Annotated in this window: 54 protein-coding genes, 1 pseudogene and 1 riboswitch (1 of these 56 running past the window's edge); of the genes and pseudogenes, 32 read left to right on the top strand and 23 right to left on the bottom strand. The window is 63.5% G+C overall.

The features are described 5' to 3' along the window. Window positions 1–966 precede the first annotated feature (966 nt). The 6 genes from KJQ96_RS05965 to KJQ96_RS05940 all read left to right on the top strand — a co-directional run bounded on the left by KJQ96_RS05965 (window position 967) and on the right by KJQ96_RS05940 (window position 6903). Window positions 967–1674, top strand: a complete 708-nt coding sequence (locus tag KJQ96_RS05965; protein WP_213285754.1) for a TetR/AcrR family transcriptional regulator — start codon at window positions 967–969, stop codon at window positions 1672–1674. Continuing rightward, a complete protein-coding gene (locus tag KJQ96_RS05960; RefSeq protein WP_213285753.1) occupies window positions 1671–2456 on the top strand; it encodes an HlyD family secretion protein in 786 nt (261 codons plus the stop codon). Before KJQ96_RS05965 ends, KJQ96_RS05960 begins: the two co-directional genes overlap by 4 nt. Beyond that, on the top strand, window positions 2453–3397 hold the full coding sequence (locus tag KJQ96_RS05955; RefSeq protein WP_213285752.1) for an ABC transporter ATP-binding protein: 945 nt from the start codon (window positions 2453–2455) through the stop codon (window positions 3395–3397). Before KJQ96_RS05960 ends, KJQ96_RS05955 begins: the two co-directional genes overlap by 4 nt. Beyond that, complete coding sequence (locus KJQ96_RS05950) at window positions 3394–4560, top strand: ABC transporter permease (RefSeq protein WP_213285751.1); 1167 nt, start codon at window positions 3394–3396, stop codon at window positions 4558–4560. Before KJQ96_RS05955 ends, KJQ96_RS05950 begins: the two co-directional genes overlap by 4 nt. An 89-nt stretch (window positions 4561–4649) precedes the next feature. Continuing rightward, entirely contained in the window at window positions 4650–5978 is a 1329-nt protein-coding gene (locus KJQ96_RS05945; RefSeq protein WP_375293142.1) for an adenylate/guanylate cyclase domain-containing protein, read from the top strand. A 10-nt stretch (window positions 5979–5988) separates the two neighbouring features. Next, a complete protein-coding gene (locus tag KJQ96_RS05940; protein ID WP_213285750.1) occupies window positions 5989–6903 on the top strand; it encodes a PhzF family phenazine biosynthesis protein in 915 nt (304 codons plus the stop codon). 143 nt (window positions 6904–7046) lie between these two features. Here the strand turns inward: KJQ96_RS05940 and metW are convergent, their stop codons facing one another. Both metW and KJQ96_RS05930 read right to left on the bottom strand, forming a co-directional pair. Further along, complete coding sequence (gene metW / locus KJQ96_RS05935) at window positions 7047–7715, bottom strand: methionine biosynthesis protein MetW (protein ID WP_213285749.1); 669 nt, start codon at window positions 7713–7715, stop codon at window positions 7047–7049. A 1-nt stretch (window position 7716) separates the two neighbouring features. Next, a complete protein-coding gene (locus KJQ96_RS05930) occupies window positions 7717–8919 on the bottom strand; it encodes a homoserine O-acetyltransferase (RefSeq protein WP_213285748.1) in 1203 nt (400 codons plus the stop codon). Window positions 8920–9001: 82 nt separating this feature from the next. Beyond that, a riboswitch (SAM riboswitch) is annotated at window positions 9002–9081 on the bottom strand. 163 nt (window positions 9082–9244) lie between these two features. On the opposite strand from KJQ96_RS05930, the gene KJQ96_RS05925 reads away from it, so the two are divergent. From KJQ96_RS05925 to KJQ96_RS05915, 3 genes are read left to right on the top strand one after another with little or no spacing between them, the layout of a single operon-like run. After that, complete coding sequence (locus KJQ96_RS05925) at window positions 9245–10093, top strand: chorismate mutase (protein ID WP_213285747.1); 849 nt, start codon at window positions 9245–9247, stop codon at window positions 10091–10093. 27 nt (window positions 10094–10120) lie between these two features. Continuing rightward, a complete protein-coding gene (gene hisC, locus KJQ96_RS05920) occupies window positions 10121–11218 on the top strand; it encodes a histidinol-phosphate transaminase (RefSeq protein WP_213285746.1) in 1098 nt (365 codons plus the stop codon). Next, window positions 11215–12156, top strand: coding sequence for a prephenate/arogenate dehydrogenase family protein (locus tag KJQ96_RS05915; RefSeq protein ID WP_213285745.1), 942 nt, complete (start codon window positions 11215–11217; stop codon window positions 12154–12156). The genes hisC and KJQ96_RS05915 overlap by 4 nt, the downstream gene beginning before the upstream one ends. 39 nt (window positions 12157–12195) lie before the next feature. Here KJQ96_RS05915 and KJQ96_RS05910 read toward each other — a convergent pair whose 3' ends face one another. Next, a complete protein-coding gene (locus tag KJQ96_RS05910) occupies window positions 12196–13383 on the bottom strand; it encodes a DUF2125 domain-containing protein (protein ID WP_213285744.1) in 1188 nt (395 codons plus the stop codon). Between the two features lie 111 nt (window positions 13384–13494). Between KJQ96_RS05910 and KJQ96_RS05905 the strand changes: the two genes are divergently transcribed. Then, entirely contained in the window at window positions 13495–14094 is a 600-nt protein-coding gene (locus KJQ96_RS05905; RefSeq protein ID WP_213285743.1) for a gamma-glutamylcyclotransferase, read from the top strand. A gap of 130 nt (window positions 14095–14224) precedes the next feature. Here the strand turns inward: KJQ96_RS05905 and KJQ96_RS05900 are convergent, their stop codons facing one another. The 4 genes from KJQ96_RS05900 to ftsE all read right to left on the bottom strand — a co-directional run bounded on the left by KJQ96_RS05900 (window position 14225) and on the right by ftsE (window position 17580). Then, window positions 14225–14977 carry a sulfite exporter TauE/SafE family protein gene (locus KJQ96_RS05900; protein WP_213285742.1) on the bottom strand — a complete coding sequence of 251 codons (753 nt, stop codon included), beginning with the start codon at window positions 14975–14977 and terminating at the stop codon, window positions 14225–14227. Between the two features lie 149 nt (window positions 14978–15126). After that, on the bottom strand, window positions 15127–15840 hold the full coding sequence (locus KJQ96_RS05895; protein ID WP_213285864.1) for a YdcF family protein: 714 nt from the start codon (window positions 15838–15840) through the stop codon (window positions 15127–15129). Between the two features lie 116 nt (window positions 15841–15956). Beyond that, window positions 15957–16928, bottom strand: a complete 972-nt coding sequence (locus tag KJQ96_RS05890) for an ABC transporter permease (RefSeq protein ID WP_213285741.1) — start codon at window positions 16926–16928, stop codon at window positions 15957–15959. Continuing rightward, a complete protein-coding gene (gene ftsE, locus KJQ96_RS05885; protein WP_213285740.1) occupies window positions 16921–17580 on the bottom strand; it encodes a cell division ATP-binding protein FtsE in 660 nt (219 codons plus the stop codon). The genes KJQ96_RS05890 and ftsE overlap by 8 nt, the downstream gene beginning before the upstream one ends. Window positions 17581–17826: 246 nt before the next feature. Here ftsE and KJQ96_RS05880 point away from each other — a divergent pair, with 246 nt between their 5' ends. Together KJQ96_RS05880 and KJQ96_RS05875 are read left to right on the top strand one after the other, a co-directional pair. Then, a complete protein-coding gene (locus KJQ96_RS05880) occupies window positions 17827–18732 on the top strand; it encodes an MJ0042-type zinc finger domain-containing protein (RefSeq protein ID WP_213285739.1) in 906 nt (301 codons plus the stop codon). 39 nt (window positions 18733–18771) lie between these two features. Continuing rightward, window positions 18772–19149 (top strand): response regulator, encoded by a 378-nt coding sequence (locus KJQ96_RS05875; RefSeq protein ID WP_213285738.1) that lies wholly within the window; start codon window positions 18772–18774, stop codon window positions 19147–19149. Window positions 19150–19307: 158 nt separating this feature from the next. Here the strand turns inward: KJQ96_RS05875 and KJQ96_RS05870 are convergent, their stop codons facing one another. Continuing rightward, entirely contained in the window at window positions 19308–21944 is a 2637-nt protein-coding gene (locus tag KJQ96_RS05870) for a TIGR02302 family protein (protein WP_213285737.1), read from the bottom strand. Window positions 21945–22113: 169 nt separating this feature from the next. Here KJQ96_RS05870 and KJQ96_RS05865 point away from each other — a divergent pair, with 169 nt between their 5' ends. Together KJQ96_RS05865 and KJQ96_RS05860 are read left to right on the top strand one after the other, a co-directional pair. Then, window positions 22114–22494, top strand: coding sequence for a carboxymuconolactone decarboxylase family protein (locus KJQ96_RS05865; protein ID WP_213285736.1), 381 nt, complete (start codon window positions 22114–22116; stop codon window positions 22492–22494). Between the two features lie 11 nt (window positions 22495–22505). Further along, on the top strand, window positions 22506–23396 hold the full coding sequence (locus KJQ96_RS05860; protein WP_213285735.1) for an NAD(P)-dependent oxidoreductase: 891 nt from the start codon (window positions 22506–22508) through the stop codon (window positions 23394–23396). Between the two features lie 92 nt (window positions 23397–23488). On the opposite strand, the gene lysA is transcribed toward KJQ96_RS05860, so the two are convergent. The 3 genes from lysA to argH form a co-directional block, all read right to left on the bottom strand. Then, window positions 23489–24754, bottom strand: coding sequence for a diaminopimelate decarboxylase (gene lysA / locus KJQ96_RS05855; RefSeq protein WP_213285734.1), 1266 nt, complete (start codon window positions 24752–24754; stop codon window positions 23489–23491). 7 nt (window positions 24755–24761) lie between these two features. Further along, a complete protein-coding gene (locus KJQ96_RS05850; RefSeq protein ID WP_213285733.1) occupies window positions 24762–25025 on the bottom strand; it encodes a lipoprotein in 264 nt (87 codons plus the stop codon). Window positions 25026–25147: 122 nt separating this feature from the next. Next, window positions 25148–26545, bottom strand: a complete 1398-nt coding sequence (gene argH, locus KJQ96_RS05845) for an argininosuccinate lyase (protein WP_213285732.1) — start codon at window positions 26543–26545, stop codon at window positions 25148–25150. A gap of 120 nt (window positions 26546–26665) precedes the next feature. Between argH and KJQ96_RS05840 the strand changes: the two genes are divergently transcribed. Then, entirely contained in the window at window positions 26666–27343 is a 678-nt protein-coding gene (locus KJQ96_RS05840) for a TlpA disulfide reductase family protein (protein ID WP_213285731.1), read from the top strand. A gap of 175 nt (window positions 27344–27518) precedes the next feature. Here KJQ96_RS05840 and KJQ96_RS05835 read toward each other — a convergent pair whose 3' ends face one another. From KJQ96_RS05835 to KJQ96_RS05810, 6 genes are all read right to left on the bottom strand, one after another. Then, complete coding sequence (locus KJQ96_RS05835; RefSeq protein ID WP_028348190.1) at window positions 27519–27707, bottom strand: putative motility protein; 189 nt, start codon at window positions 27705–27707, stop codon at window positions 27519–27521. Between the two features lie 220 nt (window positions 27708–27927). After that, window positions 27928–28809 carry a 3-hydroxybutyryl-CoA dehydrogenase gene (locus KJQ96_RS05830; protein ID WP_213285863.1) on the bottom strand — a complete coding sequence of 294 codons (882 nt, stop codon included), beginning with the start codon at window positions 28807–28809 and terminating at the stop codon, window positions 27928–27930. A 188-nt stretch (window positions 28810–28997) separates the two neighbouring features. Next, window positions 28998–29942 carry an electron transfer flavoprotein subunit alpha/FixB family protein gene (locus KJQ96_RS05825; protein WP_213285730.1) on the bottom strand — a complete coding sequence of 315 codons (945 nt, stop codon included), beginning with the start codon at window positions 29940–29942 and terminating at the stop codon, window positions 28998–29000. After that, entirely contained in the window at window positions 29942–30691 is a 750-nt protein-coding gene (locus KJQ96_RS05820; RefSeq protein WP_213285729.1) for an electron transfer flavoprotein subunit beta/FixA family protein, read from the bottom strand. Before KJQ96_RS05820 ends, KJQ96_RS05825 begins: the two co-directional genes overlap by 1 nt. A 138-nt stretch (window positions 30692–30829) precedes the next feature. Continuing rightward, entirely contained in the window at window positions 30830–31402 is a 573-nt protein-coding gene (locus tag KJQ96_RS05815) for a cob(I)yrinic acid a,c-diamide adenosyltransferase (RefSeq protein ID WP_213285728.1), read from the bottom strand. 22 nt (window positions 31403–31424) lie between these two features. Next, window positions 31425–31619, bottom strand: a complete 195-nt coding sequence (locus KJQ96_RS05810) for a twin transmembrane helix small protein (protein WP_213285727.1) — start codon at window positions 31617–31619, stop codon at window positions 31425–31427. Window positions 31620–31764: 145 nt separating this feature from the next. Between KJQ96_RS05810 and KJQ96_RS05805 the strand changes: the two genes are divergently transcribed. Continuing rightward, window positions 31765–32658: a YihY/virulence factor BrkB family protein gene (locus tag KJQ96_RS05805; RefSeq protein ID WP_213285726.1), complete on the top strand. Its 894-nt coding sequence runs from the start codon at window positions 31765–31767 to the stop codon at window positions 32656–32658. Here the strand turns inward: KJQ96_RS05805 and KJQ96_RS05800 are convergent. Both KJQ96_RS05800 and gluQRS read right to left on the bottom strand, forming a co-directional pair. Next, window positions 32582–33838, bottom strand: a complete 1257-nt coding sequence (locus KJQ96_RS05800) for an ATP-binding protein (RefSeq protein ID WP_213285725.1) — start codon at window positions 33836–33838, stop codon at window positions 32582–32584. The genes KJQ96_RS05805 and KJQ96_RS05800 overlap by 77 nt on opposite strands. A 64-nt stretch (window positions 33839–33902) precedes the next feature. Then, entirely contained in the window at window positions 33903–34805 is a 903-nt protein-coding gene (gene gluQRS, locus KJQ96_RS05795; RefSeq protein ID WP_213285724.1) for a tRNA glutamyl-Q(34) synthetase GluQRS, read from the bottom strand. 37 nt (window positions 34806–34842) lie between these two features. Between gluQRS and KJQ96_RS05790 the strand changes: the two genes are divergently transcribed. After that, a complete protein-coding gene (locus KJQ96_RS05790; RefSeq protein ID WP_213285723.1) occupies window positions 34843–35496 on the top strand; it encodes a DNA-3-methyladenine glycosylase in 654 nt (217 codons plus the stop codon). Between the two features lie 154 nt (window positions 35497–35650). On the opposite strand, the gene KJQ96_RS05785 is transcribed toward KJQ96_RS05790, so the two are convergent. Further along, window positions 35651–36538 (bottom strand): LysR family transcriptional regulator, encoded by an 888-nt coding sequence (locus tag KJQ96_RS05785; protein ID WP_213285722.1) that lies wholly within the window; start codon window positions 36536–36538, stop codon window positions 35651–35653. Between the two features lie 206 nt (window positions 36539–36744). On the opposite strand from KJQ96_RS05785, the gene KJQ96_RS05780 reads away from it, so the two are divergent. The 6 genes and pseudogenes from KJQ96_RS05780 to KJQ96_RS05755 all read left to right on the top strand — a co-directional run bounded on the left by KJQ96_RS05780 (window position 36745) and on the right by KJQ96_RS05755 (window position 44852). Next, window positions 36745–37719: a nitronate monooxygenase family protein gene (locus tag KJQ96_RS05780; protein WP_213285721.1), complete on the top strand. Its 975-nt coding sequence runs from the start codon at window positions 36745–36747 to the stop codon at window positions 37717–37719. A gap of 59 nt (window positions 37720–37778) precedes the next feature. Further along, window positions 37779–38960: an ABC transporter substrate-binding protein gene (locus tag KJQ96_RS05775; RefSeq protein ID WP_375293141.1), complete on the top strand. Its 1182-nt coding sequence runs from the start codon at window positions 37779–37781 to the stop codon at window positions 38958–38960. Window positions 38961–38993: 33 nt separating this feature from the next. Continuing rightward, window positions 38994–40525, top strand: a pseudogene (locus tag KJQ96_RS05770) (acyl-CoA synthetase). A gap of 232 nt (window positions 40526–40757) precedes the next feature. Further along, entirely contained in the window at window positions 40758–41855 is a 1098-nt protein-coding gene (locus tag KJQ96_RS05765; protein ID WP_213285719.1) for a DUF2855 family protein, read from the top strand. Window positions 41856–41950: 95 nt separating this feature from the next. Continuing rightward, window positions 41951–43738 (top strand): NAD(P)/FAD-dependent oxidoreductase, encoded by a 1788-nt coding sequence (locus tag KJQ96_RS05760; protein ID WP_213285718.1) that lies wholly within the window; start codon window positions 41951–41953, stop codon window positions 43736–43738. Between the two features lie 145 nt (window positions 43739–43883). Continuing rightward, complete coding sequence (locus KJQ96_RS05755) at window positions 43884–44852, top strand: peptidyl-alpha-hydroxyglycine alpha-amidating lyase family protein (protein WP_213285717.1); 969 nt, start codon at window positions 43884–43886, stop codon at window positions 44850–44852. Window positions 44853–44876: 24 nt separating this feature from the next. Here the strand turns inward: KJQ96_RS05755 and KJQ96_RS05750 are convergent, their stop codons facing one another. Beyond that, entirely contained in the window at window positions 44877–45806 is a 930-nt protein-coding gene (locus KJQ96_RS05750; RefSeq protein WP_213285716.1) for a LysR family transcriptional regulator, read from the bottom strand. A 199-nt stretch (window positions 45807–46005) separates the two neighbouring features. Between KJQ96_RS05750 and KJQ96_RS05745 the strand changes: the two genes are divergently transcribed. Next, on the top strand, window positions 46006–46431 hold the full coding sequence (locus KJQ96_RS05745) for a nuclear transport factor 2 family protein (protein WP_213285715.1): 426 nt from the start codon (window positions 46006–46008) through the stop codon (window positions 46429–46431). A gap of 244 nt (window positions 46432–46675) precedes the next feature. Then, window positions 46676–47233, top strand: a complete 558-nt coding sequence (locus tag KJQ96_RS05740) for an HNH endonuclease (protein WP_028348168.1) — start codon at window positions 46676–46678, stop codon at window positions 47231–47233. A gap of 149 nt (window positions 47234–47382) precedes the next feature. Here the strand turns inward: KJQ96_RS05740 and groL are convergent, their stop codons facing one another. Further along, window positions 47383–49029, bottom strand: coding sequence for a chaperonin GroEL (groL, locus tag KJQ96_RS05735; protein ID WP_213285714.1), 1647 nt, complete (start codon window positions 49027–49029; stop codon window positions 47383–47385). A 53-nt stretch (window positions 49030–49082) separates the two neighbouring features. Next, window positions 49083–49397 carry a co-chaperone GroES gene (groES, locus tag KJQ96_RS05730; RefSeq protein ID WP_213246753.1) on the bottom strand — a complete coding sequence of 105 codons (315 nt, stop codon included), beginning with the start codon at window positions 49395–49397 and terminating at the stop codon, window positions 49083–49085. Window positions 49398–49695: 298 nt separating this feature from the next. Between groES and KJQ96_RS05725 the strand changes: the two genes are divergently transcribed. The 7 genes from KJQ96_RS05725 to KJQ96_RS05695 form a co-directional block, all read left to right on the top strand. Continuing rightward, the gene (locus tag KJQ96_RS05725) at window positions 49696–50622 is read left to right on the top strand and encodes a division plane positioning ATPase MipZ (RefSeq protein ID WP_213285713.1); all 927 of its coding nucleotides are present in this window, start codon (window positions 49696–49698) and stop codon (window positions 50620–50622) included. 114 nt (window positions 50623–50736) lie between these two features. Then, on the top strand, window positions 50737–51054 hold the full coding sequence (locus tag KJQ96_RS05720; RefSeq protein ID WP_213285712.1) for a hypothetical protein: 318 nt from the start codon (window positions 50737–50739) through the stop codon (window positions 51052–51054). A 239-nt stretch (window positions 51055–51293) separates the two neighbouring features. Beyond that, on the top strand, window positions 51294–52811 hold the full coding sequence (locus KJQ96_RS05715; RefSeq protein ID WP_213285711.1) for an AMP-binding protein: 1518 nt from the start codon (window positions 51294–51296) through the stop codon (window positions 52809–52811). Between the two features lie 160 nt (window positions 52812–52971). Beyond that, window positions 52972–53943, top strand: a complete 972-nt coding sequence (locus KJQ96_RS05710) for a S1C family serine protease (protein ID WP_213285710.1) — start codon at window positions 52972–52974, stop codon at window positions 53941–53943. A gap of 48 nt (window positions 53944–53991) precedes the next feature. Next, window positions 53992–55065, top strand: coding sequence for a phospholipase (locus KJQ96_RS05705; RefSeq protein ID WP_213285709.1), 1074 nt, complete (start codon window positions 53992–53994; stop codon window positions 55063–55065). 118 nt (window positions 55066–55183) lie between these two features. After that, entirely contained in the window at window positions 55184–56539 is a 1356-nt protein-coding gene (locus KJQ96_RS05700) for a hypothetical protein (protein WP_249733768.1), read from the top strand. 8 nt (window positions 56540–56547) lie between these two features. After that, window positions 56548–56650, top strand: partial view of a hypothetical protein gene (locus tag KJQ96_RS05695; protein WP_213285708.1) — the start only. Its footprint extends 752 nt past the window's final position; only the first 103 of its 855 coding nucleotides appear in the window; it begins with the start codon at window positions 56548–56550; its stop codon lies off the right edge, out of view.

Raw genomic sequence — 56650 nt, 5'->3', positions numbered from 1 at the left:
CTCATTGCGGTCGGTCAGTGCCCGCTTGGGAGGTGGCAACTCGCTCGAATCTTTCGCTTCGGCAGGTCGTGACGTCACGGCCAAGGCGCCGCAGGTGGCCACGGCCGAGAGTGCCTGCAGCATCGACGCCGATCTCCGCGTCCAAGTCGGTAATCGCGTTGCGCCAAAAATCTAATTTGCTGAACGATTCCAATCTGATTTGGGTCGTCCAGTCTCGCTCGCAAAAATAATCAGCTTCCCTTTCACCCCAAATCAGTGGCTATTTCCCGCCGTCCCGTCTCGGCAAGAGGGGCGTATCGCGATCGTCACGAACGCGAGGCGGGATGCGGTGGACGCGAGGACGTCGGCGCGCAAAGTGGTTGCAGGGCGAGATCAAACTCGTGAGCGGCTCACGGCACGCAAGATGAACGACGCTCGTTGCGTACGGCAAAACCGTGTGGTCCTGACACCCGTGGCTGGTGCCAAGCTGCCGGTGGCGAATTTGATCCAACCGGATCGATCTCGCCATCAAGCCGGCAGTGATGGAGGCAAGAGGAATTCGTCTCCAGGGAGAGCACGGCATAAGCCGTCAAACCATTGCGCAGGGAATGCCGGAGTGCTCCGGCTGTACCTGTATGCTCGTGTGCGCATCTCTTAGCGCTTATGCACACGAGACCGCGGGTGCAGCAAGCACCCGGCATTCCCTGCACCCTCTCGTTTTGAGGGAAAAGGTTAGACAAACCTCGCGCGCAATTCGCGTCGCGAGAACGCGAAACTGTAGCCACCGTCGTCGCGACCCGTTGGCTCGCAATGATGCGGGGAAGGGCCGCGGCCTTAGCGGATATCCCACATATGCGGGATGTGATGCTTCCTTGATGACACGCAAAATCCTTGCGCCGGTATTTCGCGGCCTTCGGTCACGTCCATGTGAAAGCCTCGGCTCCGTTCGAAATTGACAATGACTGACCAGTCAGTCATAAATAGAACATGACAAATGAAGCCACCAAAGGCGCCAGGAAATCCACCCCGAAGCCGGCCCTTCGCCGGGCCGGGGCGAGGGCACCGGCCTCCTCGAAGCCCAGGCCGGCCTCCAACCGCGCCGAGCGCGCTGCCGAGCGGCGCGGGGCCATCATCGCGGCGGCGATGGACGAATTCATCGCGCGCGGCTTTGCGGCGACGCGGCTCGACGACATCGCCAAGCGCGCCGGCGTCGCGAAGGGCACGATCTATCTGCACTTCAAGGACAAGGAATCGATGTTCGAGGAATTGATCCGGACCGCCATCGTGCCGCTCGTCACTCGCCTCTGGGCGACGCCTCCGCAGCCCGGAGCATCGGTGCGCGACATGGTGGAGGGCTTTGCCAAGACCTTCATCGAGGAGGTGGCGACCACGCGGCGCGGTGACCTTGTGCGGCTGATCGTTGCCGAAGGCCCGCGATTTCCAGAAGTAGCCGACTTCTATTACCGCGAAGTGGTGTCGCGAGGCCTCGCGGGCATGCGCGCGCTGATCGAACTCGGCATCGCGCGCGGCGAAATTCAACACAAGGACCTGGCGCGGTTTCCGCAAATCATGGTGGCGCCCGCGCTCATCGCCGTGATTTGGCAGAGCCTTTTCAGCAGACATGCGCCACTGGATGCCCTCGAAATGTTTCGGGTGCATCTCGATCTGATTTTTGGCGAACGGAGGACGGCATGACTTCGTCGCGAACGATAGCGACCCTGGCTGCGCTGGCGCTCGCCGTCGTGCTCTCAGGCTGCAAAGAGCGCAGGGATCCGGGCTTCCAGGGCTGGGTCGAGGCTGACATGATCTTTGTCAGCCCCGACGAATCCGGTCGCGTCACCAAACTCAACGTGCGCGAAGGCGACGAGGTGAAACCCGGCATGCAGCTCTATACCGTTGACGACGATTTGCAGCAGGCCGACCTCAATCAAAACAAGGCGACGCTCGCCAATGCGCAGCAGACCTATGACCGCGCGGCGTCGCTGAGCAAGACCGGCTCCGGCACGCAGGCCAACCTCGATTCGGCAACCTCGGCGTTGCGCGTCGCGGAAGCTCGCGTCAATACTTCGCAGACTCGCCTCGCGCGGCGGAGCGGCTTTGCGCCGGTCGCCGGTACCGTCCAGCAGATCTATTTCCGCGAAGGCGAAATGGTGCCGGCGCAGCGGCCCGTGCTGTCGATCATGCCGCCCGGCAACATGAAGATTCGCTTCTTCGTGCCGGAGACAGAACTGCCGAAGCTCGCGATCGGCGACGAGGTGAGGGTGACCTGCGACAATTGCGCGCCCGATCTCACCGCAAAAATCTACTTCATCGCGACGACGGCGGAATACACCCCGCCGGTCATCTACAGCCTCGATGAACGCAACAAGCTGGTCTACCTGATCCAGGCACGGCCGAGCCGGCCCGACGTCTTGCGTGTCGGCCAGCCGATCAGCGTGTTCCTTAATCCCCGGACGCCGGTGGCGGACAAGCGATGAATACAGTGCCTGCATCAGGCCCCGACGTCGCCATCAATGTCGCGGGTCTATCAAAATCGTTCGGCGGCCGCGAGGTCGTGCATGACCTCTCGATGCAGGTGAGGCGCGGCTCGATCTACGGCTTTCTCGGGCCGAACGGCTCCGGCAAGACCACCACCATCCGCATGCTCTGTGGGCTATTGACGCCGGATGCCGGCGAGGGCACCTGCCTCGGCTACGACATCCGCCGCGACGCCGACAAGATCAAGCGCCTGGTTGGCTACATGACGCAGCGCTTCAGCCTGTATCAGGATCTCTCGGTGCGCGAGAACCTCGAATTCGTCGCGCGGCTTTACGGCATGCGTGACGCGCGGGGCGCTGCACGTGACATGATCCGACGGATCGGCCTGAGCGGCCGCGAGGAGCAGCTTGCCGGCGAACTCTCCGGCGGCTGGAAGCAGCGCCTGGCGCTCGGCGCCTGCACGCTGCCCAATCCGCAACTGCTGCTATTGGACGAACCGACGGCCGGCGTCGATCCCAAGGCGCGGCGCGATTTCTGGAACGAGATCCATGCGCTGGCCGCCGAAGGGCTGACGGTGCTGGTCTCGACCCATTACATGGACGAGGCCGAGCGCTGTCACGAGATCGCCTATATCGCCTATGGCCACCTCTTGGCGCACGGCACGGTGGACGAAGTGATCGCGAAATCGGCGTTGTCGACCTACACGGTTTCCGGCGACGACCTCAACGGGCTTGCGGCCGAGCTTGCCGGCAAGCCCGGCATCGACATGGTGGCGCCGTTCGGCACCAGCCTGCACGTCTCGGGGCGCGACAAGTCCGCGCTGGAGACAACCATCGCGCCTTATCGTGATAAGAGGGGATGGCGCTGGGAGGACAGCGAGCCGTCGCTGGAAGACGTGTTCATCGATCTCATGAACCGCTCAAAGGACAATTTCCAATGAGTGCAACCGATGCTGCCGGCCAAAATCGCGGCGTGCCGGAACCTGCTTTCGGCTTCTGGCGGCGCAGCTATGCGATGCTGGTCAAGGAATTCATCCAGCTCCGCCGCGACCGGGTCTCGTTCGCGATGATCGTGATGATCCCGGTCATGCAGTTGTTGCTGTTCGGCTATGCGATCAACACGACGCCGCGCCATCTGCCGACGGCGGTGCTGATCCAGGAGGATAGCGATCTGGCGCGCTCGGTGCTGAAGGCGCTGGAGAATACCAAGTATTTCCGCTTCACTCGCGAAGTACACAGCGTCGCCGAGTTCGACGATCTCCTGCAGTCCGGCAAGGTGCTGTTCGGGGTCGAGATCCCGCGCGGCTTCGAACGCGCGGTGCGGCGCGGCGACCGTCCGGCGCTGCTTGTCGCGGCTGATGCGACCGATCCGGTCGCGGCCGGCTCTGCGCTGGGCACGCTCGGTGCAGTGGTGCAGACCGCGCTCGCGCACGACCTTCACATCGGCGATCCGCCCGCGATGCCGTTCGAGATCAGGGCACATGCCCGTTACAACCCGGCAGCGGAATCTCGGCTCAACATCGTGCCGGGCCTTGTCGGTACCATCCTGACCATGACCATGCTGATCTTCACCGCGCTGTCGGTGACGCGCGAGATCGAGCGCGGCACCATGGAGAGCCTGTTGTCGATGCCGATCAGGCCGGTGGAGGTGATGTTCGGAAAGATCATTCCCTACGTGATCGTCGGCTTCATCCAGGCGTCGCTGATCGTCGGCATCGGGACCTTGCTGTTTGGGGTGCCGATCCTCGGCAGCGTGGCGCTGCTGGCGGCGCTGACGACGCTGTTCATCACCACCAATCTGTCGATCGGCTATACCTTCTCCACCATCGTGCAGAACCAGTTGCAGGCGATGCAGATGTCGATGATGTTTTTCCTGCCGAGCATTCTGTTATCCGGATTCATGTTTCCGTTCGCGGGCATGCCGGTGTGGGCGCAGTATCTCGGCGAGGGACTGCCGCTGACCCATTACATCCGCATCGTCCGCGCCATCATGCTGAAGGGCGCGGCTCCTTCCAACCTGCAATACGACACGATTGCACTCATTGTACTGATGCTGGTGGCAATGACGATCGCCGTGACCCGCTTCCGCCGCACGCTCGATTGAGGCTATATCTTACGGTCATTCCGGGATGGTCCGAAGGACCAGACCCGGAATCTCGAGATTCCGGGTTCGCCTCTTCGAGGCGCCCCGGAATGACAAGGGGCACAATGCTGGGATTCTGGGGCAAGGACAGAAAGGAGCAAGAGCCGACGGTGTCGGCTGACTTCCAGCGTGCGTTGATGCACGAGGTCATGACGACCGAGCTGTTGCGGATCAAGGCGCTGATTGCAACCACTGCACTGCTCGCCATCATTCTCGGGACCGTCTACTTCTTCGCGCCCGAGGCGGTGAGCCGCGTCTGGCACGGCAATCTGAAGCCGGAATATCTCTATTCGATCATCTTGCCGTTCATCCTGTTCGAATTGTGGGTGCATGGCCAGATCACCCGTCACATGCAGAAGGGCCGCGACCTGCCGGTGATCCGGCGCTACCTCGGCGCGCTGATCGAGACTTCGATGCCGACGGTCGCGCTAGCGCTGCACATCAACAGCATGGGCTCGGTGGCCGCGCTCGGCTTCGTGACGCCGATGACCTATTTCATCTTCATCATCCTCTCGACGCTTCGGCTGGATTTCTGGCTCTCCACCTTCACCGGCGCCGTCGCCGCCGTGCAACTGTTTTGCATGGCGATGTTCTACCACCCGCCGACCGGCGTAGAGGCCGAGCCCAGTATCTACTATCACGCTGCGCGCAGCCTGATCATCTTGATCTGCGGCGTGCTCGCCGGCGCGGTCGGGCACCAGTTGCGACGGCAGTTCGAGGCGAGCATCAAGGCCGCGACCGCGCGCGACCGCATCACCAATCTGTTCGGCCAGCACGTCTCACCGCAGGTGGTCGAACGCTTGATGGCCGAGGGCACTAAAACCGACAGCGACATCCGCCGCGTCGCTGTCATGTTCGTCGATTTCCGCAGCTTCACCGCCGGCGCACGCACACGCACGCCGCAGGAAGTAGTGGACCGGCTCGACGGTGCCTTTGCCGTGCTGGTCGACATTCTCGACCGCCACGGCGGCATCGTAAACAAGTTTCTGGGCGACGGATTTCTGGCGCTGTTCGGTGCACCCCTGGAAGCGCCGGATCCGGCGCACCGGGCGGTCGCTGCGGCACGCGAAATGCTTGAAGCCAATGCGCGGGTCAATGAGGCGACGAGCTGGCCGCTGCGCATCGGCATCGGCATTCACCTCGGCGAAGTCGTCGCCGGCAATATCGGCTCGCCCCGGCGCAAGGAATACACCGTGATCGGCGACACCGTGAACTTCGCCTCGCGGCTCGAAGCGCTCAACAAGGACTTCAACTCGCAATTCCTGATCTCCGAAGCGGTTCGCGACGCGCTGGGCGAAGCGTGCCGCGATGCCGTCTCGCTCGGCGAGGTGGAGGTCAGGGGCTATGAGCGGCCGATGGCCGTGTGGCGGTTGGCATAGGAGAGAAAGAATGCAGAGGCGTTATATCACTGTAGACGTTTTCACCGACCGCGCCTTCGGCGGCAATCCGCTTGCCGTGGTGCTCGATGCCGGCGGGCTGTCGACCGAACAGATGCAGGCGATCGCCACCGAGTTCAACTATTCGGAGACGACCTTCGTGCTGCCGCCGCGCGAGCCCACTCACGATGCGCAGGTTCGCATCTTCACCGTGAACCGCGAAATACCGTTCGCGGGCCATCCCAATATCGGCACCGCCTTTGTGCTGGCGACTCTTGCGGAAAAGCCGCAGGCGCGGCTGTTGTTCGAGGAAAAGGCTGGCCTCGTGCCGGTCGAGATTCTGACGGATCATGGCACGGTCGTCAGCACCGAATTCACGGCGCCGCAACCGTTGAAACGGATGTCGCATGTCAGCGTCGAACAGGCAGCGGCCTGCCTCTCGTTGTCGGCTGGCGACGTCAAGACCGACCGTCATCCGCCGCAGGTCATCTCGGTCGGCCTGGCCTTCCTCGCGGTGGAAGTTGCCTCCCGCGAAGCGCTGCGGCGTGCCAGGCCGGACGCCGCGGCGTTCGCAAAAACCTTCCCGTGCGATGGCAGCGACGCCGTCTACTTTTATACGCGCGACGTGCCGGCCGATGAAAGGCCGTGCGATTTGCAGGCGCGAATGTTTCATCCTGGCGCCAGTGGATTGTCCGAAGATCCGGCCACCGGCAGCGCGACGGCCGCCTGCGCGGCGCTGCTTGCCGATCTCGACCCCACCAAGGACGGCGAACTGAAATTGCGGATCGGGCAGGGCGTCGACATGGGCCGGCCGAGCCTGTTGCTGACACGCGTCCGCAAAGAGAATGGCGTGATTTCGTCCATTCACGTCGGCGGCAGCAGCGTGAAGATGATGGAGGGCACGTTGCAGCTAGACGGGAAGGGGTGATGTTTTTCCGTCATTCCGGGGCGATGCGACAGCATCGAACTATGGTGCGCAATTGCGCACCTGAGAATCTCGAGATTCCCCGATGCGCAATTGCGCATCTGAGGTCTGGTCCTTCGGACTATCCCGGAATGACGGCAGTGGCGTCACTTCCCCTTCCCGCCCCTACTCAGCAAAAACACGCCCTGCTCGCCGAACATGTTCCAGACCCACCAGGGCAGGTTCAGCGGCACCGGGCGGCCGTAGAGATCGAGCGCCACCGCGCGCTCCATCTTGACGTTGATCTCGTCGCAGAGCTGGACGAAATCCTTGATCGTGCAGAAATGGATATTCGGCGTGTCGTACCAGGTCGCCGGCAGGTTTTCGGTGCGCGGCATGTGGCCGCCGACGAGCAGTTGCAGCCGCATCTTCCAGAAGCCGAAATTCGGGAACGACACGATCGCGCGTCGGCCGATGCGCAGCAGGTTTTCCAACACCGGCTTCGGCTGCCGCGTCGCCTGCAACGTCTGCGACAGGATGACGTAATCGAAGGCATCGTCGGGATAGTTGATGAGGTCGGTATCGGCGTCGCCCTGCACCACGGCGAGGCCCCGGGCGACGCAGCGGTTAACGCCCTCGCGCGACAATTCGATGCCGCGGCCATCGATGCCGCGGCTCTCCAGGAGTTGCAGCAATTCGCCGTCGCCGCAGCCGACGTCGAGCACTTTTGAGCCGGCCGCAATCATCTCAGCGACGAGGAGATGATCGGTGCGATATTTGCCGGTGCGATCGGGCGCTATGCCGCCGAGCGGCAACGCTTGTTCCTGAAGGGTCATATCAACTGCCTGTACCGTCAAGGCCGCGCGCCTTGCCCGCGGATTCCAGGAAGGCGCGAGAAATGTCGAAGAACTCGGGCACGTCGAGCAGGAAGGCATCGTGGCCGCGGTCAGTCTCGATCTCGGCGAACGACACCCGCGCGCTCGAAGCATTCAGCGCATGCACCAGCGCCCGCGATTCCGAGGTCGGAAACAGCCAGTCGGAGGTGAACGACACTACGCAGAAGCGGGTCTTGATGCCGCGAAACGCTTCCGCCAGCACGCCGTCATGGTCGGCGGCGATATCGAAATAGTCCATCGCGCGCGTCAGATAGAGATAGCTGTTGGCATCGAAGCGTTCGACAAACGACGAGCCCTGATAGCGCAGATAGCTTTCGACCTGAAAATCCGCATCGAACGAAAATGTCGGCAGTTCGCGATCCTGCATCCGCCGCCCGAACTTGCGATGCAGCGCGGCGTCGGAAAGATAGGTGATGTGCCCCGCCATCCGCGCCACCGCCAGTCCGCGATGCGGATGCGTGCTGCGCTCGAAATAGCGCCCATGGTGCCAGTCCGGATCAGCCATCACGGCCTGCCGGCCAAGTTCGTGAAACGCGATGTTTTGCGCTGAATGGCGCGTCGAGCAGGCGACCGGCAGCGCCGAAAACACCCGTTCCGGATAGGCTGCTGTCCATTGCAGCACCTGCATGCCGCCCATCGAGCCGCCGATGACGCATAGCAACGTTTGGATGCCCAGCCGGTCGAGCAACATGGCCTGCGCGCGCACCATGTCGGGGATGGTGATGATCGGAAAATCCAGTCCCCACGCCTTGCCGGTCGCCGGGTTGGTCGAGGCCGGACCGGTCGATCCCATGCAACCGCCGATCACGTTCGAACAGATGATGAAATATCTGTCGGTATCGAGCGGGCGCCCGGGACCGACCATGATTTCCCACCACCCGGCCTTGCCGGTCAGAGGATGCACGTTGGCGACATGCTGATCCAGCGTCAGCGCGTGGCAGATCAGGATCGCGTTGGAGCGGTCGGCGTTCAACTCACCATAGGTCTGGTACGCGATCTGGAATGGCGCGAGATCGATGCCGCAATCGAGCTTCAAGGGCTGCTCGATGCCGAATTTGGCCACCGGCGAGGTCGGATGATCGGCCTCGTGGGCGCGGTCCTCGCTGTGAATCGACGGACTGGGTACCGACTGCAATTGTGTCATCCCGACCTTCCTCCGCGCGGAGGTCCTTAACGACAGAAATCAGGCCGTAAAAAACCCGGCCTGAACGAAAGGTTCGGCCGGGATCAATCTGTCCCCGGCCTGTTTAGCGAGTTGTTTAACGTGGCTGCAAGCCGGCCGGCTCAAATGACCACGGAATGGAACAAAGCTAGTCCGAAGCAGGTCCCCCGTCAAGGCAGCCGCATGGTTAACCCTGCAGCGATCATGGCGGATCTGACGTTTCTCTTTGCTTTCGACGGCCGTCTTTTCTAATCAATGCCCTTGCTGGGTGGTGATTTCAGACCGATCCGGCGCTGAAGGTTTTAACATGTCCAAGGCTCCCCCGGCTCCGCCCTCGCTGCAGGAATTGCGCAAGGAGATCGACGCGATCGACGAGCAGGTCCATCGCCTCTTGATGGCGCGCGGCGACATCATCGACCGGCTGATCCAGGTGAAGCAGACCCAGGAGGTGGGCTCGGCGTTCCGGCCCGCGCGCGAGGCCAGCATGATGCGCAGCCTGGTCGAGCGCCATCGCGGCATCCTGCCGCTCGACACCATCGAGAGCATCTGGCGCGTGATCATCTCGACCTTCACTTACGTCCAGGCGCCGTTCTCAGTGCATGCGGATGTCTCGGTCGGCGAGCCCGCGATGCGGGATTCGGCGCGGTTTCACTTCGGCTTTGTCGTGCCCTATGTCGGCCATTTCAGCGCACAGGCCGCGGTTGAAGCCGTGGCAAAATCCAAGGGCGATCTGGCGCTGGTCTCGGCGGTTTCGAGCCGCACACCGTGGTGGAGCGCGCTGGAAGCCGAAGGCGCGCCAAAAATCATTGCCCGGCTGCCGTTCCTCGAACGCGCCGATCATCCGGCCGCGCTGCCGGTGTTCGTGATCTCGCGCGTGGCCGATGATGCCATGGTGACGGAGGTGCAGATGTGGAGTGTCCGCGTCTCGGGGTGGAACGCCGATATCGCCCGCGCGCTCGCCCCGCTCGCCGAAATCGTCGCCGTGCCCGATACTGCTTTCGACGGCGCGGCGCTCTTGGTGTCGGATGCCGGCACCGGGTTCGAAAAGATCAAGACCGCCCTGATCCAGGCCGGCGCCTCGGTGCGCTCGTCGGCTCTCGTCGGCAGCTACGCAACGCGCTATACGGTGCCCCCGAACGGGTCGGCGAAGCCTTAAACGCCGCCCGAAATTCCGGAGTTGAAGATGAACCGCCCCGTGCCGAATCCCGGCATTCTCGATATTGCGCCCTACACGCCCGGCAAGACCCCGGTGCCGGAGCCGGGGCGCAAGGTGTTCAAGCTGTCGGCCAACGAGACCCCGTTCGGGCCGTCGCCGAAAGCGATCGAAGTCTACAAGCACGTGGCTGATCATCTGGAGGACTATCCGGAAGGAACCTCGCGGGTGCTGCGCGAAGCGATTGGGCGCGCCTACGGGCTCGATCCCAACCGCATCATCTGCGGCGCCGGCTCGGACGAAATCCTTAATCTCTTGGCGCACACCTATCTCAGCCATGGCGATGAGGCGATCTCGACCGCCCACGGCTTCCTGGTCTATCCGATCGCAACGATGGCGAACGGCGCCAAGAACGTTATTGCGCCCGAGACGAATTTTACCGCCGACGTCGACGCCATTCTCGCGCGCGTGACGCCGCGCACGAAACTGGTATGGCTCGCCAACCCGAACAACCCGACCGGCACCTACGTGCCGTTCGACGAGGTCAAGCGGCTGCGCGCTGGATTGCCGTCGAATGTGCTGCTGGTGCTCGACGCTGCGTACTCCGACTACGTGTCGCGTAACGATTACGAGCTCGGCCTGGAGCTGGTAGCCACCACAGAAAACACCGTGATGACGCACACCTTCTCCAAGATTCACGGGCTGGCGGCTCTGCGGATCGGCTGGATGTTCGGCCCGGCGCACATCATCGATGCCGTCAACCGCATCCGAGGTCCCTTCAACGTCTCGACGCCGGCGATGCTGGCGGCGGTCGCCGCGATCGAGGACACCGCGCATATACAGAAGTCGAAGGCGTTCACCGAAGAGTGGCGCAACTGGCTGACGGAGGAGATCGGCAAGCTCGGACTGAAGGTGACGCCGAGCGTCGCCAATTTCGTGCTGATTCACTTCCCGACCGAGAAGGGCAAGACCTCGGCGGATGCGGACGCGTTCCTCACCAAACGTGGCCTGGTGCTGCGGGCACTCAGCAATTACGGCCTGCCGCATGCGCTACGCATGACCATCGGCACCGAGGAGGCCAACCGCCTCGTTGTCGACGCCCTGCGCGACTTCATGGCGGCCAAGTGAGTACGGTACCGATCTTCCGACGCGTCGCGCTGATCGGCTTCGGCCTGATCGGCGGCTCGATCGCGCGCGCGGTGCGGGTCCAGGGGCTCGCGAGCGAAATCGTCACCACCGCGCGCTCGGAAAAGACGCGCGCGCGGGTTACCGAGCTCGGCATCGTCGATCGCGTGCTGGAGACCAACGCGGAAGCCGTCAAAGACGCCGACCTCGTGATCCTCTGCATCCCCGTCGGCGCCTGCGGGCAGGTGGCGCAGGAGATCGCGCCATTCCTGAAAGCGGGCGCGATCGTTTCCGACGCCGGCTCGGTGAAGGGCGCCATCGTCCGCGAAATGGCGCCGCATTTGCCGGGCGATGTTCATTTCGTTCCGGCACATCCGGTCGCCGGCACCGAGCATTCGGGTCCTGATTCCGGCTTCGCCGAACTGTTCATCAACCGCTGGTGCATTCTCACCCCGCCCGAGGGCACCGACCCCATGGCGGTCGAAACGCTGCGCGCGTTCTGGGCCGGCATGGGCGCCAGGGTCGAGACCATGACGCCTGATCATCACGACCTGGTGCTGGCGATCACCAGCCATTTGCCGCATCTGATCGCCTACACCATCGTCGGCACCGCGGACGAGCTGGCGCAGGTAACGTCGTCGGAAGTGATCAAATTCTCGGCCGGCGGCTTTCGCGACTTCACCCGCATCGCAGCGTCCGACCCGACAATGTGGCGCGACGTGTTCTTGAACAACAAGGAGGCGGTGCTGGAAATGCTCGGCACCTTCAACGAGGACCTTTCAAAACTCACCCGCGCCATCCGCCGGGGCGACGGCGGGGCGCTGTTCGAGCATTTCACCCGCACTCGCGCCATCCGCCGCGGCATCGTCGAGATCGGCCAGGACTCCGCCGCGCCGGATTTCGGGCGCCCGCATCCGCCGCTGGAGAAGAAGGCGGAGTGAGGGAGCGTCGTCGTCCCTGCGTCGCAGGGACGACGAAAGCTAAAACAGCGGCGGCACCTGCCCTACTTTTATCGGACCCAGAAACACCGCGCCATCGACAAAGCGCAGCGGGAAGGCGCGCGCTTTCCGTCCCTCCAGCTCCGCGTCCTTGCCGAGCGAATTGATGCCTGCCGCGACGCCGGCATTGGCGTTCTGCTTGACGACCTTGCCGAGCCCCGGGATCGCCTTGTCGAGCGCGCCGAACAGATTGTTGAGGTCCTGAGACTTGACGCCCGGCGCGACGCGATCGAGCGTTGCCTGCGGCACGCCCTCCTCCAGCATCTTCTCGATGCCAAGCGCCGGAATCACCCGCTCCAGCCCTGTCACCGTCATCTGCAATTCGCCGTCGATCCGCCCCTGCGCATTGAGGCGCAGCGTGCCGGCGGCCAGCGAGATCAGATCGCCCTGCTGAATCCGCGACCGCACGATCTCGACATGGCCGCCCGCCGCCTGCAACTCCCGGAAACGTTCGGGCCATGGCTTCGGCGTAAAATCCTTCAAACCCGTGAGCTTGGTCTGGATGTCGGCGTCGAACGGCTGTGCCAGCACCGCGTGCACCTCCTGCACGTTTGCGCCCGATATCTGCAGCACGGCTTCGATCACGGGCTGTTCCCTGATCGAGCCCTCGGCAAGACGGCCGTGCAGCTCGACATGGCGGGCGCGCGCCAGTGGCGTCTCGACCGGTCCGTTGACGCGGTCGATCGAGGGATTGTCGAACACGATGGAAGCGCGCTGCGGCACATCGGGTAATCCGCTCACGCTGCTGCGGCCCAAGGTCCAGTTCACCTTCATCGACGGCGGCTGGCCGCGATCGGCAAGCGTGGCCGGCGCCTTGAATTCGGCGATCAAGAGTCTCGGCTGGTAGATCTGCGCGATCACCATGATCTCGCCAAGCCGCGCGGTGAACGGCACCTGCGCGCCGGCGGTCTGCGAGACCAGCGAAACGCTGGCGTCGTCGCAGCGGACTTCGAAGCGGAACGGGAAGCCGGCCACCGAACGCTTGCCGCACGCATAGACCCGACCGGCTTTCGCCTCCTGTGCGGCCCACGCGTCCGCGCGCACACCGACTTCTGAAGCGGCATAGAACCAGAATGCGCTCCATGCCGCGGCAACAATAAGGAGCAGTGCAGGCGCGATGAAGAGGCGCCACAGCGGGCGCCGGCGCGGCGCAGGGGTCATGTCAGGCATGCGGCGTCCTTTGGCTAGCGATTTTGGCGAATGTAAGTATCCGCTCGTCGTAACAAAAGGCATTGAATCCACTTCGCTTTGTCGCGCCGTTCTGGTAGCGGTGCACCCGGCATGTCCGCAATTGAGTTCAACGATACGGAATTCTCGCAAGGCGACCTCTGGGTGTTCGGCTACGGCTCCCTGATGTGGCGCCCGGGCTTCGAATTCGTCGAACGGGTTCCGGCACGGCTGATCGGCGAACACCGCGCGCTCTGCGTCTACTCCTTCGTCCATCGCGGCACGCCGGAAAAGCCCGGCCTCGTGCTCGGGCTCGACCGCGGCGGCGCCTGCCGCGGCATCGCATTCCGCGTCGCGGAGAAGAACCGCGTCGCCACCATCGCCTATTTGCGCGAGCGCGAGCAGGTCACCTCGGTCTACCGCGAAGTGATGCGGTCGGTCTGGCTGGAGAACGATGCGCGTCAACGCGTCAGCGCACTCGTCTACGTGGTCGATCGCGGCCACGTGCAATATGCCGGCCGGCTGTCGCTGGCCGAACAGTTACGGCACGTGCTGCAAGGACACGGCCAGTCCGGCGTCAACCGCGACTATGTCATCGCAACAGTGAAGGCGATCGAGGCGGAAGGTTTTCGCGATTCCCAACTCCACCGGCTCGCGACGATGCTGCACACCCAGCATCCACCGCCTCTTCCCGCAGAGAACAGCGACCGTTGAGCTGGGGTATGTACTCATAAGCGGACTGGAAAACCCAGTGGCAGCGATAGCCCTCATCCGTCATTGGAGGCAATCGGACCTCGAAGGTCGAGGCCGCGCATGTCTGTTAATGACCGCCCCCTTAGCCGACCTATGGACCGGATGCGAGTGCCATGAGGATTGTGCGCAGGCTTAAGAGCACTACGACGCAGCCGACCAGAAGCATCAGAACTTTAGCCGGGATGTGTTTGGTCGCAAGCGCTGCGAACGGCGCCGCGATGACTCCCCCGATGATAAGACCGGCGATGATAGGCCACAGGCTCAGGCCAACGGTGAGAAAGAAAGTCGTTGATATGGTCAAAGCGACGAAAAACTCGGCCAAGTTGACTGAGCCGATGGCGTAGCGCGGCGTCGCGCCTTGGCCAAGGAGTGTAGAGGTCACGGTCAGGCCCCATCCTCCTCCGCCAATGGCGTCGAGGAGCCCGCCGAACAAACCCAGAGGGCCGACTGCGCGCGGAGTAGGTGCCTCAATGGGGCGAGTCGCTAGCGCCTTCCAGACGATAAAAGCGCCAAGCAGAAGGAGGTAAGCGCTGATGAAAGGCTTCAAGGCTTCGCCGGGGAGTTCGGAGAGTGCATAGGCGCCGATTGCCCCACCAATCATTCCCGGAACGGCAAGACGCAGGAGCAGTTTGCGGTCAACATTGCCAAGGCGCCAATGGGCGAGACCCGAGGCGCCGGTGGTGAACGTCTCCGCCGCATGCACACACGCGCTTGCGGTGGCGGGAGGCACGCCCAGGCCGAGGAGCACAGAGGTAGCCGTTACGCCGTAGGCCATGCCGATCGCACCATCGATCATTTGCGCGACTAAGCCTATGATGACGTAAAGAAGTACGTCGTCCCACATGGGAATCCCCGATCGGCTTATTTCCGCCGGTTACGAACGCCAGCAGCGCGCACGGCGTCCACACTATCGACCTCATGTTCTTTAACGAGCCAAAGGCGTCCTCAATTTCATCAACAACACGCACTGCTGTTCCGCAAAATCGCTCTAGTCTAGTTGACTTGCGCCGTCGCCGGCCGGCGCGGCGCCGGCGCGGGCTGATCGGAAGGTTCGGGCACGAGATCGATGCCCGCACTGGCGAGGCGCACGCGCACTTCGGCGGCGACATATTTCACATATTCCGACAATAGCAGCCGCAGCGTTGCGCCACTGGTCCACCACGGCTCGTCGCGCCATTTTTCGCCGATCACCGCGAACGGAATCAGCGTGACATCAGGCATCGCATGCGACAATTCCAGAATGGCCCGCGGCATATGGTAGTTCGACGTCACCACGATCAGTGACTTGAAGCCGCGCTCCTGCGCCCAGCGCCGTGTCTCGGCGGCGTTGCTGCGCGTGTTGACCGCGGAGCGGTCGAGATCGACGCAGCAGCCGAGCAGCGACTGATTGTCGGGCAGCGAGCGTGAAATATCGCGCACAGCGTTGGTCGGATGCACCCCCGAAATCAACAGCCGGCTGCCGTAGCCGCCGGCCAGCAATTCCATCGCATCCGACACCCGCGACGAGCCGCCGGTGAAGACGACGATGCCGTCGGCGGTGCGCGCCGGCTTGATTTCGGCGCCGCGCAACTGCGAGAGAAAGGCGATGAAGCCTAGCGCCGCGCCGACGAACAGGATCGCCATGGAGCCGACGATGAGCGCGCGCAGCCATCCGCGCGGCCGCGCGGCACCCGCCCTCGGCGTGCTATCGTCGTGCTGCAAATCCATATCGTCCGGCAACCCTCGTCCCACGGATAATTCTAGAACGTTTTCACGCGAAGTGGAGTCCCGGTCCGCGGATCAAGTCCGTGACTTGCTTCACTTGAAAATACCACTCGCCCGAATCAATCGATATCGTCCAGCGTCGCAAACAGCGTCCGCCGCGACGCCCAGGCGGTAATGGCGGCAATCGCCACGGCCTGTACCGCCAGCGCCAGATAGCCAGACGGCGGCAGCGAAAATGTCCCGAGCAGCGCTGCGAACTGATCGCCGACAGGGGTGCCCGAGAACCAGGCGGCGATCGACTCGGAGAAGCCGAAACCCAGCATCGCGGCGCCGCCGCCGATCACCCCGCCCTCCAGCCCGAGCCGGAGAAAATGCCGCAGGAAATGGTTGGCGATATAGCGGTCGCCGGCGCCGACGAAGTGCAGCACCTCGACGATCGGGCGATTCGCCGCCATCGCGCCGCGGGTCGCGAACGACACCGAAATGATGGTCGCGACGATCACCAGTGCGAGAATGCCGATGCCGGCAAACACGGTGGCGCCAGTCATCGAGCGCATGCGCTCGATCCAGGCGCGGTGATCGTCGACGCTCGCCGACGGCGCCACTTGCGTTACCCTGGAGCGCAATGCCGCGAGGTCGAGCATGGTGCCGGGCTGGACGCGCGCGACGACGACGCGCGGCACCGGCAATTGCTCGATCGACAGTCCGCTGCCGAGCCACGGCTCCAGCAATCTGGCCGATTCATCCTTGCTGAACGGCTTGACCTGGACGATGCCGGGCTGCGTCCGCATCGCCTCCACCACTGCGGTCGCGTCGCGCTCGAGATCGCGCCCGGCCTGCGGGCGCACCTGTACGGTGATTTCGCTGGCGACTTCGGACTGCCATTCCGCCGCCGATGCGCTGACGAGCAGCACGGTGCCGGTGGTGATGGAAGCGAGGAACGTCATGATGGCGACGACGGCGACCAGCGCGCGGCCGGAGATCGACGCCCGCGGCACGATCGGCGACATGTTGCGCGCGCGCGCCGGCACCTGCGGACGTTCGTCGCCGAGGTCCACCAGCGGCCCATGCTCGTCACCGGCCCTACTCATAGATGTGCAGCCGTCCCTGGTGCAGCACCATCCGCCGCGCCTCGTACTGGTCCATCAGCGTGATGTCGTGGGTCGCGATGATCACCGCGGTGCCCAGCCTGTTCAATTCGATAAACAACCGTAGCAAGCGCCGGCCGAGCGTCGGATCGACGCTGCCGGTCGGCTCGTCCGCCAACAGCAATTGCGGCCGCGAGATCACCGCGCGCGCGATCGCCGCGCGCTGCTTCTCACCGCCGGACAGGATCGGCGGCAGCGCGTCCATGCGCTCGCCGAGGCCGACCCACTTCAGGAGGTCGATCACCTCGCGGCGATAGCTGGATTCGTCACGGCCCATCACGCGGAACGGCAGCGCCACGTTCTCATAGGTCGTCATGTGCTCGAGCAGGCGAAAATCCTGCAGCACGATGCCGATCTTCTGGCGCATGCTCGCAACCTGATCCTTGCCGAGCAGCGAGACGTCCTGGCCGAACAGGTTGACGAGGCCGCGGGTCGGCCGCAGCGACAGAAACAACAGCCGCAGCAGCGAGGTCTTGCCCGCGCCCGAGGGACCGGTGAGAAACTGGAAGGAATGGGCGGGAATCACGAAGGAAAGGTCGCGCAAAATCTCCGGGCCGAGCCCGTACCGCAAACCGACATTTTCGAACCGAACCAAGCTCAGCTCCGCTCGACATGTACCATGGCCGAGCTCCGCTCGGCATGGACCGTGGCCGAGCTCCGCTCGGCGTGGACCGTGGCCGGAAACCCCGGACTTGAACCTGGACCCGAACCTGAACTTTGGGCTCGCGGCCCGCTGGTTTGGGCGCCAACCGGACAAAACGGTTTTGCGGCCGTTATGGTTTCCGATTCGTTAACGGTCGGTATGTAGCATCCGGGCGAAGACACTGGTGAGATGGGCTCCATGCATATCGTTTGTCCCCATTGTACAACATCTTACGCCATCAATCCGGCCACGTTGGGCACCGCTGGGCGCACCGTCCGCTGCTCCCGCTGCAAGGAAACCTGGCTGGCGCGGCCCGAGGACGCGATCGAACTGGCCGCCATGCCGGCAGCGATGCCGAGCGCTCCGCCAGCTCCGGCGCAATCGAGCCAGCCGGCCGCAACCGATGCCGCGGCCGAATGGGAGGCGATGGCGCGCGAGGAAGAGGAACAGGACACCCCGGTGGTTGACAGTCCCTCGATTTCGCCCCGTTGGCCGGCCGAGGGCGAAGGATCGCGCCAAGGTGGCGACAGAGGCGGCGACAGCGACTGGCCATTGGTTGCCCGGCACGATGCGGAAGACCATGGGGATATCCCGATCACCACGCACCGCGAGCGGCTGGCCCGTCTTTTCCGGCTGCCCTCCCTGCCCCGTATTCCGTTCATCCCATCCATCGGCCTGCCGACCGCCTGCGCCGCAATGGGCGCGCTGATACTGGCGCTGATGATCTGGCGTACCGAAATCGTGCGGCTGCTACCGCAAACCGCGACGTTCTACAAGATGGTCGGGCTGGAGGTGAACCTGCGCGGTCTGGCCTTCAAGGACATCAAGATCACCAACGAGACCGTGGACGGCAAGCCGGTTCTGGTCATCGAGGGCGTGATCGTCGGCGAGACCAAAAAGCCGGTCGAACTGCCGCGACTGCGCTTCTCCGTCCGCGACGCGCAGGGCGCCGAGATCTATGCCTGGAACGCGGTATTGGAACAGCCGGTGCTCAAGCCCGGCGAGCGCGCCTATTTCAAGTCGCGGCTGGCTTCGCCGCCGCCCGAAGGCCGTAATATTGACGTACGCTTTTTCAACAAGCGGGATCTGACCGGCCACGCCTGAACCTGGCCGCGCTTCCGCAAGGCGAGAGATCAAGACTTCATGCCACGCGTGCTGATTGCCGATGACGAAAACTCCATGCGCTCGCTGGTGGCGCGCGCCATCGCCATGGATGGCCACGAGACCGTCACCGCCGAGGACGGCGCCGACGCGCTCGATATCCTGACGCGCGAGCAAGGCCTGTTCGACCTGCTCTTGACCGATATCCAGATGCCGGTCATGGACGGCATCGCGCTGGCGCTGACGGCGGCGCGGGATTTTCCCAACCTGAAGATCCTGCTAATGACGGGCTTCGCCGACCAGCGCGAACGCGCCTCTGGCCTCAATGCGATCGTACATGACGTGGTGACGAAGCCGTTTTCGGTGCACGACATCCGCACCGCGGTGGCGGACGCGCTGGCGGCAAGGAAGGCGGGGTAAGCCAGAAAAGCGGTCGACAGCGCCCGCATCCTCAACTCGTCATACCCGCGAAGGCGGGTATCCAGTACGCCGCGGCTTCTCGGCCCAATCACCGCCGTCTCTGGAATACTGGGTCGCCCGGTCAAGCCGGGCGATGACGCGGAGTGCGAGGCGAGCGCTCAATAATCCTTCAACAGCCGCTCGATGTAATCCAGTTCGATCTGCGGACGGGCCGGATCGCCGAGACGACGGCGCAGTTCTTCCAAAATCCGGCGGACCCGCTGCACGTCGATCTCGCCGGGGATCTTCACCGTGTAGTCGTCGGTGAATTCGTTGTGGCGCATCGGCCGGCCGAGCGGATCGGTCGAATTGGCAGCGCCCTGCTGGCGGCCTCTCGGGTTGCCGGGGCCGTCGCCCGGCTGGTCGCCGTCACCTTGCTGCATGGCTTCCGCAAGGCTCTGGGCGCCCTTGCGCAGCGCGTCGAGCGCGCGGCCCTGCGAGTCCACGGCGCCGTCGGCATTGCCCTCGCCGAGCCGGCCGGTGGCATCGCCCATGGCCGAATCGGCCTGATCGAGCCCGTCCTCGCCGTCACCTTGCTCGCCGCCTTGACCCTGCTGACCCTGACCCTGTTGGCCCTGCTGCCCCTGCTGGTCGCCACGCTGGCCCTGCTGGCCGCGCTGGCCCGGCCCCATGCCGCGCTTGGCGAGCTCTTCCTGCAACTTCTTCAGGCGGTCGCGCAGGCCCTGCTGGTCCTGCTGCAGGTCGCCCATGCTCTGATCGCCCTGCTTGTCACCCTGCTTGCCGCGCATGCGGTCGCGCCGCGAATCCTGGCCCTGCTTGTAGGTCTTGTCGCGCAATTGCTGCTGCTTGCGGATCATGTCGCCGAGCTCGTTCAGCGCCTGCTCCATCTCGTTGTCGCCGCCCTGGCCGGGCTGCGCCATCTGCAGGTTTTCCAGCATCTGCTGGAGCTGTTCCAATAACTGCTTGGCGGCATCCTTGTCGCCGGAACGCGACATCCGCTCCAGCCGGTCGAGCATGTTCTTGAGATCCTGCTGGCTCAGCACTTTCGTGTTGGGATCGAGCGGGCGCGCCTGCTGCTGCGGGTTGTTGCGGAACTGCTCGGCGAGCTGGCGCAGGAAATTATCCAGCGCAGCGCGCAGATTATCCGTCAGCTTCTTGATCTCCTCGTCAGTGGCGCCACGCTCCAGCGCCTGCTTGAGCGCGTCCTGCGCCGCGCGCAGCGCCTTCTCGACATCGGTGATGTTGCCGTCCTCGATGGTGACGGCAAGCGCCCACATGCTGGCGACTACCTCGCGCAGCGCGGCATCGGTGCGCGCCTCCTCCAGTTGGTGCTTAACACTGAAGAGACCGAGATAGTGACCGGCTTCGGGCGTGAACAATTCCGGCGCGATCATCAGCGCATCGAGAGCGGTATAGACTTGCGAATTCTGATTGGCATCGAGCGCCAGAATGCGGCGCTGTTCGATCAGGGCACGGGCGAGGGGCTTGGTGAACAGCCGTTCCGGCAGCCGCATGTTGAACGGCTCGCTCTTGCCCTCATTGCCGGCCTCGTCCTTGGCCGTGAGCGTCAGCGTCACATCGGCGCCGGCATAGGGATCCTCGCTGAGGTCCTTCACGGTCTGGCCGACGCCATTGCGCGTGCGCGCATTCGGCAGCACCAGCGCAAACTGCGGCGGCTCGAACAGCGGCCGTGGCTCGGCCCTCTCGGCCTCCTTGCTCTTGTCTTCCTTGTTGCCTTCCTTGCCGGAATCGGGAACACGGACGGCGAATTGCGCGCGCGCTTCGGTGACGCCGTAATCATCTTCGAGCTTGTAGGACGTCTGCAGCGAGCCGCGGGCCTGGCGTTCCGGATCCTTCGCCAGCGAGATGGTCGGGGCACGGTCGGGCGTCGCCGCGAAGCGCCACAGTGGCTGACCGGAGGGCGCGCGGACATGCGCGGTGCCGTCACCCGTGATCTTGAAATGCCGTTCGTTGGTGCCCTTCGGCGCCTGCTCGCTGGGCGCGACCTCGGTCACGCCGCCGCCGACCACGACGTCGATATTGCCGCCGCTGGAGCGCACCAGCAGCGTGCTGCCTGCAGGCACCGGCAATGGTGCCCCGCTATCGGGAGAAGCCGCATCCCTGTTGGCGGCCGACAGAATGACCGGCGGCTTGCCGGTATAGAGCGGTGGGGCGACCCAGGCATCGACCCGGACGTTGGCCGGCGTCAGCACGCCGTTCCAGTCGAATGCCGCAGCAATTCGTAGCCGGCGCTCGTCGCCGGCGGCGACATAGGCGGCCGCCAGCATCACCATGACCAGCGCACGCAGCGCCCAGGGGTCGTGAATCGCCAGCCGCGGCGAAGGCAACCCGGCGCGGATCCGTTTGATCGAGGCCAGCGTGCGCTCGCGCTGCTCCCGCCACAGCGCCTGCGCGATCGGATCCTTGGTCGAGAGTGTATCGGTCAGCGCGGTCGCCGGGCGATGGCGAATGCCGGTGCCGCGGTCGAGCCGGCTCAACGCCTCTTCGCGGCTCGGCCAGCGAAATCGCACGAGCGGGAACAATGCGGCCAGCGCCGCAAGGGCGAACAGGCCAAGGCAGATCGCACGTGCAAGGAACGGCAGCGCCAGCCACAATCCGGCCCAGGAGGCCACCAGGAACAGCCCAATGACGCTCAGAAACCGGACGAGCCCTGGCCAGGTACGTTCCCACGCAATCGCGTATTGGGCCCGTTGCAGAGCCTGCGTCAGTTGAAGCCGCGCGACAGCATCCGGCTCGCGCGCTGGCTTTGTGGGGTCGGGGGTGGCGCCGCTCAACAATCTCTCCGGGTTGTCGGTAAGTCAGCCTAGCACAACGGCGGCAATGAGGCACCCGTTCCCGGGGTAACCCACACCCGGAAATACGCATAACATAACACGAAGGCGTGACTGCGGGCGTCCCTCCCCGTAACGTTCACGCCGAACCGTAAAAATGCGAGGAAGCGAGATGGACCAGAAGACACACGACAAGGGACTGGAAATTCGCAAAGCGGTGCTCGGCGAGGCCTATGTCGACAACGCGCTGAAGAACGCCGACAGTTTTAACAAGCCGTTCCAGCAACTCGTTACCGAATATTGCTGGGGCGCGGTGTGGGGCCGCGAGGAACTGCCGCGCAAGACCCGCAGCATGCTCAACCTGGCCATGATCTCGATCCTGAACCGGCCGCACGAACTGAAGGCGCACATCAAGGGCGCGCTGACCAACGGCGTCAGTCGCGACGAGATCCGCGAGATCTTCATGCAGGTCTCGATCTATGCCGGCATCCCCGCCGGCGTCGACAGCTTTCGCATTGCGCGCGAGGTGTTCGCGGAATTGGACAAGGGCTGAGGCGTAGCACCATGGAAATCGGATTCATCGGCCTCGGGAAGATGGGCTTCCCGATGGCGCGCCGCCTGATCGAGGCCAAGCATCAACTCACCGTGTTCGATACGCGGCAGGAAGCCATAAGCAAGCTCGTCGCGCTCGGCGCGCAACCGGCATCGTCGCCGAAGGATATCGCCGACCGCTGCGAGACGGTGCTGGCGAGCCTGCCGTCGCTGCAGGCTTCGCTTGACGTGGCGACCGGCGCGGGCGGCGTGATCGAAGGGAGGCGCGTCAAACGCTTCGTCGATCTCTCCACCGTCGGCTCGCAGATGGCGGCCAAGATTCACGGTCTTCTGGCGAAGAATAACATCGTGCAGATCGACAGCCCCGTCAGCGGCGGCGTCGGCGGCGCCGAGAAGGGAACGCTGGCCGTGATGGTCTCCGGCCCGCGCGCCGATTGCGAGCTGACAAAACCCGCGCTCGACGTGATCGGAAAAGTGTTTTTCATCGGCGAAAAGCCCGGCTCGGCGCAGACCATGAAGCTCGCCAACAATTTCCTGTCGGCGACCGCGATGGTGGCGACATCGGAAGCGGTTGTGATGGGCGTCAAGGCAGGGCTCGATCCGGCGGTGATGATCGACGTCATCAACGCAGGCTCCGGGCTCAACACGGCGAGCCGCGACAAGTTTCCGCGCTCGGTGCTGCCGCGCAGTTTCGATTTCGGCTTCGCCACGGGACTGATGGTAAAGGACGTGCGGCTCGCGCTGGAAGAGATGAAATCGCTGGGGCTGTCGATGGAAGTCGCCGAAGCGGTCGGGCGTTTGTGGGAAGTCATCATCCGCGACGAGGGCGCGGAGTCGGATTTCACCGCGGCGATCAAGCCGATCGAGAAGGCGGCGGGCGTGGTGGTCGGCGGCGCGAAATGAGATAGCGTATGATGGATGGAGCGCAAGCGATGCCCATCACGTTTCCGCACTGACATTGATGGGTATCGCTTCGCTCCACCCATCCTACGAAATCACAGCCACGGCGCCGGCTTATCCATCGCGATCAATTCCTCGACCTCGATGCGGGGGCGGACCACGGCGTACTGGTCGTCCTTGACCAGGACTTCCGGCACCAAAGGCCGCGTATTGTAGAAGCCGGATTGCACCGCGCCGTAGGCGCCGGCGGTCATGATGGCCAGGAGATCGCCGGCCTTGGGCTCGGGCAAATTGCGATCGAGCGCGAGATAGTCGCCGGTCTCGCAGACGGGTCCGACCACGTCGGCCGTGATCGTCCGCACATCCTTGGCCGGCTCGCGAACTGGGAGGATGTCGTGGTGGGCTTCGTAAAGCGTCGGGCGGATCAAATCGTTCATCGCGGCGTCGATGATGACGAAGTTCTTGGCTTCGCCCGGCTTCACATAGATGACGCGGGAGACGAGGATGCCGGCATTGCCGACGATCATCCGCCCGGGCTCGAACATCAGCGTACAGCCGAGATTGTGCGTCACCCGCTTGACCATCGCGGCATAGGCCGACGGCAATGGCGGAGCCTCGCGGTCGGCGTGATAGGGGATGCCGAGCCCGCCGCCGAAATCGATATGCGAGATCGTGTGGCCATCGGCGCGCAGCGTCTGCACGAATTCGGAAAGAATCCGGAACGCGCTTTCCATCTTGGAGAGATCAGTGATCTGGCTGCCGATGTGCATATCGGTGCCGGTCACCTCGATCCCCGGTAAGCTGGCCGCACGGGCATAGACCTCGCGTGCGCGTGCAATGGGAATGCCGAACTTGTTCTCGGACTTGCCGGTGGCGATCTTGGCATGCGTGCCGGCGTCGACGTCAGGGTTGACCCGCAACGAAATCCGCGCGGTCTTGCCGGTCTCGACCGCGAGCTTCGACAGCAGCTCCAGCTCGGGCTCGGACTCGACGTTGATGCAGAGGATGTCGGCCGCGAGCGCCGCGCGCAGTTCTATCTCGGTCTTGCCGACGCCGGAAAACAGAATCTTGCCAGGCGGAATCCCCGCCGCCAGCGCCCGCTTCAACTCTCCGCCGGAGACGACATCGGCGCCAGCGCCTAGCTTTGCCAAGGTGCGCAGCACCGCCTGGTTGGAATTGGCCTTCATGGCGTAGCAGACCAGCGTCTTCTCGCCGGCAAAGGCCTCGGTGAAGACGCGGTAGTGACGCTCGAGCGTCGCTGTCGAATAGCAGTAGAACGGCGTGCCGACGGCATCCGAGAGGTCGGACAGGTTCACGGCCTCGGCGTGCAGCACGCCGTTGCGATAGTCGAAGTGATTCATGGCGCGCTCAGTCCAGCAGCGGATCGAGAACGAATTTCTTCTTGCCGCCCTTGGGGGCGCTGGGGCCCGCCTCGGATCCATAGGTCGAATTGAAGACGCCGGGCTGCGCCGCGCGCTCGGCCTCGGTATCCGACGTGGCCTGCGCCTGCGGCGGCGCGCTCGGCGGCAGATCGAGCCCGCCCTTGCGTCCGCAACCGGCGAGTGCGAGGGCGGTCACGCTCAACAGGATGATGGCCCATCCCGACGATGACGGGCGGTAGTTACTGATCACGACGAAATCCCCAATGCGCGCCGCACCATACAAAGGTTGCCGCAGTCTGGCGAGTGCCGATCGGCCACGGAAACCCAAGAAAACCCAAGGAAAAACCCAAGAAACTGCAGCGAAAATTTCGCTCAGTCCGATTTTTGCTCTTTTTCCAGCCGTTTCAGCCAGGCTTTGGCCTGCGAAAGCACGTTCTTCGGCGCGGTACCGCCATAGCTGGTCCGGCTTTTGACCGAGGCCTCCACCGACAGCACGCGCAGGGCGTCCGCGGTGATGTCAGGCTCGACCTCCTGCATCGCCTTGAGCGGCAATTCGTGCAGCGCCACGCCCTGCTTCGACGCGAGCGCAACGATTCGCCCGGTAACATGATGGGCGTCGCGGAACGGCATTTTCAGCGTCCGCACCAGCCAGTCGGCGAGATCGGTGGCGGTGGCGTAGCCCTCGCCGGCCGCGGCCTTCATCCGCGCCTCGTCGGGGACGAGATCGAGGACCATGCCGGTCATCGCGCGGATCGCGAGCGAGAGCGCGGAAAACGCCTCCATCGCACCCTGCTTGTCCTCCTGCATGTCCTTTTGGTAGGCGAGCGGCAGCCCCTTCATCACGATCAAAAGCCCGTTGAGCGCGCCGATCACCCGGCCGGTCTTGGCGCGCACCAGTTCGGCCGCGTCCGGATTGCGCTTCTGCGGCATGATCGAGGAGCCGGTGGTGAACTTGTCGGAGAGCCGCACCAGCCCCACCAGCGGCGAGGTCCAGATCACGATTTCCTCGGCAAAGCGTGACATGTGCACGGCCGCGATCGACGCCGCCGACAGGGTTTCGAGCACGAAGTCGCGGTCCGATACCGCATCGAGCGAATTGGCCATGGGGCGGTCGAAGCCGAGCGCCTTGGCGGTGGCAGGGCGATCGATCGGAAATGAGGTTCCGGCGAGCGCCGCGGCGCCAAGCGGCGATTCGTTGAGCCGCTTGCGCGCGTCGGCAAAGCGGCCGCGGTCGCGCGCCGCCATCTCGACATAGGCGAGCAGATGATGCCCGAAGGTGACGGGTTGGGCGGTCTGCAGATGGGTGAAGCCCGGCATCACGGTTGCGGCATGCTCGAGCGCGCGGGCAGCCAAAGCATGCTGGAAGGCGGCCAGCGCTGCATCCATCTCGTCGATCTTGTCGCGGACATAGAGCCGGAAATCGGTAGCGACCTGGTCGTTGCGCGAGCGCGCGGTGTGCAGCCGTCCGGCGGCCGGCCCTATCAATTCGGAGAGCCTGCTCTCGACATTCATATGGATGTCTTCGAGCGCGCGCTTGAAGTCGAACGAGCCCTTGCCGATTTCTGACAAAATCGTGTCTAGACCCTTGCCGATATTTTTCGCATCACTCGCGGTGATAATGCCTTGCGCGGCCAGCATTGCGGCATGGGCCTTGGACGCGGCAATGTCCTGGGCATAGAGGTGACGATCGACGTCGATCGAGACGTTGATTTCCTCCATGATCGCATCGGGGCGCTCGCTGAACCGGCCGCCCCACATCTTGTTGCTCATGACTTCCCAAGCCCTGCCATCTATATCGTCGGAGTAAGCGAAACGCCGTGGCGGCTCGACGTAATTCGACCGTAACCTTGAGCCCTGCATAGCCATATCTGACACAGGATGACAAACGATATGCCCGAAATGTCCCCGCCCAGCCCCGCCCCGAGGCGCCGGATCCCGATCGCCATCGGCGCTGTGGCGGCTGCAGGCGTGGTCGGATTGGGCGCGTTTTACGGGCTCGGCAGCTTCAAGCGCGGGACGGGCGGCGATCCATCCTGTGCGGCGGCCGTCGAACTGGCCCGCAAGGTATCGCCACTGGCGCATGGCGAGGTGGCCGCGCTGACCATGGCGACGACGCCGTTACGGCTGCCCGACCTCGCCTTCGAGGATGCCGAGGGTAAGCCGAGAAAGCTGTCGGAATGGCGCGGCAAGACCGTGCTGGTGAACCTCTGGGCCACCTGGTGCGTGCCTTGTCGCAAGGAAATGCCGGCGCTGGAGAACCTGCAGGCCAAGCTCGGCGGCAAGGATTTCGAGGTGGTCGCCATCAACATCGATACCCGCGATCCAGAGAAGCCAAAGAACTTCCTGAAAGAGGCCAATCTGACCCGGCTCGGTTATTTCGCCGACCAGAAAGCCAAGGTTTTTCAGGATCTTAAAGGCATAGGCAAGGCGCTGGGCATGCCCACTTCAGTGCTGGTGGACGCCCAGGGCTGCGAGATCGCCACCCTTGCCGGCCCCGCCGAATGGGCCAGCGAGGACGCGATCAAGCTGATCAAGGGCGCGATGCAGCCGATGAAGGCGGGGTCTTAGCGGGGCCACGCAGTGGCGGAGGCGTTGCTCCCGGTCTCACCTGTCAGACCACATCCTGAGGAGCCGCGTCAGCGGCGTCTCGAAGAATGAATGGCACCAGCCGGGCCACATGGTTCGAGACGGCGCTAAAGCGCCTCCTCACCATGAGGGTTTAACAGTTGCGTCGGGGGCGAGCTTAGGCCGCGATGTTGAGGTTGCCGCCGACGCCGGGGGCGAGATTGGCGGTCGAGGGCGTGCCGAGCAGCGTCTGGACTGCGGCCTTCTCGGCGTCCGCATTCTGCTTGATGATCGAGGTCTGGATCTGCTGCTGCGTGCCCGCCGCCTGCATTGCGAGCATGCTCGAAACCATAGCCATCATATCCATACGCAGCACTCCTTAAGCCTGAGGCACCCTACCCCGGCACCGGTTAATGAATGCTTGGAGACCGGAAAGAAATTGGGTAGCCGCGCGAATGCGCGAGCAAGGACACGCATTGCGTGTTGAGAATTTGTAGGATGGGTGGAGTGCAGCGATACCCATCAATCCCTGCGGGAGCGTGATGGGTTTCGCTGCGCTCTATCCATCCTACGAAGACCGATGACGCCTAGCGCGTCGGGACCGGCTTGTCGCCGCGGTAGTCGTAGAAGCCGCGCTGCGTCTTGCGCCCCAGCCAGCCGGCCTCGACATATTTCACGAGTAGCGGGCACGGCCGGTATTTCGAATCCGCCAGCCCCTCATGCAGCACCTGCATGATCGACAGACAGGTATCGAGCCCGATGAAATCGGCCAGTTCCAGCGGCCCCATCGGATGGTGCGCGCCGAGCTTCATGGCGGCGTCGATCGCCTCGACGTTGCCGACGCCCTCATAGAGCGTGTAGATCGCCTCGTTGATCATCGGCAGCAGGATGCGGTTGACGATGAAGGCCGGGAAATCCTCCGACACCGCGACCTGCTTGCCGAGCTTGCCGACAAATTCCTTGGCGGTGTCGAAGGTCATATCGTCGGTGGCAATGCCGCGGATCAGTTCGACCAGTTCCATCGCCGGCACCGGATTCATGAAATGAATGCCGATGAAGCGCTCGGGACGATCGGTCGAGGCGGCGAGCCGGGTGATTGAGATCGACGAGGAGTTGGTGGCGACGATCGCTTCCGGCTTCAATACCGCGCAGAGTTCGTGAAAGATCTTGCGCTTGACCTCTTCCTTTTCGACCGCGGTCTCGATTACGAGGTCGCAATCCGAAAGCCCGTCGAGCGTCTCGGAGGAGGTAATCCGCTCCAGCGCCTTCTTGCGCGCGTCCTCGGTAATGACCTGCTTGGCAACCTGCCGCGACAAATGGCCATTGATGGTCGCCATCGCCGATTTCAGCCGTTCGTCGGAGACGTCGTTGAGCACCACGTCCAAGCCGGCGAGCGCCGCCACATGCGCAATCCCGTGGCCCATCTGGCCCGAGCCGATCACGCCGACCTTCTTGATTGTCACCACCATCTTGTCATCCACCGGAACGGCGCGCATATCGCGCCTGTTCATCTCTAAACCTCAGCTACGATATCATCAGACGCGAGGTTTCAGTCCCACCATTGGCACGTATTCTTCACGCGAAGCTTAATCCCCTTCGCCCGCATTCCTTTAAGGTAAACACCGGCCGGACGTTTGCGCGTCCGGCCGGTGTTCCGTTACTTTCCGAGCTTGCCGAGCGCGTCGGTCAGTTCAGGAACCGCCTGATAGAGATCCGCGACTAGGCCGTAATCGGCGACCTGGAAGATCGGCGCGTCTTCATCCTTGTTGATCGCAACGATCACCTTGGAGTCCTTCATGCCGGCGAGATGCTGGATCGCGCCGGAGATGCCGATGGCGACATATAGTTCCGGAGCGACCACCTTGCCGGTCTGGCCGACCTGCCAGTCGTTGGGCGCATAGCCGGCATCGACCGCGGCGCGCGAGGCGCCGACTCCCGCGCCGAGCTTGTCGGCGAGCGGCTCGATATATTTGGCAAAGTTCTCGCGGCTCTGCATGGCGCGGCCGCCGGAAACGATGATCTTTGCCGAGGTCAGTTCCGGACGGTCGCTCTTTGCCACCTCTTCGCCAAGGAAGCTGGAGAGGCCCGGATCGGCCGCAGCGGCGGCGTCCTCCACCGGCGCACTGCCGCCCTCACCCGCCGCGGCAAAGGTCGAGGTCCGCACCGTGATGACCTTCTTGGCGTCCTTGGACTTCACCGTCTGGATCGCGTTGCCGGCATAGATCGGCCGCTCGAAGGTATCTGGCGAAACCACCTTGATGATCTCGGACACCTGCATCACGTCGAGCAGAGCTGCGACGCGCGGCATGACGTTCTTGAAGCGCGAGGTCGCAGGCGCGACGAAGGCGTCATAGTTAGGGGCCAGCGACACGATCAGCGCGGCCAGCGGCTCGGCGAGATCATGGGCATAGGCGGCATTGTCCGCGAGCAGCACCTTCTTGACGCCGGCAAGCTTGGCTGCGGCATCGGCCGCACCCTTGGCGTTCTCGCCGGCGACCAGCACGTGCACGTCGGCGCCGAGCGCAGCGGCTGCCGTCAGCGTCTTGTTGGTGGCATCCTTGATCGACGTGTTGTCGTGTTCGGCAATCAATAGCGTCGTCATCAGAGAACCCCGGCTTCGGTCTTGAGTTTGGAAACGAGCTCAGCGACGTCCTTGACCTTGACGCCACCCTTGCGGCCGGGCGGTTCCGATGTCTTGAGCACTTCGAGATGCGGCGTGAGATCGACGCCGTAATCGGCTGCGCTCTTGTCGTCGATCGGCTTCTTCTTCGCCTTCATGATGTTGGGCAGCGACGCATAGCGCGGCTCGTTCAGCCGCAGGTCGGTGGTGACGATCGCCGGTCCCTTCAGCTTCACGGTCTGCAGGCCGCCGTCGACCTCGCGCGTAACCTTGAAGTCGGAGCCTTCAACTTCGAGCTTGGAGGCAAACGTCGCCTGCGGCCAGCCGAGCAGCGCGGCCAGCATCTGGCCGGTCTGGTTCGAATCGTCGTCGATCGCCTGCTTGCCGAGAATGACGAGGCCGGGCTTTTCGGCGTCCGCTACGGCTTTGAGAAGCTTCGCGACCGCCAGCGGCTCCACATTGCCTTCGGCCTTGACGAGGATGCCGCGGTCGGCGCCCATGGCGAGACCGGTCCGGATCGTCTCCGAGGCCTGCGCCGGGCCGATCGACACCACCACCACTTCGGTCGCCTTGCCGGCTTCCTTCAGCCGCAATGCTTCCTCGACGGCGATTTCGTCGAACGGATTCATCGACATCTTCACGTTAGCGAGTTCCACGCCCGTTCCGTCGCTCTTGACGCGGACCTTGACGTTGAAATCGACCACCCGCTTTACCGGCACAAGAACCTTCATCGATCCTCTTTCGCTTGAATTCTGGGGTTTGATCAGCCTGTTATTAGCTTGGGCGCGGAACCTAAAGGTCCCGCTATCAGCGGTCAACGCGCCAAAGCCAAAAATCGGCCCCGGAAGGCCCTGCCTTCAAGGCTCACCTTAACGGTTCTGACCCGGCACCCACAACACGTCTCCGGCCCCATTATCGTTCATGGCGCGACTGGCCACGAACAGGAAATCGGACAGGCGGTTCATATACTGAATGGCAGCCGTGCTCACCGGCTCCTCCGGCCGCGCGGCGAGTTCCACCATGATCCGTTCCGCCCTGCGGCATATGGTACGGGCGAGGTGCAGGTATGCGGCAGCGGGGGTGCCGCCGGGCAGCACGAACGAGGTCAGGGGCGCGAGATGATCGTTCAGCGCATCGATGTCGCGCTCGAGCCGCTCGACCTGGCTCGACAGCATCCGGAGCCGCTCCGCCTTGCCGTCACGCTGGGGCACCGCAAGGTCGGCCCCGAGATCGAACAAATCGTTCTGAATCCGGCCGAGCATCGCATCGAGTTCGCGGGCATCGCCGAGATGCAGCCTCACCACGCCGATAGCGGCGTTGGTTTCATCTACGGTGCCGTAGGCGCTAATGCGCAGATCGTATTTCGGGCGGCGCTCGCCGCTGCCGAGCGCCGTGGTGCCGTCATCGCCGGTCTTCGTATAGATGCGGTTGAGCACGACCATAGCCGCTTCCCCTTTCCTGCCCTTACCTACCCACCGCCCACACCACGACCATGGTGATGACGATGGCGATGAACTGCAGCAGCACCCGAAGCCGCATCAGGCTCTGCGAGCGGTTCGGCGAGCCGCCCCGCATCATGTTGACGAGGCCAAGCAATAGCACGATAGCCACGGCCGCAACCGCGATGGGAAGGACGATCGAACTCAGAAAGGATGTCATCGGCGGTACATAACACCGCGAGGCGCCGACTTCCACACGATCACAACTCTCGCACTATTGCTCGACGATCTGGCTTTTAACCCAATAATATCAGATGCTAGCCCCGGCTTAGGACCGGACCGCGATACCCCGATCGAGGTGAGATGTGAAGCTCATTCGCTACGTCTACCTCGTCGTCATGGAGGCGTTTTATACGTTCCTCGCCGATGACGGCTGGGCGATCGCGAGCCACATCGCGCTGTCGACGTTGATGGCGCTATTTCCGTTCCTGATCGTGCTGACGTCGCTGGCTGGCTTTTTTGGCTCCAAGGAACTCGCCGATGGGGCCGTGGGACTGTTGCTGCAAACCTGGCCGCAACAGGTCGCCGACGCGCTCTCAGGCGAAATCCACGACGTGCTGACGACGACGCGCGGCGACATCCTGACCGTCGGCGCGGTGCTGGCGGTCTATTTCGCCTCCAACGGCGTCGAGGCGCTGCGGGTCGCGCTGAACCGCGCCTATTCGGTGGTCGAGCCGCGGGCGTGGTACTGGCTGCGGCTGGAATCGATCGGCTATACGCTGGTCGCCGCCGTCACGTCGCTCTTGATGGCGTTCCTGATCGTGCTCGGTCCGCTGATCCTGGAGACGGCGCGCCGCCACATTCCGTTCTTCGTCGAGTCCAACGAAGGCCTTCTCACCTTCGCCCGATACGGCATCACGATCACCGCGATGACGGTAGCGCTGTTCGTCCTGCATGCCTGGCTGCCCTGCGGCCGGCGGAGTTTTCTGCAGATCCTTCCGGGCATCGTCTTTACGATGGTCGGATCGTTGATCTCGGGCGTCGTGTTCGGCCAGTATCTGGCGCGCTTCGCCAGCAACTATGTGACGATGTATGCGGGGCTTGCCTCGGTCATCATCGCGCTGGTGTTCCTGTATTTCATTTCGGCGATTTTCGTCTTCGGCGGCGAACTGAACGCAGCCATCATGAAGTCGCAACTGCCGAAGGGGACGTCGCTGCATGCAGCGCAGTCGCCAGGGCGCGCGGGCTCACAGGCTTGACCAGAAAGATCTCGGCGCCGGCGGCGCGCGACGCCGCCTCGTCCTCGCTGCGGCCTGATATGCCGATGATCGGAATGCGCCCGAGCGGCGGCTCCAGCGCGCGAATGCGCCTGATCGCCTCGACCCCGTCGATACCCGGCAGGACCATGTCCATCAACACCGCATCGAATGCGCCTTGCGCGAGCCGTTCGGGCGCCGCCTCGCCCTGGCCGATAAAGTCGGTCTGATGACCGAGTTCGGTCAGGATCGTGTTGAGCACGACGCGGCCGAACGGGTTATCTTCGACGCTGAGCAGACGCAATGGCCGCGGCGAACTGATCGATACCTCGCCTTCGGCACCGGGCGCTGCCGTCACGGCGTCCTTGGGGGACGACATTACGACGTTGAGGGTAAAGGTGGTGCCGCCGCCCCGGCGTTGCGTCACAGTGATGTCGCCGCCCATGGCACGCGCCAGTTGCTTGACCGACGACAATCCAAGACCGGCGCCGCCAAAGCGCGATGCAATGGAGACATTGGCCTGCGAGAACGGCCGGAACAGGCGCTTGATTTCGTTCAGCGCAAGGCCGATCCCGCTGTCGGAGATCGCGAATGAGACGGCGACCTTGCCCTTCGGCGCCCGCACGGGCGTGACCTGCAGCCCAACACTGCCCTGTTCCGTGAATTTTACCGCATTGTCGATCAGGTTCTCCAGCGCGGCGCGGAGGCGGACGGGATCGCCGATCGCAAACCCTGGAAGCTTTTCAGAAATATCGACCGACGACTGCAGGCCCTTGGCCGCGGCGCGCCCGGTCAGCGAATCGCCGGCATTGCGGGCGAGCGTATGCAGGTCGAAGAAGTCCTGCCGCACCTCGAGCCCGGGGCCGCCGCTGCGCGCGGCGTCGACGAACAGGGTCGCAAGGCTCGCCAGATGTTCCGCGCCCGCCTTGATGGTGTCGACCCAGCGCCGTTCGCGTTCGTCGAGGTCCGAGGTCGCGAGCAGATTGCTGATCGCGAGAATGCCGGTCAGCGGCGTGCGGACCTCGTGCGCAAAGGCCGCCAGCGCGGTCTCGACCATGCCGGGCGCAGCGATGGCGGACTTGCGCGTGCCGCGTTTTTTGACCGCGGCGCCGGATACGCGCTTTTTCGCTCGCCGCTTCTTGGCTGTTCCCGTGGTGCCTGGTGAGCGCCGCTTTGCCGCCATGGTCCCCCTTCCTCTGCCGCGACCAGCATGACACGCGATGGCGGCCGGTGTCACGGAGACGTTTTCAACAACCCGCAGTAGTACTACTGGAATCGTCGGGCAAGCCGACGAGGCTGCGAATACCCGCAGGGGTGACACCTTGCCCACGCAATTCGCGCAAGGCCGTAGCTTGCGTCGATTTCGATAGCTTGTGTCCCGACGCATCCTCGATGAGGCGGTGATGCCGATACACCGGTTGCGGCATACCGAGCAACTGTTGCAACACCAAGTGGACGCTCGTCGACCAGAACAGGTCCCTGCCCCGTACCACGTCGGTCACGCCCTGCAGGGCATCGTCGATCACGACCGAGAGATGATAGCTGGTCGGCGTCTCCTTGCGCGCCAGGATGACGTCACCCCAAGCTTCAGGGCGCGCGGCGACGACGCCGGTCTCGCCGCCGGGCCCTGCACCCTCTTCCTGCCAGGCCAGTTCCTTCGTGCGCGCGAGCGCTGCCTGCATGTCGAGCCGCAGCGCGTAAGGCGCGCCTTGCGCGATCAACTCTTGGCGCCGGTCCGGCGGCAGCGATTTCGCGACGCCCGGATAGAGCGGCGCCCCGTCGGGATCCCGCGGCCAGGGCGCGCCGGCCTCGCGCTGCGCGACCAGACGGGCGATTTCCGCGCGGCTCTCGAAGCTCGGATAAATCAGGCCTAAGCCTGCCAATTTTTCGACCGCTTCGCGATAGCGCGCAAAATGCTCCGATTGCCGCCGCACCGGCGTTTCCCAGGAAATCCCGAGCCAGGCGAGGTCTTCATGGAGCGCCGCCTCGAATTCCGGCCGGCAACGCGTCGCATCGATATCCTCGATCCGCAGCAGAAATCGCCCACCGCGCTCGCGCGCGAGGTCAAAATTCAATAGCGCCGAATAGGCGTGACCGAGATGGAGGTAGCCGTTCGGGCTGGGGGCAAATCGGAAAACGGGTGGCGGCATTGATCTCTTTCACCGGACATGGTGGTTTTAAGGGGCAATGACCATTCACCTCAACAGCCAGTCCGACCTCGAAGACGCCGTCCACGCATTGGTCAAGCAAGACCCAAGGCTCAAGCCGATCCTCGAGCTGACGGGCATGCCGGCGCTGCGGCAGCGCGCGCCGGGTTTCGCGGGGCTTGCTGGCATCGTCTGCGGGCAGCAAATATCCACCGCGAGCGCCGGCGCAATCTGGGCGCGGCTGACTGCGGCGTTTGATCCGTTCGACCATCACGCCATCGGCAGGGCCCGCGCCGACCGTCTCGGCCGGCTCGGGCTGTCGGCCGCCAAGATCAAGACGCTGAAGAACATCGCGCGCGAACTGGCTGCCGAGCGGCTCAATCTCGAGGTGCTGGCGGAAGAGGATGCGGATGCCGCCCACCACACGCTGACCGCGCTGCCCGGCATCGGCCCGTGGACCGCCGACATCTATCTGCTGTTCTGCCTCGGCCATGGCGACGCCTGGCCGGCCGGCGACCTCGCGGTGCAGGAGGCCGTGAAGATCGGGCTTGGCCTGAAGACGCGCCCGACCGTCAAGCAGATGGCGCCGCTGGCGGAACCGTGGCGTCCCCTGCGCGGCGCGGCCGCGCATCTGTGGTGGAGCTATTATCGCGTGCTGAAGAAACGCGAAGGCGTGCTGGCGAGCAAGGTGTGAGGGTCCCGTGTCCCGGACGCGGCGCGTAGCGCTGCACCGCAGAGCCGGGACCCAAGTCACCACACGAATCGCCTCTTGGGCCCCGGCTCTGCAGCGCATCACTGCGTGCTGCGCAGCGTGCGGGGAACGGAGAGCGTCGCGCAACTATCTCTTCTCACCCCCGCAACCTCATCCGGTCCTCGCGCGCGGAAGCCGTGACGAAATCGATCACCGCGCGCACGGCCGGTAGGTCGACGAGATCGGGATGCGCCAGCAGCCAGAGATCGGCCACGCTGACGAGTTTTTGCGGGGCGACGCGGACGAGTTCCGGATAGGCGGCGGCGACGAAACAGGACAGCGTCGAAATTCCAAGACCGGCGCGTGCGGCGGCGAGCATGTCGCCTTGCGAGGAACAGCGCATCACCATCGAGCCCTGCCGCGTGATCGCATCGCTCCAGCGCGCCAGCCGCTCGTTCGACAACCGATCGGCAAAGCCGATGACGCTGTGGCCCTTCCATTCGTCGCGCCGCTCGGGCAGGCGCCGCCGCGCGGCATAATCGCGCGAGGCATAGAAGCCGGTGCCGAGCCGGCCGATCTTGCGGCCGATCAAATTCTCCTCGCCGCTATCGACGGGGCGCAGCACGACATCGGCCTCGCGGCGGCGGACGCTCGCCGGATATGGATGGGTGATGATCTCGAGCTGGATATGGTCGTGCTGGCGCAGAAACGGCCCGAGCCGCGGCATCAGCCAGTGCGAGGCGAGCGTGGCGCCGATCGACAGCTTGACCACGCCGCGCGCCTGCGCACCGGTCGCCGATACCGCGGCTTCGGCACGCAACGCCGCCGCGGCCATCGCATCGACGTGCTCGCGAAATTTCTGCCCGTGCGAAGTCAGCGAAAGACCTTCGTTGGACCGCGCGAACAACGGAATGCCGAGCTGACCTTCGAGTTCGGCAATCTTGCGCCCAACCGTCGGATGACTGGAGCGCAAGCGGCGCGCGGCCGCCGCGAAGCTGCGGGTCTCGGCCACCGCGACGAAGGTCTTGCACAGGTCCCAATCCATCGGCTCCTCCGCCGCGACGCGCAGCTCTTGTTCATTTCTGGCGAGCGAGCTGTTCAATATTGAACGGCCGCGACTTCCCGTCCAGTCCTATAATGAACCTCAATTAAGTGCAGGCCAGCGGCTTCGCCCGGCCCGACGCTCGCAAATCAACAGCAACAGAGGCGCTCCGGTCGTTACCGGCCTCGCGCGACCAAGGGAGGAACCGAATGCCGTTGCCAGCTTCGCTTGCCGATTCGCTCGAACTGCCGGTGGTCGGCTCACCCTTGTTCATCGTGTCCGGACCCGAGCTCGTCATCGCCCAATGCAAGGCCGGCATCGTCGGCTCGTTCCCCGCGCTGAACGCGCGACCAGTGGAGAAGCTCGACGAGTGGCTGACGCGCATCGACAACGAGCTCGGCGAGTACAAGGCGCTGCATCCGGAGAAGAAGGTCGCGCCCTACGCGGTCAACCAGATCTGCCATTCGTCCAACGACCGGCTGATGAAGGACATGGAGACCTGCGTAAAGCACCAGGTTCCGATCATCATCACCTCGCTGCGACCGCCGATCGAGATCGTCGAGGCCGCGCATTCCTATGGCGGCGTCGTGTTCCACGACGTGATCAACGTCAAGCATGCGCGGAAGGCCGCCGAACACGGCGTCGACGGCCTGATCCTGGTCTGCGCCGGCGCCGGCGGCCATGCCGGCACGCTGTCGCCGTTCGCGCTGCTGCGCGAGGTGAAGCAGTGGTTCAAGGGCACCGTGCTGCTGTCGGGTGCGATCTCAGATGGTTGGGGTATCGCGTCGGCGCTCGCGCTTGGCGCCGACATGGCCTACATGGGCACGCGCTTCATCGCCACCGCTGAAGCCAATGCCGATCCGGCCTACAAAGCCGCGCTGATCGACCACGCCGCGCTTGACATCGTCTATTCCAACCTGTTCACCGGCGTGCACGGCAACTATCTCGGCCCGTCGATCGTGGCCGCGGGGCTCGATCCCGCCAATCTGCCGCAAAGCGACAAGTCGAAGATGAATTTCGGCTCCGGCGGCAACACCAAGGCCAAGGCGTGGCGCGACATCTGGGGCTCCGGTCAAGGCATCGGCCAGATTGCGGATGCGCCGCCGGTCGCAGAGTTGGTGGAGCGCCTCAGGTGCGAATTCGCCGACGCAAGCGGTGACTTTCTCAACCGAGCGCGCGCCTAAGACGCGCCGGTTTCAACAGCCAATCAAGTAAAACAAACAGAGGGATGGAAACAATGAGGATGTCGCGACATTTAGTGACGATCGCATTCGCGGTGTTGGCAAGTACTGCCGCTCTCGCCGAGGGCGACAAAGACGAGATCCGCATTGGCCAGACGCTGCCCTACAGCGGCCCGGCATCCGGCTTCGGCATCATCGGCCGGGCGCAGGAGGCCTATTTCGAGAAGATCAATGCCGAAGGCGGCATCAACGGCCGCAAGATCAACTTCATCAGCCTCGACGACGCCTACTCGCCGCCCAAGACGGTCGAGCAGACCCGAAAACTCGTCGAACAGGAGGAAGTGTTGCTGATGTTCGGTTCGCTCGGGACCGCCACCAACAACGCGGTGCATCGCTACCTCAACGGCAAGAAGGTGCCGCAACTCTTCGTGCTCAGCGGCGCGACCAAATGGGCCGATCCGAAGAATTTCCGCTGGACCATGCCGGGAATGGCGGCCTACCAGTCCGAAGGCGTCATCTATGCCAAGCATATCCTGCGGACCAAGCCTGACGCCAAAATCGCCATCCTTTCGCAAAACGACGATTTCGGCCGTGATTACGTCGCCGGCTTCAAGCGCGGCCTGGGAGACAAGGCCGCGACCATGATCGTGTCGGAAGCAACTTACGAAGCCAGCGCGCCGACCATCAGCTCGCAACTTGCGACGCTGAAGGCCTCCGGTGCCAACGTAATGTTCGGCGTCGTGCTCGGCAAATTCACCTCGCAGATGATCAAGGGCGTGGCCGAGATCAACTGGAAGCCTGACCTGTTATTCGTGCCGACCTCAGCCTCATCGATCTCGTTCCTGGAACCGGCCGGCCTGGAGAACGCCGTCGGCCTCATCTCATCCAGCAACGTAAAGGACACGCTGGACGCGCAATGGGCCAACGACCCCGGCGTGAAGGAGTATTTCGCCTTCATGAAGCAGTATCTGCCGAATGCGGATTTGACCAATTCGAACTACGCTGCCGGCTATCATTATGCCAACCTCGTGGTGAAAGTTCTGATGGCCTGCAAGGGCGATCTCAGCCGCGAGAACATCATGAAACAGGCGGCGTCGCTCCGCGAGGTGCCGTTGCCGCTGTTGCTGCCGGGCATCACGGTATCGACCGGTACCGACGACTATCTGCCGTTCCAGCAATTGAGGCTGCGTCGCTTCGACGGCAAAAGCTGGATCGGCTTCGACGAAATTCTGGATGATGGCTAGGGCTGAGGGCTTCGGCCGGCCGGGGAGGATAATTTGACATCGATCATCAGCGGCGAACGCCAGATCAGCTACCTCGACATCCACGCCCGCATCGCGCGGGCGGCGATGGGCTTCAAGGCGCTCGGCGTCAGTGGCGGCGTGCCCATCGGCATGATGCTGCGCAACGATTTTGCGTTCTTCGAAGTCTCGGGCGGCGCAGCCGCGCTAGGCAGCCCGGTGGTGCCGATCAACTGGCATCTGAAGGCCGAGGAAGTCGCCTACATCCTCGCCAACAGCGGCGCCAAAATCCTGGTCTGCCATGCCGACCTGCTGCCGCAGATCAGCGATGGCCTCCCCGCCGACGTGCGGCTCCTGGTGGTGGCGACGCCGCCGGAAATCGCGGCCGCCTTCAACATCGCGGCCGCACTGACACAGGTCCCGACGGCATGACCGACTGGGACCGCTGGCGCGACACGCATGCGCCCTTGCAGGAATCGCCGATCGGCAGCGCGCCGATGTTCTATACCTCGGGCACCACCGGCCTGCCGAAAGGCGTGCGCCGCAAGCCGATGACGCCGGAACAGGCTGCGGCTTCGGCGCGGGTCGGCGGCATCGCCTATGGCGTCAAGCCGAACGAAGACCAGGTCGTCCTGATGAACGGGCCGATGTACCATTCGGCGCCGAACTCCTACGGCATGCTGGCATTCCGCAGCGGCTGCACAATCGTGCTCGAACCGCGCTTCGATCCCGAAGACATGCTGCAACTGATCGAACGTCATCGCGTTACCCATATGCACATGGTGCCGACGATGTTCGTCCGCCTGCTGCGGCTGCCGGATGAGGTGAAGCGCCGCTATGATCTGTCGTCGCTACGCTTTGTCGTGCATGGGGCGGCGCCCTGCCCGCCGCAGGTCAAGCGTGCCATGATCAGTTGGTGGGGACCGGTCATCAACGAGTATTTCGGATCGACCGAAACCGGCATCCCTGTGTGGCATTCGGCCGAAGAGGCGCTGGCAAAGCCCGGCACCGTCGGCCGCGCCATCGAAGGCGGCGTCGTGAAAATCTTCCGCCCCGACGGCCAGCCGTGTGGCGTTGGCGAGCCCGGCGAAATCTTCATGCGGCAAATGTCCGTGCCGGATTTCGACTATCACGGCAAGGCCGAGGCGCGCGCCGAGGCCGGCCGCGATGGCCTCGTCAGCGTCGGCGACGTCGGCTATCTCGACCAAGACGGCTATTTGTTCCTGTGCGACCGCAAGCGCGACATGGTGATCTCGGGCGGCGTCAACATCTATCCGGCAGAAATCGAAAACGCGCTGATCGGCATGGACGGCGTGCGCGACTGCGCGGTGTTTGGCGTTCCCGACGACGAGTTCGGCGAGCGGCTTTTTGCGTGCATCGAGCCGGAAGCGGATGCGGCGCTGTCTCCGGCCAGCGTGCAGGAATTTTTGCGCGGACGTCTCGCCAACTTCAAGGTGCCCAAGGACATCCAGTTCATGGACGCCATGCCGCGCGAAGCCACCGGCAAGATTTTCAAGCGCAAGCTGCGCGATCTGTATGCCGAAGGCAAACTGCGCGCGATTGGATGAGAAACTGTCTGAGTTCGTCGTTCCGGGGCGACGCGAAGCGTCGAACCCGGAACCTCGAGATTCTCAGGTGCGCAATTGCGTACCATAGTTCGACGCTTCGCGTCGCCCCGGAATGACGGCAAAGGACTCGCACCGCCGCGATCCGAACAGCGTTTTAAACATCATGGCTGTTGCAAAACGGTCATCGGTCGGCGCAAAGATCGCTGCGTGTGATAGCGCAGGGATCGAAACAATGTTATCCACCGACTTCGTCGTCGCCCGCAATGATCTGCAGCAATGCAAGACCATCGAGACGCAACTGCCCGACGCGGCCGCGCTGCCTGACGAGACGCTGCTGGTAAAGGTCACGCGCTTCGCCTTCACCGCCAACAACATCACTTATGCCGTGCTCGGCGATCATCTAAAATATTGGCAGTTTTTTCCGGCGCCAGAAGGTTTCGGCAACGTTCCGGTATGGGGGTTTGGCGAGGTGATCGCCTCGAAGCATCCCGGCATTGCCGCAGGCGAAATACTGTTCGGCTATTTCCCGATGTCGACGCATCTCGTGATCGAAGCCGCTGACGTCAGTAAGCGAGCCTTACGCGATGCCGCCGCGCACCGGCAGGGCGTGGCGCCGGTCTATAATGCCTATGCACGCGTCAGCGGCGATCCCTCGTTCGCAGGCAGGCAGGGCGACTATCAGGCGCTGCTGCGCCCCTTGTTCATGCTCTCGTTCCTGGTTGATGACTTTCTCGCCGAGAACGAATTTTATGGCGCAAAACGCGTGATGCTGTCGTCGGCTTCCAGCAAGACCGCCTACGGGCTCGCGCACCTCCTGCACGCGAGAGGTAGCGGCATCAAGACGATCGGCCTGACTTCGCCGGGCAACACGACCTTCGTCAAATCGCTTGGCTGTTACGACGAGGTCGTGACCTATGAGGACGTAAGCTCGCTGCCGACGAACTCTGCGGTCGCTTATGTCGACATGGCCGGCAATACTCCACTACGTGCAACGCTGCACCAGCACTTCGGCGACCAAATGAAATACAGCGGAATCGTTGGGCTGACGCATCGCAAGTCGTCGCCCGCTGATTCGGCACAGGCACTACCCGGCGCCAAGCCGCAATTCTTCTTCGTGCCGGACTACATCCGCAAGCGCGCCAAGGAGTGGGGACCGGGCGGCGTCGACATGCGGTTCGGCGCCGCATGGTCTGGCTTCGTCCCGAACCTGGAACGTTGGATGAAGGTGACCGAGAACCATGGGCCCGCGGCGGTTCAACGCGCCTATCTCCACGCCCTCAATGGCCGCGTGCCGCCGGATCAGGGGCTGATACTTTCGCTCTCGGAATAGGCGGCATCTCCTCACGCCCTTTCCGCGCCGTCCGTAATAGGTATAGGCTCGTCCCAAGGAAACGCCGCGAAGACGGCCGGTGATGGGAAACGCCCATGCTCGACAGGACGGACGACAGTTCGGTTGCCGCCGACACTTGGCTTGCGCAGTTTGAGGAAGCGCTCGGAAAACCTGATGAAGGGTTGTTGAAGACGCTGTTCCATCCCGACAGCTACTGGCGCGATGTGCTGGCGCTGAGTTGGGACATCCAGACGCTGAATGGCAGAGACGCGATCCTGAGAGCGCTGCCGCCGCTGGCCCGTGGCGCTGAGCCCTGCGGCTTCGCGATCGCGCCCGATCGCGCTGCACCGCGCAAGGTGATGCGCGCGGGCACCCACGCGATCGAGGCGATCTTCAAGTTCGAAACCAAGGTCGGGCGCGGCAACGGCATCATCCGCCTGATATCAGATGCGGACGATGGCAACCGCCTGAAAGCCTGGACGCTGCTGACCGAGCTTGGCGAACTCAAAGGTTTTGAGGAACAGCTCGGCGTGAATCGCCCGCGCGGCAACGCCTATTCGCGGGACTTTCGCGGGCCGAACTGGCTCGACCTGCGCATGGCCTCAGCCGGATATTCGGATCATGATCCCACCGTGCTGGTCATCGGAGGCGGGCAATCCGGGCTGTCCATCGCCGCGCGGCTGAAGCAGTTGAATGTCGATACGCTGATCGTCGATCGCGAAAAGCGCATCGGCGACAATTGGCGCAAGCGCTATCATGCGCTGACGCTGCACAACCAGGTGCAGGTCAATCACCTGCCCTACATGCCCTTCCCGCCGAACTGGCCGACCTATATTCCGAAGGACAAGCTGGCCAACTGGTTCGAAGCCTATGTCGAGGCCATGGAGCTGAATTTCTGGACCGAGACCGAGTTCGAGGGCGGCAGCTATGACGAGACGGAAGGTCGCTGGACGGTGACGCTGCGCTGCGCCGACGGCAACAAGCGCGGCATGCATCCACGCCATGTCGTGCTGGCGACCGGCGTCAGCGGCATTCCGAGCGTGCCTGACATTCCGGGATTGAAGGATTTTGCCGGCAAGGTGATGCATTCCAGCCAGTATGACGATGGTGAGAACTGGAAGGGCAAGCGCGCCATCGTGATCGGCACCGGCAACAGCGGCCATGACATCGCGCAGGACCTGCATTCCAGCGGCGCAAAAGTCGCGCTGTTCCAGCGGTCTTCGACGCTGGTCGTCAGCATCGAACCATCGGCGCAACTGGTCTACGCGCCTTACAATGAAGGCACGCTCGAGGATAACGACCTGATCGTGACCTCGATGCCGCTCAAACTGGCACGCAAGAGCCATGCGATCACCGCAGAGAAATCCAAGGCGCTCGATAAGGAATTGCTCGATGGCCTGGAGGGCGTCGGCTTCAAGCTCGATTTCGGCGAGGACAATACCGGCTGGCAGTTCAAATATCTCACCCGCGGCGGCGGCTATTATTTCAACGTCGGCTGCTCCGACCTTATTGTCAAAGGCGATATCGCGCTGAAGCAGTTTGCCGATCTCGACACATTCACGGCCGCAGGCGCGAAAATGAAGGACGGCGAGACCATCGCCGCCGATCTCGTCGTGCTGGCGACGGGCTACAAGCGCCAGGAAGAGCTGGTCCGAAAACTGTTCGGCGAGGCGGTAGAAAAGCGCGTCGGCACGATCTGGGGATTCGGCGCGGAGCAGGAACTGCGCAATATGTACAGGCGGACTGGTCAGCCCGGCCTGTGGTTCATCGCCGGCGGCCTCGCGCAATGCCGCATCGGCTCAAAACATCTGGCGCTGCAGATCAAGGCGATCGAGGAAGGGCTGTTGACGCGTGATGTAGGATCGCGAGCGGCGATCTCATAAACCGACACCATCATTCCGGGGCGCGAAGCGAACTATGGTGCGCAATGCGCATCTGAGAATCTCGAGATTCCCCGATGCGCAATTGCGCATCTGAGATCTGGTCCTTCGGACCGCCCCGGAAGACGGCCACAAATGGGAGAAGTACATGCCTACCATTCTCGGCTCGGGCGAGCACCGTTACCGCGTGGTGGAGAATTGGGCTAAACTGCCCGACGGCTGGAGCCTGACTGACGTCGCTTCGGTCGCCGTCGACAGCAAGGACCGCATCTACGTCTTCAACCGCGGCGCCCATCCGATGGTGGTGCTGGACCGCGAGGGGAATTTCATCAAGAGCTGGGGCGAAGGGCTGTTCAACCGCGCCCACGGCTTGCACATCGATACCGACGACAATCTGTATTGCACCGATGACGGCGATCACACCGTGCGCAAGTGCACGACCGACGGCAAGGTGCTGCTCACCATCGGAATCCCGAACAAGCCCGCGCCGTTCATGAGCGGCGAGCCGTTTCACCGCTGCACCCATACCGCGCTGTCGCCGAAGGGCGAGATCTACGTCTCCGACGGGTACGGCAATGCCTGCGTCCACAAATATTCGCCTGACGGTAAGCTCTTGAAGACCTGGGGCGAGCCCGGCACCGATCCCGGCCAGTTCAATATCGTTCACAATATCGGCACCGATTCCGACGGCTGGGTTTATGTCGCCGATCGCGAAAACCACCGCGTGCAGGTGTTCGACGGTAACGGAAAATACGAGACGCAGTGGAATTTTCTGCACCGGCCCTGCGCGCTGTGCTGCTGCGGCGGCAAGCAGCCGCATTTCATCGTCGGCGAGCTCGGCCCCGGCATGGCGGTCAATCGCAAGGTGCCGAATCTCGGTCCGCGGCTTTCGATCGTGGATTCGAAGGGCAAGCGCATTGCCCGCCTTGGCGGCGAAAACGGACCTGGGCTGGAGGCCGGCAAATTCCTCGCGCCACATGGCATCGCACTGGATTCCAGAGGCGACATCTATATCGGCGAGGTCGGCGTCACCGACTGGAAGACCAGCTTTCCGGATACGCCGATGCCGCCCGAGGTCGGAGTAACGCGCTGCCTGCAGAAGTTGGAGAAGGTTTAGACCGTTGCTAACGGCAAAGCGTTGCTACGATTCGAAGCGGGCAGCGCGGGAACGGCCTCGCCCGTCAAACAGGCTATGCTCACGCGCCAGCCCGTCTCCGACGATATCGAAGAAGGCACGCACGCGCGCCGTCTTCTTCAGATCGGCGTGTGTCACGATCCACAGTTCACCGACCAAATCCGGCACCGGATCGGGTAGCGCGCGGGCAAGATCGCGATCCTCGTCACCGAGATAGCAAGGCAGCAGCGCAAGGCCGATGCCGGCCTTCGCAGCGATGAACTGATTGACGAGGCTGTTGGTCCGGTAGACGAAGGCGTCACCTGGCACCGTTCGATTGAGCCAGTCGGCAGCCATGATACCGGTTGCGGTTTCTTCCCATCCGATCAGGGCGTGGCGGCCGAGATCTTCGGATGAAACGGCCCCGCCTCTTTCTTTGAAATAGCCGATTGCGCCGTAAACCGTCCATGCGATATCGGCGAGCTTGCGGCCCCACAGATCGCCCTCCTTCGGCCGCATCGGACGAAGCGCGATGTCAGCCTCGCGGCGCGAGAGATTGAGGACGCGGTTGTCGACCATGAGCTCGACGACGATACCGGGATGGGTTCGCCGGAACGCGGCGAGATGGCTGGTCAGCTTTCGATATGCCAGCGTTTCCGAGGAGGTTATGCGCAGGCGGCCGGAGGGACGGTGGTCCCGGCCTGCAATGTCGCGCTCGACGGCGAGCGCCTCATCTTCCATCCGCTCGGCCGCTGCCGCCATTCGCTCGCCGGCCGGCGTCGCTTGATACGCTCCACCGGGAAGCCGCTCGAACAGACGCACGCCGAGCCGCGCTTCCAGAGCATTCAGGCGCCGAAACGCGGTCGAGTGATCGATATCAAGCGCTTTGGCGGCGCCGGTGAGGCTGCTTGCCCGATGCACGGCCAACACGAGTTGGGGCTCGTTCCAGTCCTCCATGGCGCAGACGTAAGCGCCGCTTGCAGTTTCGCAAGTGACGCTGGCGTATTCACAACGTGCTTTCCGTCGCGCCAAACGTTACCTACCGCAACGAGAAAGCGCGATGAGGAACTTAAAGTGACACCATCCGGCCTTGCGCCGGAGCGTGAGGTCTCGGCCTCCTCGCATCGACAATCTTCAGCACATGAGAGTCCGAGAAATGGGTGCTCCGTCCCCCGAACTTTGCAATCTCTGGCTGGCACGCGCGTTCAACGCGCAGGACGTTGACGCCGCGGCAGCGATGTACCACCCCGACGCCTCGATCGTTCAGGTCGACGAGGTCCATGGCGGCAGCACCGTCGCGCGTGGCGCCGACGGCATCCGCAAGACGATGGCGGCCTATGTCGGATTGAAGCCGCACATGGATGTCGTGACCCATCACACGACGGTTTCCGGCGACTTCGCGATGACGCGGTCGCAGTGGTTGATCAAGGGCACCGACGAAAACGGCAAGCACACCGAGGTGCATCACCATGGTATGGAGGTTCACCGCAGGATGCCCGACGGCACATGGGTATTCTTCATGGATCACCCGTTCGGTGCCGATCCGAGCTGGGCGGTCGAAGCTCCGCCGCACACCGAGTAGTCGCGCCATACAGCCCACGCCGGAGGTGGATCGCCCGGCCCCGGCCGCCTATCACGATGGATTGACCACGAATGTCCGGCATTGGCGAGGTCAGGAACCGAGGCTTTTTCCACGGTCACGGCAGAGAATCACGCTTTCCCGCTGCTGGATAAGCCCCGGAACGCTCTTCACAATCCCGTCACGCTGCCTGTAGTATGCAGGACACACGCTGCTTCGCAGCTAACATGGGGGTCAGGAGCGTTACTTGAACGCACATGTCTCGCAGGGCGGTTGGCCGGTATTGGTGCTGAACGCGGATTTCCGGCCGCTGAGCTATTACCCGCTGTCTCTCTGGTCGTGGCAGGACGCGATCAAGGCGGTGTTTCTCGATCGCGTCAACATTGTCGAGCACTACGACCGCGCGGTACACAGCCCGAGCTTCGAGATGCAGCTTCCGAGCGTGGTGTCGCTCAAATCCTTCGTCAAGCCGAGCACGCATCCCGCCTTCACCCGATTCAACGTTTTCCTGCGCGACCGCTTCGTCTGCCAGTACTGCAATGCGCATGACGACCTGACCTTCGACCACATCATTCCGCGCAGCAAGGGCGGCCAGACCACATGGGAGAACGTGGTCGCGGCCTGTTCGCCATGTAACTTGCGCAAGGGCAATCTGACCCCGCAGCAGGCGAAAATGTTTCCGCGGCAAACGCCCTTCGCGCCGACGGTGCATCAGTTGCATCGCAACGGGCGATTATTTCCGCCGAACTATCTGCACGATAGCTGGCTGGATTATTTATACTGGGACACCGAGCTCGATCCGTAGCAGCCCGCCGCGTGCTGTTGATGGTCGCCTTATCGGAGGCACGCCGAGCTCGATCCATAGGCGGAGCGGTTCAGAATTCGTGGGGCGAGATACCTATCGCCGACGAAACGGTGATTGGCGCGGTCGAAGACGCGCCAATCACCAGCGAGTTAGATCTGGTAATCCATATCGGCCATGCTCGCACCCGCACCCGGAGCTGTCGGCGGCGACTTCTTCTTCGGAAGTTCAGCAACCATTGCCTCCGTGGTGACGAGTAGGCCAGCCACCGATGCTGCGTCCTCAAGCGCGGTGCGCACCACCTTGGTGGGATCAATAATCCCCTTTGAGATCAGGTTGCCGAACTCGCCGGTCTGGGCATCAAAGCCGAAGGCGTATGTGTCCTTATCCAGGATCTGACCAATCACGAGCGAACCATCCTCGCCCGCGTTGATCGCGATCTGGCGGGTCGGCCACGAAAGCGCTTTCTTGACGATCTCAACGCCGAAGCGCTCGTCCTCGTTCGCTGGTTTCAGTCTGTCGAGCGCCTTGCCGGCGCGGAGCAGCGGAACGCCGCCGCCGGGCAAAATGCCCTCCTCGACTGCCGCGCGGGTCGCATGCAGCGCGTCGTCGACGCGGTCCTTGCGCTCCTTCACCTCCACTTCGGTCGCCCCACCGACACGGATCACCGCGACACCGCCCGCGAGCTTGGCGAGCCGCTCCTGGAGTTTCTCACGATCGTAGTCGGAGGTGGTCTCCTCGATCTCGGCCTTGATCTGGGTAATGCGAGCTTCAATGTCGGCCTTCTTGCCGCCGCCGTTAACGATCGTGGTATTTTCCTTATCGATCCTGACATGCTTGGCGTGGCCGAGCATTTTGATGGTCACGCTCTCCAGCTTGATACCGAGATCCTCGGAAATCATGGTGCCGCCGGTAAGGATGGCGATATCCTGGAGCATCGCCTTGCGGCGATCGCCGAAGCCGGGCGCTTTCACCGCCGCGACCTTCAATCCGCCCCGCAGCCTGTTCACGACGAGGGTGGCGAGCGCCTCCCCCTCCACGTCCTCGGCAATGATGAGCAGCGGCTTGCCTGACTGCACGATGGATTCGAGCAGCGGCAGCATTGGCTGCAGTCCCGACAGCTTCTTTTCGTGGATTAGAATGTATGGATCTTCGAGCTCGACCCGCATCTTTTCGGCGTTGGTGATGAAGTAGGGCGAGATGTAGCCGCGGTCGAATTGCATGCCCTCCACCACTTCAAGCTCGGTCTGCAGCGATTTCGCCTCCTCGACCGTTATTACGCCGTCGTTACCGACCTTCTTCATGGCGTCGGCGAGGAAGCGGCCGATCTCGGCGTCGCCGTTGGCCGAAATGGTTGCAACCTGCGCGATCTCATCGTTCGATGTGATCTTTTTCGAGTTCTTCTCGATATCGCCTATCAGGGCATCGATAGCGCGATCGATACCCCGCTTGAGGTCCATCGGATTCACGCCTGCGGCGACAGCCTTCGCTCCCTCCTTCACGATCGCCTGGGCAAGCACGGTGGCAGTGGTGGTGCCGTCGCCAACCCGATCGGACGTCTTGGACGCGACCTCGCGCACCATCTGGGCGCCCATGTTCTCGAACTTGTCTTCGAGCTCGATCTCCTTGGCGACGGTGACACCATCCTTGGTGATTCGCGGCGCACCGAACGACTTTTCGAGAACGACGTTTCGGCCTTTCGGGCCGAGCGTTACTTTCACCGCATTGGCAAGAATGTCGACGCCACGCAGCATCTTCTCGCGGGCATCGACCGAAAATTTGACTTCCTTGGCAGCCATGGTCTTGCTCCTAAGATACTGTTCATCGGTTACCCATTACATCGGGCGGGCTTTCAAGCGGCCTTGCGACTGGCGCCCGACTCCACCAGCACGCCCATGATGTCGTTCTCCTTCATGATCAAATACTCGGTGTCGTCAATCTTGACCTCGGTGCCCGACCATTTGCCGAACAGCACGCGATCGCCCACCTGAAGGTCGATCGGAACGAGCTTGCCGGCCTCGTCGCGCCCGCCGGGCCCGACCGCCACGACCTCCCCCTGTTGCGGCTTCTCCTTGGCGGTGTCGGGGATGATGATGCCTCCGGCAGTCTTTTCCTCGGCCTCAATGCGCTTGACGACTACCCGATCGTGAAGCGGACGGAATTTCATTGCGCTCCTCCTCGGCTGTTTGTGGGGATGACAGGGAATTGCAGCCATCGACAGGCGGAAGTCTGCGACAGACAGGCGGAAGTCTGCGGCTGCAGCATGCGACCTAGGTGGCTCAGAATTGCGCTTCAAGGGACTTGCAAAAAAATGATCGACGACAGCGGGGGTTGCAAGCGTTCCAGGAACAAACGGCTCCACCCGTCTGTTATGTCGTTGCCTGCCGCACGGGACTGCCGCGCCTTTGCAGAGCGCCCGTCCTGAGCAGGCTGAAAAGCAACCGACGGTTCGTGGAGGCGCTGCCGTGCTTACCGCGCCTGCATGTCAATTGCGCCCGTCGCCGCATGTCGTCGTGGTCGGAAACGAGAAGGGCGGCTCGGGTAAAACCACAATCGCGATGCACGTTGCCGTTGCGCTGCTGAAGGCCGGCCAGCGCGTCGCAACCATCGACCTCGACGGCCGGCAACGGACCCTCACCCACTACGTCGAGAGCCGGCGCGGTTGGGCGCGGCGGTGCCAGGTCGATCTGGAACTTCCGACGCATTTCTGCATCGCACGCGTTGAAGGCCCCACGGTGGGAGAAAACGAGGCCGCCGAATGCTCCGATTTCCAGCGGGCCGTTGCCGCCGCGCAGGATCGCCATGACTTCGTCGTGGTCGATACGCCCCCGCATGACAGCTACCTGATGCGGCTCGCCCATTCGATCACGGACACCCTGGTGACGCCGCTGAACGACAGTTTTCTCGACCTCGACGTGCTGGCGACACTCGATCCGGTTACCTTGACGGTCACCGGGGTCGGCCATTACGGCGAGTTGGTGCGCGAGATACGCCGGCATCGCCGGCCGGTTGACGGCGCCTTCATCGATTGGGTGGTCGTGCGCAACCGCATTTCGGCGCAACGATCATCTATCGCCCCGGTCCTTTGCGGCTGCTTGCAGGAACTGGCCCTCAATGCAGGTTTCCGGGCCGCGACTGGCCTTCAGGAGCGGGCGATTTATCGCGACCTTTTTCCCCGTGGGCTCACCGCGCTGGACGAGCTATGCGAGACAATGGCCGACACCGACGTGGAGGAGGCATCTCGCCTCGCCGCGCGCTGCGAGGTTCAGGGCCTGCTCGAGGGCTTGAAGCTGCCAATCAACGATCGCGGTCGCCGCCGTGCAGCGCTTCGCGCCGAATGGTTTGCTTCTCGCGACAGCCCGCCGGATACCGATATCCTGGCCGGTCCGTAGGCGGAGGGTGCCATTACGGAGCTTGCAGCCAACAACTTCGTGAGCGCCAGGAACGACCCTGTGTGATGTGGGTTCGTTGGAAGCCGTAACAAGCAGCAAAGGAGATTGCGGAACATGACAATGAAATCGCGCATTTGCTCGATGGCCGGCGTGGCAGTCGCCGGCTCGTTGGCCTTCGGCGTCACCAGCGCATCCGCGCAGGCAATCTATGTCGATTCCTACGTCGACCCCTATCCCGTGGCAGTGGCTCCCGGCAGCGTTTACGTCGCACCGGCGCCGGTTGTCGCGGCACCGCCGATTGTGCGGCCGCGCACCGTGGTGGTGAGCCGTCGGGCCTATGTGCCAGCCCCGGCGTTTGGAGCGCCGTTGCCTGTCGACTACGGACCCTACGGCTACACCACGGAAGTCGGCTATACCGTTTCCGACTGGTGAGCCGATCGCCTAGACGGCCCGCGCAGCAAGGTCCCGCCGAGGCGGGGCCTTTTCTTTTCGTCTTTTCGCGCTGCGCGTCGGTCCGTCGAATTCCTTTGGGCCGGACTAGGCGGCACGCGCAATTTTGGAACGCAAGCTGCGCCTTCACTCAACCGTCCAATTCTGTCACGATAGCTTTTTGAGGCGCCAGCCTCGTCACAACCACAAGAGCGGTATCAACGCTCCAACGGAAACGTCCCATGCTCATTCCCATCGCCGACGTGCCACGCTGGTATGCCGGACGGAAACCGAAGGACACGATCGCGGTCAGTCACGGCACGGACGCCATCACCTGGGAGCAGCTTGAGCGCAACGCCAACCGCCGCGCGCGGGCCTTCGCCGCCAAAGGCGTCAAGCCCGGCGATTTCGTCGCGATCGGGCTGCCCAACAGCAATGTGTTTTTCGAAACCACCTTTGCGGTATGGAAATGCGGCGCGACGCCGACATCGCTGACATGGCGATTGCCGCGCGGCGAGGCCACAGCCGTGCTCGATATTCTCAAGCCATCGCTGGTGGTCGGCGGCCAGGCGGACTGGAATGCGCCGAATTCGCTGCCCGCCGATTTCGTCCCCGAAGGTTTTTCGGACGAGCCTGTGAACAATCCGGTGGCGCGCTACTGGAAGTCGATGACCAGTGGCGGCTCGACCGGGCGGCCCAAGGTGATCCTCGATCACCGGCCCGCTGTGGTCGACACCGCCGGACCGGCGGCGCTTGGCATCCCACTCGGCGCTTCCCTGCTCAACCCCGGCCCCCTCTACCACAACGCGCCCTTCATCGTTTCGCACACCGCGCTGTTCCACGGTGGACGCGTCACCGGCCTCGTCAAATTCGACGCCGAGGAATGCTTGCGCTTGATCGAGGCCAGCCGGGTACAGTGGGTCAATTTCGTGCCCACCATGATGCACCGGATCTGGGCGCTGCCCGAGGACGTGCGCAACTGCTACGACTTGTCGAGCCTGCAGATCGTGTTTCACATGGCCGCGCCGATGCCGCCGTGGCTGAAGGAAAAATGGATCGAGTGGCTGGGGCCCGAGCGCATCTACGAGCTCTATGGCGGCACCGAAGCACAGGGCGCCACGATCATATCGGGCGTTGAATGGCTCGAACACCGCGGCTCGGTCGGCAAGATCGGCGATACCTGTCGCTTAAGAATCATCGGCGAGGACGGCAACGATGTAGCGCCGGGCGAGACCGGCGAGATTTATTTCCTGCCCAATGACGGCCCCGGCTGCACCTATCACTATCTTGGCGCCGAGCCGAAGCGCCGCGCGGACGGCTGGGAATCGCTCGGCGATATCGGCCGGCTCGACGCGGAAGGTTATCTCTATCTCGGCGACCGGCTCGCCGACATGATCCTGCGCGGCGGCGCCAACATCTATCCGGCCGAAGTCGAGGCTGCGGTATCGGCGCATCCCGATGTGCGCTCCTGCGTCGTCGTGGGCCTGCCCGATCCCGAATTTGGGCAGCGCGTGCACGCTATTCTCGAACTCGACCGGGGCACAGACGCGAAGGCTATCGCCGACGGCATGGCTGCGTTCCTGGCCGACCGGCTCAGCCGCTACAAGCACCCGGAAAGTTTCGAGGCCGTCCACGTCGGCCTGCGCGACGATTCCGGCAAGGTCCGCCGCACGTTGCTGCGCGACGAACGCGCCGGCTGGTTGAAGGAGAACCGCGATTTCCGGATCATGCCGGCCCGCGCGCGGGCAAATGTGGAATGATCCTTAACTGGCCCTGGAACAATTGTGAATCTGCCCCCTTATGAGTCGCATGCCGGCCCAATTTGGGGGACACTTTCAAGACGGCCGTTTGCAGCATAGATTGTGATGAATTTCCCGCGCTTTCGTCCGAAACGCGCGCCGGTTCGCCAGGAGACCATCCATGCCTTCTTTGACCGAATGGAGAGTGCCGCCCGCAAACCAGCCGCGCCCGGGCGATTACGCCTTCGACCTCGACAAAGCCTTGTCGTCGGTGGTCGGGCTGCATTCGATCATTCCACCCGATGCGTTCAGCGCCGAGACGCTCGGCACCGAACGCGCCGGCAATGGCGTCGTGATCGATGACGGGCTGGTGCTGACGATCGGCTACCTCATCACCGAGGCGGAGGCCGTCTGGCTGCACCGCGGCGACGGCCGCGTGGTGGAAGGCCACGCGCTCGGCTTCGATTTCGAGTCCGGCTTCGGCCTGGTGCAAGCGCTCGGCGACCTCGACCTCGATCCGCTGCCTTTCGGTTCTTCCGCCAGTGCTGCGATCGGCGACCGCGTCGTGGTCGGCGGCGCCGGCGGGCGCACGCGCTCGGTCGCCAGCGAGATCGCCGCCAAGCAGGAATTTGCGGGCTATTGGGAATATCTGCTGGATGAGGCGATCTTCACTCATCCCGCGCATCCCAATTGGGGCGGCACCGGGCTGATCTCGAGCCGCGGCGAACTGATCGGCATTGGCTCGCTGCAGCTTGAACGCGAGCGCGAGGGCAAGGCCGAACACGTCAACATGATCGTGCCGATCGATCTGTTGAAGCCGGTACTCGACGACATCAGGAAATTCGGCCGCGTCAACAAGCCGGCGCGACCGTGGCTCGGCATGTTCACCACCGAAATCGACAACCGCGTCGTGGTGGTGGGCATCGCTGGCAAGGGACCCGCGGCGCTCGCCGAACTGAAGACCGGCGACGTCATTCTCGCTGTCAATGGCGACAAGATCACTAGCCAGACCGGCTTCTATCGCAAGCTCTGGTCACTCGGCAGCGCCGGCGTCGACGTACCGCTCACGGTATACCACGAGGGCCTCACCTTCGACGTGGTGCTGGCTTCGACCGACCGCGCCAAGCTATTGAAGGCGCCAAGACTTCACTAGATCAAGACTTCACTAGATTGAGGCTGCATTGAAATAGGGGATGGCGTGATGGGTGAGGCCGTGGTGGACGACATCGTGGCCGTGCTGCCGCCGCTATTGCAATCGCTCGAAGCCCTCGGCTTTGTGGCGCGCTACCTGAACCCGCCCGATTTCGACCGCGTGATGGAGGCCGCAGGCCAGCCTGACGAGGCCTTGCGCGCGGTCCGCTCGAAGCTCGCGGAATGGCCGGCGAAGTTCGCAGATATCAAGACCTCCCTCGAAACGGCGAGCGATGCGGCACTCGCCGCGTTCGCTGCTCTGCGCGTCGTGCAAAATGGCAATGGCGATCTCGTCAGCGTGTTTCGCGCACTTCGCTACGCTCCGCGTGCGCAGGAGGCGCTATATGCGCTGGCTGCAAAATTGCCGCCGGTGAGCGAGTTCTTCGTTGACCCGTCGCTGCGCGACGACGACGATCTCGCGGCGCGGCTGGCGGCGCCAGCCAATCCAAACACCGGCGTCTTTCACGACCATAACGAGCCGGGCAGCCGTGGCGGCTTCTCCGCCTACGTACCGGAATATTACACGCCCGACCGCGCGCTTCCGCTGGTGATGGCGCTGCATGGCGGCAGCGGCAATGGCCGCGGTTTTCTGTGGAGCTGGCTGCGCGACGCCCGCAGCCGCGGCGCGATCCTGGTCGCCCCGACCGCGACCGGCTCGACCTGGGCACTGATGGGCGACGATACCGATACGCCGAATTTGATGCGCATCATGGACGCCGTACGCTCACGCTGGAACGTCGATCCCAGGCGGATGCTGCTGACCGGGATGAGCGATGGCGGCACGTTCTGCTATGTCACGGGATTCGAGAGCGCCTCGCCCTTCACTCACCTCGCGCCGGTCTCGGCAACGTTTCATCCGCTGATGGCAGAAATGGCCGATGCCGACAGGCTACGTGGCCTGCCCGTTCACATCGTGCATGGCCGTCTCGACTGGATGTTTCCTGTACAGGTGGCGCGGCAGACAGCCCAAGCGCTGTCGGCCGCGGGTGCCAACGTCATCTATCGCGAGCTCGACGATCTCAGCCACACCTATCCGCGCGAGATGAATGCAGAAATATTGCAATGGCTGAACGGCCAGGCCTGACCACCGACGATGCTGCCGACACAATCTGGTCTGAATTTATCCCTATGAGCAGAACAACTTAGCCAACAACGTGGGGGCGTTGATCAGCCGGTTCATTGGAACCGCGAGAGGATACGTCATGCCCTCGAACACCGGCCTCGGCGCTCCCGCGGCCACCTCGCCTGCCTCCAATTCGCCTTCCTCCAATTCGCTGCTGTTGTCGAAAGGCGTCACGCGCCTCGAAGTCACGCTGAAGCTGACGACTGCGATTCTCGCGCTGGCCGCCGGCGTCTACACTTATCTCGGCGTCCGTGAACTGCTCAACGGCAACCCGACAACGGTGTTCTTCGCCGCCGTGATCTATTCGGTTGCCGTATCGGTCGGCATTTATGCCTTCTGGATTTTCCTGATGCAGTTCATGCCCCACGTGGTGGACCGCACCGGCCGCGGCCTGATGTTCGGCTGCATGCTGCTGGGCTCGCTGATGATCGTGGCGATGTCATCCTGGCTCAACGCTTCGGCGCTGGCAGGCGCGGCCGCAATCCAGCAGCATCTCGCCATCACGGTGCAGAATTACACCCGTGACCTCGATACCGCCAACAGCAACGCGATCGCCGCGCAAGGGCTGTTGCCCGACATTCAGTTGGCGTCATCGCGGTTTGCGAAACTGGCCGACGCCGAACGCGCGGGATCGCTGACCGGCACCTCCGGATCCGGCACCGTCGTGCAGCTTCTGACGCAGATGTCCGGACAGCTCGATAGCCTCGGGCAGGAAGTCCAGGCGTCGGCCAAGCGCGTTTCGACCCTGTTCGAGCAGGGCGGCAAGCATCTGGCGAAGATGCGCGAATTGATTTCCGACCGGGGACCGATCTCGACGCGCAGCGACGCCTTTGCGACCGAATCGCTGGCGCTCTCCGGCGTGATCGCCAACCTCCAGCAGACCTCGGTGGCACCCGCCGTCAAGCGCGCGGCGGCGTCGCTGTCGTCAGGCTTCATCGCGCCCGCCGCGGGCGGCCGCACGGCCGATCTCGCCGACCGGCAGACTGCCGTGGTCGGCAAGGTCGAGAGCTCGATCGCGACACAGGCGGCTTCGCTCGCCGAGGCAGCCGACAAGATCCTGGCTTTGCCGCGGGTCGAGCCGGCCCGATTCCAAACCATGTCGCCCGCCGAAGCCGTGCTTCGTTACGCCGGCGATTTCATTCCGAGTTGGGCTGGCGCGATCTCGATCGATCTGATGCCGGCGGTGCTGGTCTTGATCCTGTGTGTCGTGCATGCCGCGATCCGGCGCGAGGGGCTTCCCGCGTTCAGCGCCTCAGACATGACCGCGGGCGAACTGGTTGCGGCCCTGCAGATGGCCCGCGAAGTCGAGGAAGCGCGCCGGGTCGCGCCACCTGAGGCCGGGAGCAAGGCGCCCGCTGAGGAGCCTGTGAGCGATCAGGCGACGGAGACGGACGAAAACGTTACCTCGCTATCGTCGGCGCGGCATACCAAGTAGGTTTCGCCATGCAGCGATCCGCAACGCTTCAACAGCGCGTTCAAGCCTTTCTTGCGGCCAATCCGGACGAAGCGATCTTGCGCTGGCTGTTTCGCAGCATCGTCACGATCA

The sequence above is a fragment of the Bradyrhizobium sp. sGM-13 genome (genome assembly GCF_018398875.1).
GTDB lineage: Bacteria > Pseudomonadota > Alphaproteobacteria > Rhizobiales > Xanthobacteraceae > Bradyrhizobium.
This window is presented reverse-complemented; position numbering and strand designations above follow the sequence as displayed.

Bases quoted from the DNA above. Each gene is read 5' to 3' on its own strand.
- KJQ96_RS05960 (WP_213285753.1), top strand. From the start codon at position 1,671: ATGACTTCGTCGCGAACGATAGCGACCCTGGCTGCGCTGGCGCTCGCC.
- groES (WP_213246753.1), bottom strand. From the start codon at position 49,397: ATGAAATTCCGTCCGCTTCACGATCGGGTAGTCGTCAAGCGCATTGAG.
- KJQ96_RS05790 (WP_213285723.1), top strand. From the start codon at position 34,843: ATGACCATTCACCTCAACAGCCAGTCCGACCTCGAAGACGCCGTCCAC.
- hisC (WP_213285746.1), top strand. From the start codon at position 10,121: ATGAACCGCCCCGTGCCGAATCCCGGCATTCTCGATATTGCGCCCTAC.
- KJQ96_RS05900 (WP_213285742.1), bottom strand. From the start codon at position 14,977: ATGTGGGACGACGTACTTCTTTACGTCATCATAGGCTTAGTCGCGCAA.
- KJQ96_RS05705 (WP_213285709.1), top strand. From the start codon at position 53,992: ATGGGTGAGGCCGTGGTGGACGACATCGTGGCCGTGCTGCCGCCGCTA.
- KJQ96_RS05865 (WP_213285736.1), top strand. From the start codon at position 22,114: ATGGACCAGAAGACACACGACAAGGGACTGGAAATTCGCAAAGCGGTG.
- KJQ96_RS05830 (WP_213285863.1), bottom strand. From the start codon at position 28,809: ATGGTGGTGACAATCAAGAAGGTCGGCGTGATCGGCTCGGGCCAGATG.
- KJQ96_RS05860 (WP_213285735.1), top strand. From the start codon at position 22,506: ATGGAAATCGGATTCATCGGCCTCGGGAAGATGGGCTTCCCGATGGCG.
- KJQ96_RS05820 (WP_213285729.1), bottom strand. From the start codon at position 30,691: ATGAAGGTTCTTGTGCCGGTAAAGCGGGTGGTCGATTTCAACGTCAAG.
- KJQ96_RS05755 (WP_213285717.1), top strand. From the start codon at position 43,884: ATGCCTACCATTCTCGGCTCGGGCGAGCACCGTTACCGCGTGGTGGAG.
- KJQ96_RS05955 (WP_213285752.1), top strand. From the start codon at position 2,453: ATGAATACAGTGCCTGCATCAGGCCCCGACGTCGCCATCAATGTCGCG.
- KJQ96_RS05890 (WP_213285741.1), bottom strand. From the start codon at position 16,928: ATGAGTAGGGCCGGTGACGAGCATGGGCCGCTGGTGGACCTCGGCGAC.
- KJQ96_RS05930 (WP_213285748.1), bottom strand. From the start codon at position 8,919: ATGACACAATTGCAGTCGGTACCCAGTCCGTCGATTCACAGCGAGGAC.
- KJQ96_RS05910 (WP_213285744.1), bottom strand. From the start codon at position 13,383: ATGCCTGACATGACCCCTGCGCCGCGCCGGCGCCCGCTGTGGCGCCTC.
- KJQ96_RS05775 (WP_375293141.1), top strand. From the start codon at position 37,779: ATGTCGCGACATTTAGTGACGATCGCATTCGCGGTGTTGGCAAGTACT.
- KJQ96_RS05785 (WP_213285722.1), bottom strand. From the start codon at position 36,538: ATGGATTGGGACCTGTGCAAGACCTTCGTCGCGGTGGCCGAGACCCGC.
- KJQ96_RS05875 (WP_213285738.1), top strand. From the start codon at position 18,772: ATGCCACGCGTGCTGATTGCCGATGACGAAAACTCCATGCGCTCGCTG.
- KJQ96_RS05810 (WP_213285727.1), bottom strand. From the start codon at position 31,619: ATGACATCCTTTCTGAGTTCGATCGTCCTTCCCATCGCGGTTGCGGCC.
- lysA (WP_213285734.1), bottom strand. From the start codon at position 24,754: ATGAATCACTTCGACTATCGCAACGGCGTGCTGCACGCCGAGGCCGTG.
- KJQ96_RS05750 (WP_213285716.1), bottom strand. From the start codon at position 45,806: ATGGAGGACTGGAACGAGCCCCAACTCGTGTTGGCCGTGCATCGGGCA.
- KJQ96_RS05840 (WP_213285731.1), top strand. From the start codon at position 26,666: ATGCCCGAAATGTCCCCGCCCAGCCCCGCCCCGAGGCGCCGGATCCCG.
- KJQ96_RS05940 (WP_213285750.1), top strand. From the start codon at position 5,989: ATGCAGAGGCGTTATATCACTGTAGACGTTTTCACCGACCGCGCCTTC.
- KJQ96_RS05760 (WP_213285718.1), top strand. From the start codon at position 41,951: ATGCTCGACAGGACGGACGACAGTTCGGTTGCCGCCGACACTTGGCTT.
- KJQ96_RS05780 (WP_213285721.1), top strand. From the start codon at position 36,745: ATGCCGTTGCCAGCTTCGCTTGCCGATTCGCTCGAACTGCCGGTGGTC.
- KJQ96_RS05745 (WP_213285715.1), top strand. From the start codon at position 46,006: ATGGGTGCTCCGTCCCCCGAACTTTGCAATCTCTGGCTGGCACGCGCG.
- KJQ96_RS05950 (WP_213285751.1), top strand. From the start codon at position 3,394: ATGAGTGCAACCGATGCTGCCGGCCAAAATCGCGGCGTGCCGGAACCT.
- KJQ96_RS05880 (WP_213285739.1), top strand. From the start codon at position 17,827: ATGCATATCGTTTGTCCCCATTGTACAACATCTTACGCCATCAATCCG.
- KJQ96_RS05800 (WP_213285725.1), bottom strand. From the start codon at position 33,838: ATGGCGGCAAAGCGGCGCTCACCAGGCACCACGGGAACAGCCAAGAAG.
- KJQ96_RS05835 (WP_028348190.1), bottom strand. From the start codon at position 27,707: ATGGATATGATGGCTATGGTTTCGAGCATGCTCGCAATGCAGGCGGCG.
- groL (WP_213285714.1), bottom strand. From the start codon at position 49,029: ATGGCTGCCAAGGAAGTCAAATTTTCGGTCGATGCCCGCGAGAAGATG.
- argH (WP_213285732.1), bottom strand. From the start codon at position 26,545: ATGAGCAACAAGATGTGGGGCGGCCGGTTCAGCGAGCGCCCCGATGCG.
- KJQ96_RS05815 (WP_213285728.1), bottom strand. From the start codon at position 31,402: ATGGTCGTGCTCAACCGCATCTATACGAAGACCGGCGATGACGGCACC.
- KJQ96_RS05905 (WP_213285743.1), top strand. From the start codon at position 13,495: ATGTCCGCAATTGAGTTCAACGATACGGAATTCTCGCAAGGCGACCTC.
- gluQRS (WP_213285724.1), bottom strand. From the start codon at position 34,805: ATGCCGCCACCCGTTTTCCGATTTGCCCCCAGCCCGAACGGCTACCTC.
- KJQ96_RS05945 (WP_375293142.1), top strand. From the start codon at position 4,650: ATGACAAGGGGCACAATGCTGGGATTCTGGGGCAAGGACAGAAAGGAG.
- metW (WP_213285749.1), bottom strand. From the start codon at position 7,715: ATGACCCTTCAGGAACAAGCGTTGCCGCTCGGCGGCATAGCGCCCGAT.
- KJQ96_RS05700 (WP_249733768.1), top strand. From the start codon at position 55,184: ATGCCCTCGAACACCGGCCTCGGCGCTCCCGCGGCCACCTCGCCTGCC.
- KJQ96_RS05765 (WP_213285719.1), top strand. From the start codon at position 40,758: ATGTTATCCACCGACTTCGTCGTCGCCCGCAATGATCTGCAGCAATGC.
- KJQ96_RS05965 (WP_213285754.1), top strand. From the start codon at position 967: ATGACAAATGAAGCCACCAAAGGCGCCAGGAAATCCACCCCGAAGCCG.
- KJQ96_RS05715 (WP_213285711.1), top strand. From the start codon at position 51,294: ATGCTCATTCCCATCGCCGACGTGCCACGCTGGTATGCCGGACGGAAA.
- KJQ96_RS05710 (WP_213285710.1), top strand. From the start codon at position 52,972: ATGCCTTCTTTGACCGAATGGAGAGTGCCGCCCGCAAACCAGCCGCGC.
- KJQ96_RS05925 (WP_213285747.1), top strand. From the start codon at position 9,245: ATGTCCAAGGCTCCCCCGGCTCCGCCCTCGCTGCAGGAATTGCGCAAG.
- KJQ96_RS05720 (WP_213285712.1), top strand. From the start codon at position 50,737: ATGACAATGAAATCGCGCATTTGCTCGATGGCCGGCGTGGCAGTCGCC.
- KJQ96_RS05895 (WP_213285864.1), bottom strand. From the start codon at position 15,840: ATGGATTTGCAGCACGACGATAGCACGCCGAGGGCGGGTGCCGCGCGG.
- KJQ96_RS05825 (WP_213285730.1), bottom strand. From the start codon at position 29,942: ATGACGACGCTATTGATTGCCGAACACGACAACACGTCGATCAAGGAT.